The 55,850-nt window shown below is 59.5% G+C and carries 59 protein-coding genes and 1 tRNA gene (2 of these 60 running past the window's edge); 26 read left to right on the top strand and 34 right to left on the bottom strand.

Annotation, left to right across the window (positions count from 1 at the left end):
• The 3 genes from QSK43_RS04010 to QSK43_RS04020 all read right to left on the bottom strand — a co-directional run.
• Positions 1-753: the 5' portion of a DUF2336 domain-containing protein gene (locus QSK43_RS04010; protein ID WP_332302399.1), read on the bottom strand. It extends 402 nt beyond the left edge of the window; only the first 753 of its 1,155 coding nucleotides appear in the window; it begins with the start codon at positions 751-753; the stop codon falls past the left edge of the window.
• A 106-nt stretch (positions 754-859) separates the two neighbouring features.
• A complete protein-coding gene (locus QSK43_RS04015) occupies positions 860-1,477 on the bottom strand; it encodes a flavin reductase family protein (protein ID WP_332302400.1) in 618 nt (205 codons plus the stop codon).
• A complete protein-coding gene (locus QSK43_RS04020) occupies positions 1,477-2,058 on the bottom strand; it encodes a nitroreductase family protein (protein WP_332302401.1) in 582 nt (193 codons plus the stop codon). The genes QSK43_RS04015 and QSK43_RS04020 overlap by 1 nt, the downstream gene beginning before the upstream one ends.
• Before the next feature lie 110 nt (positions 2,059-2,168).
• On the opposite strand from QSK43_RS04020, the gene QSK43_RS04025 reads away from it, so the two are divergent.
• On the top strand, positions 2,169-3,149 hold the full coding sequence (locus QSK43_RS04025; protein ID WP_045022630.1) for a hypothetical protein: 981 nt from the start codon (positions 2,169-2,171) through the stop codon (positions 3,147-3,149).
• A 207-nt stretch (positions 3,150-3,356) separates the two neighbouring features.
• Here the strand turns inward: QSK43_RS04025 and thrS are convergent, their stop codons facing one another.
• The 4 genes from thrS to QSK43_RS04045 form a co-directional block, all read right to left on the bottom strand.
• Positions 3,357-5,360, bottom strand: a complete 2,004-nt coding sequence (gene thrS, locus QSK43_RS04030) for a threonine--tRNA ligase (RefSeq protein WP_332302402.1) — start codon at positions 5,358-5,360, stop codon at positions 3,357-3,359.
• A 131-nt stretch (positions 5,361-5,491) separates the two neighbouring features.
• Positions 5,492-6,013: a DUF1697 domain-containing protein gene (locus QSK43_RS04035; RefSeq protein ID WP_332302403.1), complete on the bottom strand. Its 522-nt coding sequence runs from the start codon at positions 6,011-6,013 to the stop codon at positions 5,492-5,494.
• The gene (yidD, locus tag QSK43_RS04040; RefSeq protein ID WP_332302404.1) at positions 6,010-6,369 is read right to left on the bottom strand and encodes a membrane protein insertion efficiency factor YidD; all 360 of its coding nucleotides are present in this window, start codon (positions 6,367-6,369) and stop codon (positions 6,010-6,012) included. The genes QSK43_RS04035 and yidD overlap by 4 nt, the downstream gene beginning before the upstream one ends.
• Positions 6,370-6,372: 3 nt before the next feature.
• On the bottom strand, positions 6,373-6,819 hold the full coding sequence (locus QSK43_RS04045; protein WP_332302405.1) for an iron-sulfur cluster assembly scaffold protein: 447 nt from the start codon (positions 6,817-6,819) through the stop codon (positions 6,373-6,375).
• A gap of 285 nt (positions 6,820-7,104) precedes the next feature.
• On the opposite strand from QSK43_RS04045, the gene folE reads away from it, so the two are divergent.
• The 3 genes from folE to QSK43_RS04060 all read left to right on the top strand — a co-directional run bounded on the left by folE (position 7,105) and on the right by QSK43_RS04060 (position 9,235).
• Complete coding sequence (folE, locus tag QSK43_RS04050; protein WP_003515674.1) at positions 7,105-7,731, top strand: GTP cyclohydrolase I FolE; 627 nt, start codon at positions 7,105-7,107, stop codon at positions 7,729-7,731.
• Between the two features lie 26 nt (positions 7,732-7,757).
• Positions 7,758-8,210: a phosphoribosyl-AMP cyclohydrolase gene (gene hisI / locus QSK43_RS04055; RefSeq protein ID WP_332302406.1), complete on the top strand. Its 453-nt coding sequence runs from the start codon at positions 7,758-7,760 to the stop codon at positions 8,208-8,210.
• Positions 8,211-8,308: 98 nt separating this feature from the next.
• Positions 8,309-9,235, top strand: coding sequence for a patatin-like phospholipase family protein (locus QSK43_RS04060; RefSeq protein ID WP_045022639.1), 927 nt, complete (start codon positions 8,309-8,311; stop codon positions 9,233-9,235).
• 134 nt (positions 9,236-9,369) lie between these two features.
• On the opposite strand, the gene QSK43_RS04065 is transcribed toward QSK43_RS04060, so the two are convergent.
• Both QSK43_RS04065 and QSK43_RS04070 read right to left on the bottom strand, forming a co-directional pair.
• A complete protein-coding gene (locus QSK43_RS04065; protein ID WP_045022640.1) occupies positions 9,370-9,804 on the bottom strand; it encodes a CBS domain-containing protein in 435 nt (144 codons plus the stop codon).
• Positions 9,805-9,958: 154 nt separating this feature from the next.
• On the bottom strand, positions 9,959-10,732 hold the full coding sequence (locus QSK43_RS04070; protein ID WP_332302407.1) for a rhomboid family intramembrane serine protease: 774 nt from the start codon (positions 10,730-10,732) through the stop codon (positions 9,959-9,961).
• Positions 10,733-11,090: 358 nt separating this feature from the next.
• Here QSK43_RS04070 and QSK43_RS04075 point away from each other — a divergent pair, with 358 nt between their 5' ends.
• From QSK43_RS04075 to QSK43_RS04085, 3 genes are all read left to right on the top strand, one after another.
• On the top strand, positions 11,091-11,639 hold the full coding sequence (locus QSK43_RS04075) for a PAS domain-containing protein (RefSeq protein ID WP_332302408.1): 549 nt from the start codon (positions 11,091-11,093) through the stop codon (positions 11,637-11,639).
• A 194-nt stretch (positions 11,640-11,833) separates the two neighbouring features.
• Positions 11,834-12,451, top strand: coding sequence for a PilZ domain-containing protein (locus QSK43_RS04080; protein ID WP_332302409.1), 618 nt, complete (start codon positions 11,834-11,836; stop codon positions 12,449-12,451).
• A 668-nt stretch (positions 12,452-13,119) separates the two neighbouring features.
• Positions 13,120-13,728 carry a transglutaminase-like cysteine peptidase gene (locus QSK43_RS04085; protein WP_332302410.1) on the top strand — a complete coding sequence of 203 codons (609 nt, stop codon included), beginning with the start codon at positions 13,120-13,122 and terminating at the stop codon, positions 13,726-13,728.
• 97 nt (positions 13,729-13,825) lie between these two features.
• Here the strand turns inward: QSK43_RS04085 and QSK43_RS04090 are convergent, their stop codons facing one another.
• Together QSK43_RS04090 and QSK43_RS04095 are read right to left on the bottom strand one after the other, a co-directional pair.
• Positions 13,826-14,263, bottom strand: coding sequence for a DUF1489 family protein (locus QSK43_RS04090; RefSeq protein ID WP_045022646.1), 438 nt, complete (start codon positions 14,261-14,263; stop codon positions 13,826-13,828).
• Positions 14,264-14,328: 65 nt separating this feature from the next.
• Positions 14,329-15,732, bottom strand: coding sequence for an L-serine ammonia-lyase (locus QSK43_RS04095; RefSeq protein WP_045022648.1), 1,404 nt, complete (start codon positions 15,730-15,732; stop codon positions 14,329-14,331).
• On the opposite strand from QSK43_RS04095, the gene QSK43_RS04100 reads away from it, so the two are divergent.
• The gene (locus QSK43_RS04100) at positions 15,731-16,120 is read left to right on the top strand and encodes a hypothetical protein (protein ID WP_332302411.1); all 390 of its coding nucleotides are present in this window, start codon (positions 15,731-15,733) and stop codon (positions 16,118-16,120) included. The genes QSK43_RS04095 and QSK43_RS04100 overlap by 2 nt on opposite strands.
• Positions 16,121-16,388: 268 nt before the next feature.
• Positions 16,389-16,739 (top strand): hypothetical protein, encoded by a 351-nt coding sequence (locus QSK43_RS04105; protein WP_332302412.1) that lies wholly within the window; start codon positions 16,389-16,391, stop codon positions 16,737-16,739.
• A gap of 1 nt (position 16,740) precedes the next feature.
• On the opposite strand, the gene QSK43_RS04110 is transcribed toward QSK43_RS04105, so the two are convergent.
• Both QSK43_RS04110 and QSK43_RS04115 read right to left on the bottom strand, forming a co-directional pair.
• A complete protein-coding gene (locus QSK43_RS04110; protein WP_442967777.1) occupies positions 16,741-17,508 on the bottom strand; it encodes a phosphodiester glycosidase family protein in 768 nt (255 codons plus the stop codon).
• Positions 17,509-17,628: 120 nt separating this feature from the next.
• Positions 17,629-17,790 carry an entericidin A/B family lipoprotein gene (locus QSK43_RS04115; protein ID WP_045022653.1) on the bottom strand — a complete coding sequence of 54 codons (162 nt, stop codon included), beginning with the start codon at positions 17,788-17,790 and terminating at the stop codon, positions 17,629-17,631.
• A gap of 191 nt (positions 17,791-17,981) precedes the next feature.
• Between QSK43_RS04115 and QSK43_RS04120 the strand changes: the two genes are divergently transcribed.
• Both QSK43_RS04120 and QSK43_RS04125 read left to right on the top strand, forming a co-directional pair.
• Entirely contained in the window at positions 17,982-18,758 is a 777-nt protein-coding gene (locus QSK43_RS04120; protein WP_332302629.1) for a formyl transferase, read from the top strand.
• Positions 18,759-18,889: 131 nt separating this feature from the next.
• Entirely contained in the window at positions 18,890-19,783 is an 894-nt protein-coding gene (locus QSK43_RS04125; RefSeq protein WP_332302413.1) for a methylenetetrahydrofolate reductase, read from the top strand.
• 54 nt (positions 19,784-19,837) lie between these two features.
• Here QSK43_RS04125 and QSK43_RS04130 read toward each other — a convergent pair whose 3' ends face one another.
• Complete coding sequence (locus QSK43_RS04130) at positions 19,838-20,776, bottom strand: LysR family transcriptional regulator (protein ID WP_332302414.1); 939 nt, start codon at positions 20,774-20,776, stop codon at positions 19,838-19,840.
• 241 nt (positions 20,777-21,017) lie between these two features.
• Here QSK43_RS04130 and QSK43_RS04135 point away from each other — a divergent pair, with 241 nt between their 5' ends.
• On the top strand, positions 21,018-21,236 hold the full coding sequence (locus QSK43_RS04135; RefSeq protein ID WP_045022656.1) for a DUF1127 domain-containing protein: 219 nt from the start codon (positions 21,018-21,020) through the stop codon (positions 21,234-21,236).
• 271 nt (positions 21,237-21,507) lie between these two features.
• Complete coding sequence (locus QSK43_RS04140) at positions 21,508-22,545, top strand: GlxA family transcriptional regulator (protein WP_045022657.1); 1,038 nt, start codon at positions 21,508-21,510, stop codon at positions 22,543-22,545.
• A gap of 202 nt (positions 22,546-22,747) precedes the next feature.
• Here QSK43_RS04140 and QSK43_RS04145 read toward each other — a convergent pair whose 3' ends face one another.
• Positions 22,748-24,223 carry an NAD(P)H-hydrate dehydratase gene (locus QSK43_RS04145; protein WP_332302415.1) on the bottom strand — a complete coding sequence of 492 codons (1,476 nt, stop codon included), beginning with the start codon at positions 24,221-24,223 and terminating at the stop codon, positions 22,748-22,750.
• Between the two features lie 359 nt (positions 24,224-24,582).
• Here QSK43_RS04145 and QSK43_RS04150 point away from each other — a divergent pair, with 359 nt between their 5' ends.
• Positions 24,583-24,921: a P-II family nitrogen regulator gene (locus QSK43_RS04150; protein WP_003508042.1), complete on the top strand. Its 339-nt coding sequence runs from the start codon at positions 24,583-24,585 to the stop codon at positions 24,919-24,921.
• A 74-nt stretch (positions 24,922-24,995) separates the two neighbouring features.
• Positions 24,996-26,405 carry a type I glutamate--ammonia ligase gene (glnA, locus tag QSK43_RS04155; RefSeq protein ID WP_332302416.1) on the top strand — a complete coding sequence of 470 codons (1,410 nt, stop codon included), beginning with the start codon at positions 24,996-24,998 and terminating at the stop codon, positions 26,403-26,405.
• Between the two features lie 50 nt (positions 26,406-26,455).
• Here glnA and QSK43_RS04160 read toward each other — a convergent pair whose 3' ends face one another.
• A complete protein-coding gene (locus tag QSK43_RS04160) occupies positions 26,456-26,617 on the bottom strand; it encodes a hypothetical protein (protein WP_332302417.1) in 162 nt (53 codons plus the stop codon).
• On the opposite strand from QSK43_RS04160, the gene QSK43_RS04165 reads away from it, so the two are divergent.
• Entirely contained in the window at positions 26,607-27,527 is a 921-nt protein-coding gene (locus QSK43_RS04165) for a DMT family transporter (protein WP_332302418.1), read from the top strand. The two genes, QSK43_RS04160 and QSK43_RS04165, sit on opposite strands and share 11 nt — an antisense overlap.
• Before the next feature lie 90 nt (positions 27,528-27,617).
• Entirely contained in the window at positions 27,618-27,947 is a 330-nt protein-coding gene (gene hspQ / locus QSK43_RS04170) for a heat shock protein HspQ (RefSeq protein ID WP_045022662.1), read from the top strand.
• A gap of 94 nt (positions 27,948-28,041) precedes the next feature.
• Here the strand turns inward: hspQ and QSK43_RS04175 are convergent, their stop codons facing one another.
• Entirely contained in the window at positions 28,042-28,698 is a 657-nt protein-coding gene (locus QSK43_RS04175) for an invasion associated locus B family protein (RefSeq protein WP_332302419.1), read from the bottom strand.
• 307 nt (positions 28,699-29,005) lie between these two features.
• Between QSK43_RS04175 and QSK43_RS04180 the strand changes: the two genes are divergently transcribed.
• The 3 genes from QSK43_RS04180 to QSK43_RS04190 are packed head-to-tail and all read left to right on the top strand — an operon-like array spanning position 29,006 to position 32,555.
• Positions 29,006-30,853, top strand: a complete 1,848-nt coding sequence (locus QSK43_RS04180; protein WP_332302420.1) for an extracellular solute-binding protein — start codon at positions 29,006-29,008, stop codon at positions 30,851-30,853.
• Positions 30,854-30,892: 39 nt separating this feature from the next.
• Positions 30,893-31,561 carry a DsbA family oxidoreductase gene (locus tag QSK43_RS04185; protein WP_045022667.1) on the top strand — a complete coding sequence of 223 codons (669 nt, stop codon included), beginning with the start codon at positions 30,893-30,895 and terminating at the stop codon, positions 31,559-31,561.
• A 52-nt stretch (positions 31,562-31,613) separates the two neighbouring features.
• Positions 31,614-32,555 (top strand): DMT family transporter, encoded by a 942-nt coding sequence (locus tag QSK43_RS04190; protein ID WP_332302421.1) that lies wholly within the window; start codon positions 31,614-31,616, stop codon positions 32,553-32,555.
• A 127-nt stretch (positions 32,556-32,682) separates the two neighbouring features.
• Here QSK43_RS04190 and QSK43_RS04195 read toward each other — a convergent pair whose 3' ends face one another.
• From QSK43_RS04195 to QSK43_RS04205, 3 genes are all read right to left on the bottom strand, one after another.
• Complete coding sequence (locus tag QSK43_RS04195; RefSeq protein WP_332302422.1) at positions 32,683-33,045, bottom strand: hypothetical protein; 363 nt, start codon at positions 33,043-33,045, stop codon at positions 32,683-32,685.
• 141 nt (positions 33,046-33,186) lie between these two features.
• Positions 33,187-36,684, bottom strand: a complete 3,498-nt coding sequence (gene mfd / locus QSK43_RS04200; RefSeq protein WP_332302423.1) for a transcription-repair coupling factor — start codon at positions 36,682-36,684, stop codon at positions 33,187-33,189.
• A 3-nt stretch (positions 36,685-36,687) separates the two neighbouring features.
• On the bottom strand, positions 36,688-36,999 hold the full coding sequence (locus tag QSK43_RS04205; protein WP_045022673.1) for an FAD assembly factor SdhE: 312 nt from the start codon (positions 36,997-36,999) through the stop codon (positions 36,688-36,690).
• A gap of 187 nt (positions 37,000-37,186) precedes the next feature.
• Here QSK43_RS04205 and recG point away from each other — a divergent pair, with 187 nt between their 5' ends.
• Positions 37,187-39,292 (top strand): ATP-dependent DNA helicase RecG, encoded by a 2,106-nt coding sequence (recG, locus tag QSK43_RS04210; RefSeq protein ID WP_332302424.1) that lies wholly within the window; start codon positions 37,187-37,189, stop codon positions 39,290-39,292.
• A 14-nt stretch (positions 39,293-39,306) separates the two neighbouring features.
• Complete coding sequence (locus QSK43_RS04215) at positions 39,307-39,579, top strand: hypothetical protein (RefSeq protein ID WP_045022677.1); 273 nt, start codon at positions 39,307-39,309, stop codon at positions 39,577-39,579.
• A 24-nt stretch (positions 39,580-39,603) separates the two neighbouring features.
• Here the strand turns inward: QSK43_RS04215 and QSK43_RS04220 are convergent, their stop codons facing one another.
• Positions 39,604-39,894: a type II toxin-antitoxin system RelE/ParE family toxin gene (locus tag QSK43_RS04220; RefSeq protein WP_332302425.1), complete on the bottom strand. Its 291-nt coding sequence runs from the start codon at positions 39,892-39,894 to the stop codon at positions 39,604-39,606.
• Positions 39,891-40,136 (bottom strand): CopG family ribbon-helix-helix protein, encoded by a 246-nt coding sequence (locus tag QSK43_RS04225; RefSeq protein ID WP_332302630.1) that lies wholly within the window; start codon positions 40,134-40,136, stop codon positions 39,891-39,893. Before QSK43_RS04225 ends, QSK43_RS04220 begins: the two co-directional genes overlap by 4 nt.
• Before the next feature lie 127 nt (positions 40,137-40,263).
• Here QSK43_RS04225 and QSK43_RS04230 point away from each other — a divergent pair, with 127 nt between their 5' ends.
• Both QSK43_RS04230 and QSK43_RS04235 read left to right on the top strand, forming a co-directional pair.
• Entirely contained in the window at positions 40,264-40,521 is a 258-nt protein-coding gene (locus QSK43_RS04230) for a type II toxin-antitoxin system Phd/YefM family antitoxin (protein ID WP_045022680.1), read from the top strand.
• Entirely contained in the window at positions 40,518-40,901 is a 384-nt protein-coding gene (locus tag QSK43_RS04235) for a type II toxin-antitoxin system VapC family toxin (RefSeq protein ID WP_045022682.1), read from the top strand. The genes QSK43_RS04230 and QSK43_RS04235 overlap by 4 nt, the downstream gene beginning before the upstream one ends.
• Positions 40,902-40,904: 3 nt before the next feature.
• Here QSK43_RS04235 and QSK43_RS04240 read toward each other — a convergent pair whose 3' ends face one another.
• The 10 genes from QSK43_RS04240 to pcsA form a co-directional block, all read right to left on the bottom strand.
• Positions 40,905-41,573 (bottom strand): DUF502 domain-containing protein, encoded by a 669-nt coding sequence (locus QSK43_RS04240; RefSeq protein ID WP_045022684.1) that lies wholly within the window; start codon positions 41,571-41,573, stop codon positions 40,905-40,907.
• A gap of 13 nt (positions 41,574-41,586) precedes the next feature.
• The gene (locus tag QSK43_RS04245) at positions 41,587-42,090 is read right to left on the bottom strand and encodes a GNAT family N-acetyltransferase (protein ID WP_332302426.1); all 504 of its coding nucleotides are present in this window, start codon (positions 42,088-42,090) and stop codon (positions 41,587-41,589) included.
• Positions 42,087-43,913: a glutamine--fructose-6-phosphate transaminase (isomerizing) gene (gene glmS, locus QSK43_RS04250; RefSeq protein ID WP_332302427.1), complete on the bottom strand. Its 1,827-nt coding sequence runs from the start codon at positions 43,911-43,913 to the stop codon at positions 42,087-42,089. Before glmS ends, QSK43_RS04245 begins: the two co-directional genes overlap by 4 nt.
• 204 nt (positions 43,914-44,117) lie before the next feature.
• Entirely contained in the window at positions 44,118-45,479 is a 1,362-nt protein-coding gene (glmU, locus tag QSK43_RS04255; protein ID WP_332302428.1) for a bifunctional UDP-N-acetylglucosamine diphosphorylase/glucosamine-1-phosphate N-acetyltransferase GlmU, read from the bottom strand.
• Between the two features lie 207 nt (positions 45,480-45,686).
• Complete coding sequence (locus QSK43_RS04260; protein ID WP_332302631.1) at positions 45,687-46,424, bottom strand: FadR/GntR family transcriptional regulator; 738 nt, start codon at positions 46,422-46,424, stop codon at positions 45,687-45,689.
• 401 nt (positions 46,425-46,825) lie between these two features.
• A complete protein-coding gene (locus tag QSK43_RS04265; RefSeq protein ID WP_332302429.1) occupies positions 46,826-47,899 on the bottom strand; it encodes a BMP family ABC transporter substrate-binding protein in 1,074 nt (357 codons plus the stop codon).
• 37 nt (positions 47,900-47,936) lie between these two features.
• On the bottom strand, positions 47,937-48,857 hold the full coding sequence (locus tag QSK43_RS04270) for an ABC transporter permease (protein WP_045022696.1): 921 nt from the start codon (positions 48,855-48,857) through the stop codon (positions 47,937-47,939).
• The gene (locus tag QSK43_RS04275) at positions 48,857-49,948 is read right to left on the bottom strand and encodes an ABC transporter permease (protein WP_332302430.1); all 1,092 of its coding nucleotides are present in this window, start codon (positions 49,946-49,948) and stop codon (positions 48,857-48,859) included. Before QSK43_RS04275 ends, QSK43_RS04270 begins: the two co-directional genes overlap by 1 nt.
• Positions 49,938-51,494, bottom strand: coding sequence for an ABC transporter ATP-binding protein (locus QSK43_RS04280; protein ID WP_332302632.1), 1,557 nt, complete (start codon positions 51,492-51,494; stop codon positions 49,938-49,940). The genes QSK43_RS04275 and QSK43_RS04280 overlap by 11 nt, the downstream gene beginning before the upstream one ends.
• A gap of 211 nt (positions 51,495-51,705) precedes the next feature.
• On the bottom strand, positions 51,706-52,431 hold the full coding sequence (pcsA, locus tag QSK43_RS04285) for a phosphatidylcholine synthase (protein ID WP_045022702.1): 726 nt from the start codon (positions 52,429-52,431) through the stop codon (positions 51,706-51,708).
• Positions 52,432-52,641: 210 nt separating this feature from the next.
• Between pcsA and QSK43_RS04290 the strand changes: the two genes are divergently transcribed.
• Positions 52,642-53,850 (top strand): UbiH/UbiF family hydroxylase, encoded by a 1,209-nt coding sequence (locus tag QSK43_RS04290; RefSeq protein WP_332302431.1) that lies wholly within the window; start codon positions 52,642-52,644, stop codon positions 53,848-53,850.
• Here QSK43_RS04290 and QSK43_RS04295 read toward each other — a convergent pair.
• Together QSK43_RS04295 and QSK43_RS04300 are read right to left on the bottom strand one after the other, a co-directional pair.
• Positions 53,834-54,772 (bottom strand): AEC family transporter, encoded by a 939-nt coding sequence (locus tag QSK43_RS04295; protein WP_332302432.1) that lies wholly within the window; start codon positions 54,770-54,772, stop codon positions 53,834-53,836. The genes QSK43_RS04290 and QSK43_RS04295 overlap by 17 nt on opposite strands.
• 29 nt (positions 54,773-54,801) lie before the next feature.
• Positions 54,802-55,548, bottom strand: a complete 747-nt coding sequence (locus tag QSK43_RS04300; protein WP_332302433.1) for a cytochrome c biogenesis CcdA family protein — start codon at positions 55,546-55,548, stop codon at positions 54,802-54,804.
• A gap of 286 nt (positions 55,549-55,834) precedes the next feature.
• Between QSK43_RS04300 and QSK43_RS04305 the strand changes: the two genes are divergently transcribed.
• Positions 55,835-55,850: transfer RNA gene (locus QSK43_RS04305), tRNA-Lys, on the top strand; it runs 60 nt beyond the window's last position.

Raw genomic sequence — 55,850 nt, forward strand, 5'->3', positions numbered from 1 at the left:
CAGCTTCTGCCGCAGATGCTCCACCAGCACCGGCAATTCAGGCGAAGAAACATTGCCGGCGATGAGGATGGTGGCGGAATCTTCCGCTTCGCGGAAAATGCCGTCGGCGCGGTTGCGCGCGATCAGGGCATGGACCAGCGCCGAACCCGCCAAGGCCTCGCTTATGCGCCCCATCAGCAGATGGCGGGCATCGGCCGGCAGCGCCTCGCGGTAAAGCAGCAGGGCGCGGATATCGGCGTCCGAGCCGTGGCGTTGGGCAATACGCCGCAACGAAAACGGCGTGATGAAGGCATCTTCGTTTTCAAGAAGGATGATCGTTTCCGGCAAATCCCCGACTTCGGCGAGCGCTGCGCAGACGCCGCGCGGCAGACGCGGCCTTGCGGCGATGAGGGCACGGGTGAGGCTTTCGCCGCGCCCGGCAAGATCGACCAGATCAGCCTCGGTGAGAACCGGCGAACGGGCGATCACGGTGCAGGCGATTTCCGGCTGGTCTTCGGCAAGCGAAACGAGAATGGCGCGCGGGGCATCCTGGGCATCCGCCAGCGCCTCGGCAAGCGCCAGCCGCACACGCGGCGAAGGATCGTCAAGAAGATAGGTCATCGCCATATAGGCGGCATCGCGGTTTTCCCGCGCCATGTCGGAATGCAGATAGGCGCGCCCGAGAGCATTGGCAGCCTTCGCCCGCTCGGTCGATCCAGCCTTTTCAGACCAGCGAAGAAATGCCTGTACGATCACCTGAGCCTCGAAACACATTCGCAACAATGGATGACGGCATCATTGCCGCCACCATGTATAAAACTTTAGGCGCAAATGGTTTACGTTTGGTTCACCATAAAATTTAACCGTTGCCGGCGAAGAACTATATTTGCGGCGCAGTAGAAGGACGCTGCAGCTGAAAGACATCGCTGCCGCCGTCGCAGTAATCCATATAGCCCATGCGCGCCACCGGACGCGCGAGCCCCATATCGATGCGGCCATCGCGAATGATCGCATCGTCGATATGGATCGCCATGACCTGCCCCAGCACCATCCAGGAATCCGACGGCTTGCCGTCGATGTCCTTCAGCTGGATGACCTCGGTCATGCGGCACTCCAGAACGGCCAGCGCCTCACCCACGAAAGGCGCATCCACCGCCCGCCCGTCCACTGCCGTCAGACCGGCCAGCCGGAATTCATCGACATCATAGGCAACTGGTGCGGAAGACGCGTTCATTCGGTCGATCAGGTGGCGGCTGACGAGGTTGGCGGTGAAGACGCCGGTCTCCTCGACATTGCGCAGGCTGTCTTTCCGTCCACTGGAGGAAAACATCACCAGCTTCGGTCGGTCCGAAATCGCGTTGAAAAACGAATAGGGCGACAGGTTGAGAGAGCCGTCCCGGCCTTTCGAGCCGATCCAGCCGATCGGCCGGGGCGCGACGATAGCCTTGAAAGGATCATGCGGCAGGCCGTGCTGGTTATTGTCGGTAGTGTAGAACATCAGACGTCCCCAACCCAGGTGACCACGTCGGCAAGCTCCGGCCGCGGCCGCTCCACCGGCGGGAATGTCGTTGAACCGATGTGGATATATCCGGCGACCTTCTCGTCTGCGGCAATTCCCAGTTCCGACAGGAAGGCCGGGTCGAAAGCAAGCCATTCCGTCAGCCAGTTTGCCGCATAACCATTGGCATTGGCGGCGAAGATGACGTTGAGGCACACCGCACCTGCGGACATGACCTGTTCCCATTCCGGGATCTTGAAATGCGGTTTGGCAGTGCTGATGACGGCGATGACGACAGGCGCGCGGGTAAACCGGGTGCGCTCCGCGTCCTGCTGCTGAAGGTCCAGTTCGGGGTTCTTCTCAAGCGCGATCCGGAGCGCCGCCTCGCCGAGACGCACGCGATCTTCGCCGCGATAAACGACGAAACGCCAGGGCGCCAGCTTGCCGTGATCCGGCACGCGCACGGCAAGGCGCAGGATTTCCTCGATTCCTGCTTTCGACGGTCCCGGCTCGCTCAGTTGCAAAGCGGGTGTGGAGCGGCGAACCTTGAGATAGTCGAGAAGCTTGATATCGCTTGTCATGATCAAAAATCTTCCATTCTGCTGTCTTCGCGAAATTATGGGCCTTGAAATAGCCACGGCATTGGTTTTGAAGTGGTCCGGGAAAATCAAGAAGTCAATTGGTATCGAAAATGTCGGCAATCAAATTCGCGGCACGTCTGACCATTGCGTTCGCCGCGATCGCCGTTTTATCACAGGCAGCGTTTTCGCAAGACGCTTTCAAGGATTTCAAGCAGCTCGGCGGCACGCCGAAAATGCCGAAACTCAATGCTTTCACCGCCCCTTCCGCCCCCAATGCCCCGGCAACCACCAGCCGCGATATCGCCATGGAAGCCAAGCTGACAAGCGAAGGCGAAGCGGTGAAGGAAGGCCTTTCCTGGCGCGTCTTCAGCCCCATTCCCGGCGCTGACGGAAAATTGCCGATGCTGGCAAGTTCCGAGGGCGGTTCGGCGCAGTTTCATCTGGTGCCCGGCGAATATTTCGTCAACGTCGCCTTCGGACGCGCGGGCGTTACCAAGAAACTCAATGTTCCAAGTTCCGGCAATGTCCAGAAACAGGTGCTGATTCTCGATGCCGGCGGTTTCGTGCTGAATGCGGTCGCAGGCGCCGACAAGCAGATTTCCGGCAACCAGCTCAAATTTTCCATCTATTCGTCGGACGCCCGGCCGGATGGCGAGCGCGGCCTTGTGATGGCCGACATCAAGCCCAACACCATCGTCCGCCTCAATGCCGGCACCTATCACGTGGTTTCCGAATACGGCAACGTCAATGCGGTCGTGCGCGCCGATATCCAGGTGGAAGCCGGCAAGCTGACCGAGGCGACCCTCCAGCATCAGGCAGCGCAGATCACCCTGAAACTCGTCTCCGAAGAGGGCGGCGAGGCCATTGCCGATACGGCCTGGTCGGTGCTGAACGGCGGCGGCGACGTGGTGAACGAAAGCGTCAGCGCGTTTTCAACCATGGTTCTGGCGGAAGGCGAATATACCGCCATCGCCCGCAACAAGGAAAAGGTCTACCAGCGCAACTTCAAGGTCACTTCCGGTCGGGACTCCGATGTGGAAGTGCTGATGAAGGACCAGGCCCCGGAAGACATGACCGGCGATTTCGAGTAGGCGTCACTACAGCTTATCCGTCATGCCGGACTTGATCCGGCATCCAGCCACGGCGCGTCTGCGCCGTGAGAAGACTCTTTCGCGATCAAGGACTTGATCGCACTGGACCCCGGATCAAGTCCGGGGTGACGGAAGTGAATGCGCTGCCTATGCCAGTGCCGCACCACATCCAAACGAAAACGGCCCCCGAAGGGGCCGTTGTTTTTGTCAGGCAATCCGCTTTTTCGCAGCAAGCTTGCGTTTCACATCCGGCGGGGTCGCCTCTTCCACGAGGCTTGTAATCGCGTCTTCGAGCGACATCGGCGTCTGGTTCTGCGAACCGAGACGGCGGATGTTGACGGTGCGCTCTTCCGCTTCCTTGCGTCCGCAGACGATGATGACCGGAACCTTGGTCACCGAGTGCTCACGGACCTTGTAGTTGATCTTCTCGTTGCGGAAGTCGGTCTCGACCGCCATGCCCGCTTCGCGCAGCGCTTCGGCAACTTCACGGCCGTAATCGTCCGCATCCGACGTGATCGTGGCCACAACGACCTGAAGCGGCGCGAACCACAGCGGCATGTGACCGGCGAAGTTCTCGATCAGGATACCGAGGAAGCGCTCCATCGAGCCGCAGATGGCGCGATGGATCATCACCGGCTGCGTCTTTTCGGAGTTCTGGTCGATATAGAATGCGCCGAAACGTTCCGGCAGGTTGAAGTCCACCTGCGTCGTGCCGCATTGCCATTCACGGCCGATGGCGTCCTTCAGCGTATATTCGAACTTCGGCCCGTAGAAAGCACCCTCACCCGGCATAATACCGGTCTTGATGCGACCGCCGGACTGCTCCTCGATGGTCTTCAGAACCTCCAGCATCACGCTTTCGGCGCGGTCCCACAGATCGTCGGAACCGACGCGCTTGTCCGGACGGGTGGACAGCTTGACGACGATCTCGCTGAAACCGAAATCTTCATAGACCGACAGGATCAGGTCGTTGATACGCAGGCATTCCGCCGCCATCTGCTCTTCCGTGCAGAAAACATGCGCATCGTCCTGCGTGAAGCCGCGAACGCGCATCAGCCCATGCAGCGCACCCGACGCCTCATAGCGATGAACATTGCCGAATTCCGCAAGACGCACGGGCATTTCGCGGTAAGACTTCAGACCATGCTTGAAGATCTGGACGTGACCTGGGCAGTTCATCGGCTTTAAGGCAAAGACGCGCTGATCGGCATCCTCGTCATCGGGATGGGTAAAGGCATGGGCGGATTTAACCGCGAACATGTTTTCCTGATACCAACCCCAGTGACCGGAGGTTTCCCACAGCGACTTGTCCAGCACCTGCGGCGCGTTGACTTCCTGATAGGTGTTGGCGAGACGCCGGCGCATATAGGCCGTCAGCGTCTGGAACATGCGCCAGCCCTTGCCGTGCCAGAACACGACGCCCGGACCCTCTTCCTGAAAATGGAACAGGTCCATTTCCCGGCCGAGACGGCGGTGGTCGCGCTTCTCGGCTTCGGCCAGAACATGCAGATAATTGTCCAGCTCTTCCTGCGTCGCCCAGGCGGTGCCGTAGATGCGCGACAGCATCGCATTGTTGCTGTCGCCACGCCAATAGGCGCCGGCCACCTTCATAAGTTTGAAGGCGGTACCGATCTGCCCCGTCGACGCCATATGCGGGCCGCGGCAAAGATCGAACCAGTCACCCTGGTAATAGATCTTCAGATCCTGACCTTCGGGAATGGCGTCGACCAGCTCGACCTTGTAGTTCTCGCCCTTGGCGGCGAAGACTTCCTTCACCTTCTCGCGCGGCCAGATTTCGCGGGTAAACGGCTTGTTGCGCTGAATGATTTCCTTCATCCGCTTTTCGATCTTCGGCAGATCTTCCGGCGTGAAAGGTTCGTTCTTGGCAAAGTCGTAATAGAAACCGTTCTCGATAACCGGGCCGATCGTCACCTGCGTGCCGGGCCACAGTTCCTGCACGGCCTCGGCCATGACGTGGGCGGCATCGTGGCGGATGAGTTCCAGCGCGCGGCTGTCCTCACGCGTGACGATTTCGATTCTGCCATCGGTGATTGCTTCGGACAAATCGCGCAGAGTGCCGTCCAGCCCAATGGCGACAGCCTTCTTCGCAAGCGATTTGGAGATGGATTCGGCGACCTCGCGGCCGGTCGTGCCGGCGGGATAGCTGCGTACGGAACCATCGGGGAATGTAAGGGAAACGGTCTGTGACATGGTCTACTTCTCCTGATCCAGTCCCGCCAACGAATGCGGGTGGTGTTGGAATAAAATGAACGCCCTCCTCGCAAGACGGGCAGGCAGGCTGATAAAGAATTTTCCCGTTCCAGTCAAAGGCGAACGGCAATTCAACGAAGCATTTCGGCAATTCCGTTGACGGTATTGGCGTTGCGTGCCGTGCCGATGCCAAGCCTCCTCGTGGTCAACACCGAGAGAAGCCGGCTCTCGCTCGGCTTGCCGCAAAAGTCGATCCAAAGGTCGCCGCCGACAACGGCGATCCTCTCCTTTTGGCGATACTTCTCCAAAAACCCGAGAACATCCTCGTTCAGCGGCTCGCGCATCACCCGAATGCAGACATCGGGCGGATTACCCTCCGGAAACGGGTTAGCAGCCGTCAATGCCAGCCAGTCGCCATCCGAACGAACGAGAATATCCACATGTTTGCCGAAACGTTCTTCAAAGGCACGCTCCAGCACATCCTCGATTTCGCGCGCAGGGGCCGCCGGTGCATGAAAGACCAGATTACCGGTTGCGACCAGCGTCCTGCACTCGCCAAAACCCAGATCCTGCGCCATTTCACGCAGATCGGCCATGATGAGCCGCTTGCCGGCGCCAAGCACGATGCTGTGCAGGAGGGCGACATAAGTCATCGGTGCAGCGTCCAATAACGCCAGGGCGTCCACCAGTGTTTGTTGACGGCCAGCGTTTCCGGAACGGGGTCCAGCCCGCTCGTGCCGCCGGGGCCGCAACGCGCGACGCGGAACAGCGTCATCCAGCCGCCCGGCCATAGCCCGTGGCGCGCAATGGCCTCATAACCATATTCGGAACAGGTCGGGATATGGCGGCAGGAGTTTCCGACAAAACCCGACAATGTCAGCTGATAGAGGCGAATGAAGCCGACGCCGAAAAGGCGGCCCGGCGTCTTCGCAAAGGCCCCGCCCCAGTTACGGGATCGTCCGACCTTTTCCGCCGTCTTCTGATGTCCACAATCCTGTTCACCGCACATCGCCTAACCCGCAGCGTTCAGAACCGGCCGCGCTTCGATCTGGTCGAGCGCGTCGACCACGGCTTCGAAGGTCAGCATGGTTGAGGCGTGGCGGGCCTTGAAATCCCGGACGGGTGAAAGCACCCGCATATCCTCGAAACGGCCGCTCGGCCCCTCGCCGCCCTGTTTCAGCATGGCGAGCATGTCTTCGCGCGCCTGCCGGATTTCGCGACTGGACGCGCCGATAACATGATGCGCCATGATCGAGGCCGAGGCCTGGCCGAGCGCACAGGCACGAACCTCGTGTGAAAAAGCCGTGACGATGCCGCCTTCGACCTTCAGATAGACCTTGAGTTTGGAGCCGCACAGCCGCGAGTGTTTTTCCGCGCTGGCATCGGCATCATCAAGCACGCCGGTCAGCGGAATATTTCCGGCGAATTCCAGAATTCGATTGTTGTAGATATCGTCCATCGTCAGGTATCCGGCGCGTTCAAGAATGCCCAAAAACGGGACAGGTCGAATTTTTCAAACACAGCGTTTGTCGCAGTGAAGCTTTCCTGCCCTTCATTCTCATTATATGCTAACGAGCTTTCTGGACATCAAGCTGTTGTCTTATTAACGGCTCCGATACCGAAATATTAGCATCGGACTTGCCAAAATGCTGTAAAACAACCAGATAGCAGCAATGGCGGGCAAAGTCCCCGCGACGAAAAACAAAGTTCAGGTGCGGCCTTGACCCGTATCGGGAGAGACGAAATGGATGCGATCGTGAAGAATTTCCCCGGCGCTGGCGCAAAACCCGATGTGGCCGAGGCTCGCCCAAGTCAGACGGAAGCGGAAGAAGCAGTTCGTGTTCTTCTGCGCTGGGCAGGAGAAAACCCCGCCCGCGAAGGACTTCTGGATACGCCCAAGCGCGTCGCCAAGGCCTATCGCGAGCTGTTCGCCGGTTATGAGCTGAACGTTCAGGACGTGCTCGGCACGACGTTTGAGGAAGTCGGCGGTTATGACGATGTTGTGCTGGTGCGCGACATCCCCTTCTTCTCCCATTGCGAACACCACATGGTGCCGATCGTCGGCAAGGCGCATGTCGCCTATCTTCCGGCCGGGCGCGTACTCGGCCTGTCGAAGATCGCCCGCGTCGTCGAAATCTTCGGCCGCCGCCTGCAGACGCAGGAAAACATGACCGCGCAGATCGCAAGATCCATCGAGGAAACGCTGAAACCGCGTGGCGTGGCCGTCATGATCGACGCAGAACATATGTGCATGTCCATGCGCGGCGTAAACAAGCAGGGGTCCACGACCCTCACCACCAGCTTCACCGGCACGTTCAAGAACGATCCGGCCGAGCAGGTGCGCTTCATGACCATGGTGCGGAACCGCTAAAGGTTCCGCTTTTCCCCGGGGTAGCAATGTCCATTTCGTTTCCGTCCGCGCCTGCGGATAAGGTAGTGCTCGAAAATGCGGGCCTGTTCTCGCCGAAATTCGATGCCCACGGCCTCGTCACCGCCGTGGTCACGGATGCGCGCGACGGCGAATTGCTGATGGTTGCCCATATGAATGCGGAAGCCCTGTCGCTGACGCTGGAAACCGGCATCGCGCACTATTACAGCCGTTCGCGCGACAAAATCTGGAAGAAGGGCGAAACCTCCGGCAACTTGCAGACGGTGAAGGAATTCCGCACCGATTGCGATCAGGACGCCGTGTGGCTGAAGGTTTCCGTCGCCGGTCATGACGCAACCTGCCATACCGGCCGCCGCTCCTGCTTTTACCGCACGGTTGAATTGGCCGACGGCGATGCTGTGACCAAAATCACCGACGATACCCGCCATTTCGATCCGGCGAGCACCTATTCGGGCACATGAACGGCGACCTTTCATCCGCCGCACCAATTTGCTACCAATAATTCAGGATTCGGAGACGAACAGACCGGGTCCGAGGAGCTGGCTGGGAGTGCACGATCATGTTGGGCTGGGGAAGCAATCGTCACAATCCTCTCGCGCCTCGAAATCCCGAGAACATCGTCAACGAAATCGTTGATACGCGCCGGATCGCGCTTGCACTCGGCGGCGGGGCTGCGCGCGGCTGGGCCCATATCGGCGTCTTGAGAGCGCTCGACGAGGCCGGGGTAAAGATCGGCATGATTGCCGGCACCTCGATCGGGGCTCTGGTCGGCGGTTGTTATCTGGCCGGCAAGCTCGATGAGTTGGAGGAATTCGCCCGCTCGCTGACGATGCGCCGCATCGCCGGCCTGCTCGATCTGACGATCGGCGGCGGCGGTCTCTTCGGCGGCATGCGGCTGACCAAGCGCATGCAGGAACATCTGGAAGGCCTGCGCGTCGAAAACCTCGAGCATCCTTTCATCGCCGTCGCCACGGAATTGCGCACCGGCCACGAGGTCTGGATCCATCAGGGCGACCTCGTCACCGCGCTTCGCTCATCCTATGCCCTGCCGGGCATTTTCGAACCGGTGCAATGCAACGGCCGCACCCTGATCGACGGCGCGCTCGTCAATCCCGTGCCGGTTTCGGTCTGCCGGGCCTATGAGCAGGCGCTCGTCGTCGCCGTCAATCTCAATTACGACCTCTTCGGCCGTTCCGCCGTGGTCAAGCACGCCTCCTCGCCGCCCAATGGAGCCGCGCCGTCACTGGACAGCCCACCACGCCCCGGCCTGCCCGGCGTCATGGTGCAGGCCTTCAATATCATTCAGGACCGGATTTCACGCTCGCGTCTGGCGGGCGACCCGCCCGACCTCATGCTGCATCCCCGCATCAACGATATCGGCCTGTCGGAATTCCATCGCGCCAGCGAAGCCATCGACAGGGGATACGAGGAAACACGCTCGCGCATTCCCGAACTGGAGCGTATGCAACAGGCTTTCCGCCGCTGAAGACACCCCAAGCCCTCATCCATGTGCTTGTCACAGGAATGAGGGATGTGAGAAGTTTCGGCATCAGAAATCTTTGCCGATTACAAGACACCGGAGATCAAGGGCCACCGAGATCGCTGCGAGTGCCGCGGGCCTCATCCAGCGATATAGGCCTTGATATGTTCGGCCTCGGCCTCGATCTCGCCGATCCGCGCCTTCACCACGTCGCCGATGGAGACGATGCCGGCAAGGCGGCCATTCTCTTCGACCGGAATATGGCGGAACCGTCCGCCGGTCATGATCTCCATCAACTCGTCGGTGGTGGAATTGTGATGACAGCGGATGACATTCTTGGTCATGGCCACAGAGACGGATAGCTGGAGAGCAGCGGCACCCTGGCCCGCCACGGCCTTCACCAGATCGCGTTCCGTGAAAATGCCGAGAACGACGCCATCGGCATCCGTCACGACGACGGAACCGATCTTGTGTGCGTGCAGCGTTCCCGCCGCCTCGCCGATGCTTACGCCCGGACCCACGGTCACGACATCCCGGCCTTTGCGGTCGAGAAGATCTTTTACGAATGTTGCCATGCTTTCCTCCTCCTGTCAGCAATCCGCAGCGCGAGGAAGTCTCCTCGCGGTTGCAAATCATGCAACATGGTGCGCTGAGGCCTGTTTGATTGCAATCCCGGATGGGACCTGCGCAAGCAAATTTGCGCCACGGCCGACAAGGAACGTGATCGCCCTAGAGCCGGTATTCGGCACTTTCACCGGAAATACTTTCCCGGATCGGACGATCGAACAGGCCGAAAAAGAGGAAGCCGAGCAAGAAGCCGAAGACATGCGCATCCCAGGCGATTTCACCACCGACATCGCCGACAAGCGGCACGCCGACCGCGATCAGGACATTGCCGAAAAGCCACATCAGCGTGAAGATCAGGACGGTCCTGTTCGAAAGCGCCGCCAGGATGCTCTGCCTCGGCATCAGATGGCCGAAGGAAGCGCTGTAGCCGCCCCGTGAAGGGAAAGCGAAGCGGCATGCGGCGCCCATCAGCGCCGAAACCACGCCGGACGCCCCGATCAGAACCGTGGCATCGCCCCAGTTCAGCGCCGCGTGGCCAAAGGCCGAAACGGCGGCGGATATGCACCATAACAGCACGAAGCGAAGCGTTCCGATCCGGCGCAGAACCGGCGCGCCAAAGGCCATCAGCCATAATCCGTTAAAAAGAATATGCTCGATGCCGCCATGCAGGAAAGAATATGTCACCGGCGTCCAGAGCCATTCCAGCCCCTGCTGGGAAAAAGGCACTGCGTAACGCAGCGGAATGAAGCCGAAGGTGAAGATGAACCAGCCGTTGCCATCCTCCGACAGAAGATAGGCGGGAACCACGAAGGCGGCGAGCAGCGCCGCCAATATGCCGACCAGAAGCGGCGGCAGGTTGAAGACGGGATTGTGTGCGTCCTCTCTCGGTTCCGAAGTTTCCGAAACCGGCGGCTGTTCGCCGTCGCCATTGGACATGATTCCATCCCTGTCTTCGTGGAAATTTGCGTCCTCCGAGCAATATAGGAAGCATGGGCGAAAAAAAAGCCGTCCTACACTTGGGAGCGTCCGATGCGAAACCGCAAGCGGTTCCAGCACCTGTACCCGAGGCAGTCCGGCTTGCGCTCCAGCCGTAAAGCCACGGTGGGAGGCATCAATTGTGCTGACCGGAGCCTGTCCCCGATATGGCCGCAGCGATGCCATGCCCGGTGTCGCCACGCAATCTCAACCATTTGTTAACCTTAACAAAATCGCTTGGCATGAAATTCGCTACACCACAAGGAACAGACGTTCGGGTGGACATGATGTCCCAAAAACGAACATGGAGAACGATGCCATGAAGAGCATGGGCGGACTGGACATATATGCCTATTGGGACGAGTTGCGCGGCAAGAAATCCGCGCCTCGCCGCGAGGACATCGATCCCGCGAAACTGAAACATCATCTCGGCGACCTCTTCATCCTCGCGGACAAGGGAGAGAAGGTGCCGTTCTTCCGCCTTGCCGGCACGCGTCTCTGCGACCTGTTCGGCCGGGAATTGCGGGATCGCCCGTTTTCGGAACTGTGGCCGGCGGCAAACGCCACATTCCCCTGCCGTGTCGCACGCGGCATCCTGCAACACCAGTTACCCGTGGTGTTCGATATCGAAGCGGAGGACGACTATGGCGCCACACCGCTCGCATTCGAAATGCTGCTGCTGCCGCTGCGCTCCGATAATGACGCCGCGCCACGGCTGCTTGGTGCGCTGTTGCCGGAAAGGCCGCGCCACGAATTCGCCGCGCCCATCAACTGCCTTTTGATGAAAAGCAGCCGCCTGCTGCGCATGGACCTTGCGCCGAAAGAACGCCCTGCAAATTCGGAACTGCTGCAAAGCCGCGCGCTGTAACCCCATTTGACAGGCCCATCCCGCCCCGCATGGCGAAGGTGCGTGGCGTGCAGCCACCTCGCAATTTCGCACGAAATACGTCAAAGCTGTAACGATTTTACTGATCCGAAAAATTGTAAGGGTTAAACAATACAGTCTGTTAACCCGGGCGGAGTAGAGATTTCCCATCATCATTCGTTACAATTGCGCTGTCCATGTTCTCATCCCGTTCGGTCAACACTGCCCAAATCTTGCGTCCAGTTGAAGAAGCCCACTTCGACGATCCCGTCCGTGTGTCCTTCACCGGCCGCCTGATGTTGCCCGACCATGAGGAATATGATTGCACGGCGACCGAGATGACCGCCGAAAGAGTGCAGTTCAGCTGCTCTGGTATCGCCCGCAACGGCGATCGCGTCATCGCCTATCTCCAGCATATCGGTCGCATCGAAGGCGCGGTGACATCGCTCACCGCATCGGGCTTCGTCATCGCCATCAATGCGCCGGAGCGCAAACGGGAAAAGCTCGCCGCCCAGCTCGCATGGATCGCCAAGCGCCAGTTGCTCGGCCTGCCGGAAGACCGCCGCCACGACCGCCTGACGCCGCGCAACACGAGAGCACATCTCGTGCTGGAAGACGGCGTGCTTCTCGCCTGCCGCCTGATCGACCTGTCTCTGTCAGGTGCGGCCATCGAGATCGAAAACCGGCCTCCGCTCGGAACCAGGGTCCAGCTCGGCAAGAACATGAGCGGCAAGATCGTTCGCCACTTCATGGAAGGCGTCGCGGTCGAATTCGACCGTGTCCAGTCGCCCGACGCCCTGATCGAATTTCTCTAGATCATTTCCAGTAACACTGCGGAGCAATGTATCTGTGCGGCAAATGCTACGTTCGCCAGATAACGTCACGGCTATCGCTTTCCGTCATTCCGACCTTGAGCCGGAAGGACGGGAGAGAGTGCTCCAGTCCAAAAAACGCAGCCCGTGCATTTGCGCCGACAGTTTAAAATACTACTTTCCCGCATTCTCGGTTCCGTTGAAACCGAATGCCGTGCTGTCCGGTCAAGGCGCCTGACGCGCTCCATTTCGCGTTAGTTCTCGCGCAAAACCGCACGGGAAAAACCGGCTCGAGGCACTTTTCCCAAGAAAAAACAGTTTTTTTGAAGTTTTTTTCGCTGCCTTTTCGCCCTGCCCCGACTTGAAACACCAATCCCAAAACGAGAAATCCGCGTCTTCGATACGCTCCTCGGCCTAACCACCCAGGATCACAAAAATATCTCTGTGCCGAAAACCGCTTTTAATACAGCGGCCTAAATGGCTACCAAAAACCTAAGGTCGAGATGCGTAAAATTGTAATAAAACTTGCTTCAAACACGCGTAAAAACTCACTCAAATACTGTTCAAAATAGCGGCTAATTTGCTGAAATATAAGCTCAAATTTCCTCACCTAAATTTCCGCCGGGTCAAAATATACCTGCGAATGTCTCCTCAACACGGGGAGACAAGCAATGAACAAAAACAACCGTTTCGGTTTCTTTCTGATCGCATTCATCGTCAGCGCTTTCGCACATCAGGCCAGCGCATCGCCGTCTGCCGCCATGCGCGTGATCGGTAAGGCCAACCCGCCGATCGGCCACTACGAGTTCTGCCAGACCTATCAGAGCGAATGCCAGCCGACGTCGCTGGATAACGGCCCCATGAAGCTGACCGAAGAGCGCTGGAAGACGATGCTCGACGTCAATTATACCGTCAACACCACGATCACGCCGATGACCGACATGGAAATCTACGGCGTTGAAGAACGCTGGGCCTATCCCACCACGGTCGGCGATTGTGAAGACTTCGTGCTTTTGAAGCGCAAGATGCTGATGAACAAGGGCTTCTCCGCCGCCAACCTGCTGATCACGGTGGTTCTGCAGCCGAATGGCGAAGGCCACGCGGTGCTCACCGTTCGCACCGATCGCGGTGACTTCGTCCTCGACAACATGCGCAACAAGGTCATGAACTGGTCAGAGACCGAATATACCTACCTGAAGCGCCAGGACACTGCCAATCCCGGTCGTTGGGTGAAAATTCAGGATGGCCGCGCCACCAATGCGGTCGGCGGCATCAACTGAAGCCAGTCAACCAAACGAAAATACCCGTCTCCCCCAAATGAAAAAGCCGGCTCCGCAAGGAAGCCGGCTTTTTCATTTTCATCACATGCTCTGACCGTCAGAGCAGACCAAGCTCGGCCAGTTCCCGCTTGAGGTCGGAGGGCATCTCCTCGCCACCGAAATCGCCGCCGCCGAGATCGCGTGGGGCCTCGTTGTCCTTGAGGTAACGCCAGCCCTGAAACGGCCGCTTCGGTGCGGGCGAGGTCTCGATCACCTCGGGGCCGAGAATGAGATCGCAGCGAGAAATACCGTCTTCTCCCTTGAAGGAGCGGATATCGAGAAGTTTCTGCCGCGCCTGCACCTGCCCCTTGATGACCCAATAAAGCGAACCACCGTCCAGCAATTCTTCAACACGTTTTGGAAGCATCCGGGTGGTGTGAACGCTGTGCGGCTCAAGGCCTGCGGCAATCGCGGTCAGCGAACGATGCGCGACCCAGTCCCTCAAATCCTGGAGTGAATCCGCACCGACGCAAAGTTTTATAAGATGTAGAGGCATATGCTTATCAATGCCTTTTTGCAGCGGGCGTCAAGCATGTGGACCATGCCCGACGCCCTGCCCGCTCAGCATTCCACAACGTTGACGGCAAGACCGCCTGTGGAGGTTTCCTTGTATTTCTCGTTCATGTCGTTGCCGGTCTGGCGCATGGTTTCGATACAGGCGTCGAGCGGCACGAAATGCTGGCCGTCGCCCTTCAGCGCCAGCGAGGCCGCCGTCACCGCTTTCACAGCACCTAGCGCATTGCGCTCGATGCAGGGTATCTGCACCAGCCCGGCGATCGGATCGCAGGTCATGCCAAGGTGATGCTCGAGCGCGATTTCGGCGGCATTTTCAATCTGCTCGGGAGAACCGCCCATGACGGCGGCAAGGCCTGCCGCCGCCATCGCGGCAGCGGACCCAACCTCGCCCTGACAGCCGACTTCAGCACCCGAGATGGAGGCATTGTGCTTGATGATGCCGCCGATGGCGGCCGCCGTCAGCAGAAAATCGCGGACGTCATCGACACTCGCATCCTCGTGGAAATGCCGGAAATACCGGACGGTGGCGGGAACGACGCCCGCAGCACCATTGGTCGGCGCGGTGACCACGCGCCCGCCGGCGGCGTTTTCCTCGTTCACGGCCATGGCATAGACGCTGAGCCAGTCATTCGCCATGACAGGATTGAGCCGGTTGCTGCGCCATTCCTCGTTCAGCTTCTCATAGATGGAGCGGGCGCGGCGACGCACCTTCAGGCCGCCCGGCATGATGCCGTCGACCTTCAGCCCCCGCTCGATACAGCCGTTCATCGCCTCCCAGATCTGGTCGAGCCGATCGTTCAGCTCGTCGCGGGAAACCACCGTTTCCTCGTTGGCGCGTTTCATCTGGGCGATGGTGCGGCCGGAACGGCCCGCCATGTCCAGCATTTCCCGCGCCGTGGCGAAAGGATAAGGCACGCGTGAACCGTTATCGATGGTTTTGCCACGCTGCTTGATCGCCTCCAGTTCCGTATCGGTGACGACGAAACCGCCGCCGACGGAATAATAGATACGCTTGAGGAGCAGCCTGCCCTGATTGTCGAAGGCGGAAAAGATCATGCCGTTGGCATGGCCCGGCAGCGGGTTCTTCTTGTCGAAGACCAGATCTTCGGCCGGCCGGAACTCATAGGAAGGATGGCCGGGCGGCGACACGGTGCCGGCCTTTTCCACCTTCTCGATGATGGCGTCCATGGCGTCGGGATCGACGAGGTCCGGCCGCTCGCCCGTCAGGCCGAGAATGACCGCGCGCCCGGTGCCATGGCCGATGCCGGTGAAGGCCAGAGAGCCGTGCAGGCTGACTTTCAGGCGCGAAACAGCCGCACCCGCCGGACGCGGCCATTCATCGCCAAGGATCAGCGCGAGAAAGCGGTTCGCCGCCGTCATCGGTCCCATCGTATGGGAACTGGAAGGACCGATACCGATCTTGAAGACGTCGAAGACCGAAAGAAACATGAGGTTTACCCTGAGTGATAATGGATTTCGCCGCCATCATATCCAAAGCCGGGACGGATCGCCACAAAAGAGCGTCAGCGGTTTGTACAGCTGCGACATATCGGCCGTACAAACGAAAACAGCACGGTTTCCAAAGGAAAACCGCGCCGTTTCAAAACCCGTCATTCAGGAGAAGTGCTTATGGGCTGCCAAAAATGTACGTCAATGCGAGAAATGCGGCAAAGCCTGCAAGCGCGCGCAAGGTGACGGCCCAACAGGATTTCTGAGCGGTTTCTTCCATGATTACTCCAGCTATTCACTCTCCGGGCGATCTTCAAGACCTAGCCCGTTGGGGGAAGCATTTATTAAAATCCGGCGCAGAACGCAAATGCAAAAAGCGGCTAAATGAAGGCGTTTTTGACGGGCTGCCATTCGCCAATTGCATAGGTATGTGAAAAAACAAGGCGTTAGAACCGGGCTTCCGGATTGCCGTTTTTGCCATCCGCCTCAATTTGAACCAAAGTATAACCGATTTATGAAGGCTTCGCACAAACGCCTGTTGAAAACCGCACTGCCAGACACGTTAAGGGGGAATTTCCCCGGCGGGATTGTTCTAGCTTGAAAGCTGGCCGCCCCTGGCTTATCGACTCAACGGAGGCAACGGGGTTCGTCATTTCATGCAGCAGACATCTTCCTTTCCCGATCGCGACACGGTCGCATCCAGACTTGCCTCGCTTGCAAGCGAGGACAAGGCGTGGGTGCTGCTTTTGATGGAAAACGTGCTTCAGGATGAAAACCTGCTCGCCGGTCTCAACCTCTATCTCGACAGGCAGGCCGACGCCCCCTTCCTCAACAGCCTGAAACTGGAGGCGGCGGGCGAATGGCTCGGCGGTAACGCACCCGTACGTTTGCAGATCCGTCTGATGGAAGCGGCAAAAGCCAGCCAGCACCCCGCCTATCTGGCCTTCCGCAAGGGGCTGACGGCATCGGCGGGTCTCGAAAAAGCCTATCCCAGGGCGCCGATCTGATTTAGTCGGGCACCCTGTCGACGACGGCGATGATCGGCCCCATGGGAAACAGCGAATCCCGCCTTTTCATCGCGGGAATATCGACGCTGGAAATCGTGCCGTCTAGATAAAGCGCATTGGGCGCATCCAGCACATCCCTGAACAGCGTGGCGAAATCGTAAAAGCGCACGGTGTTTTCCGAAATCGCGAAATGCACCATGCCGTCGCGCGAGACGCCAACACCGTTGCGACGCTTCAGGCTGTCGCTATCGGGCAGAAATCGCGGATGCAGCTTTCCGTCGATCACCAGCATCGGCCCGGACTGGGTGGCGAAATCCGGTTTCAGGCCGGCCGCCAGATAGGCCTGCGTTTCCAGCACGCCGGCCGTGGCGTCCTTCAGATAAAAGATGCCGTTCGGCAGAAGATGAAAATTGCCCCAGCCGCCGCCTGTGCTGATTGGCGAACGTTCGACGCCGTTTTCAATGAAGAGACCGACGGGCGAATAGTCGGAATGATACATGCCGCCATTCATGGCGAAGACGCTGAACATGTGCTGCCGCCAAAGGGCAGAGGAAAGATCGGAGAAGGAACGATATCCCTGACCGGAGACATGATCGCGGTCGTAGATCCGGATCGTGCTTTTCGCCGGATCGAAACTGCAGACGGTATAACGCCCACCCGCATGTTCCATGGTCGTGCAGAAATCAGCCTGACCGCCCGCCTCAGCCGAAAACGGCAACAGCAATGGCAGCAGCAACCTCATCAGTCTTTTCATAGATCGTCCGCTCATGTCTTCTCGCCCGTATAGATGGTGCGATTCTTACAACATGAACTTTGACGGTGAAATGCGGTCAAAGAAAAGGCGCCAGCCGAAGTTCGGATGGCGCCGGATTTTATGGGGAGATGCCCGTTAGCGACGCGCTGCACGATCGACGCGATGTCCGGCGTCCTGTGTCGCATCGACGGCGTTCGCCGTATCGCGGCCCATGCCACGAATGGTGTTGCCGCAGGAACTCAAGGTTACGACGGTCAGCAAAGCCACAAAAACGGTCGAAAGAATGCGTGTGATCATGTGAAACTACTCCCCTATGACTTGCCGTCCACGGCAAGCGCCGATGTAATATGCGTCACAATAACGTGAATCCCAAAAATCGGTTCCAGCGGCATTTCAAAAAATCCAGTCGGTGAAAATTAACACGGTTTTGAAGTTAGCAGAGGACACTCGGCGCTTGGATCATCATTCGGGAAAATCGTGTGGGCGACATGACTGAGATAAACAATCGGCTACTGGTCATGACGGCAGGCGGCCTGAACCCCAATGTCATGATCAACGCGCTGGCCGCCCGTTTTCCGGATATCCATGTTCTTGTAGAGCAGCCGGAAAGCAAATCCACGATTTTGAAGAGACGGGCGCGGCGGCTCGGCTGGGTCGCGGCTGCGGGCCAGATGGCGACGATGATCGCCTCCCGGCTCGGCAAACGCCTCACGGTTCGCAGAACCAACGAGATCATCGCCGAGCATGGGCTGTCTTCCGATCTTGGTCACGCCGTTCCCGTCACGCATGTTGCCTCTCTGAACGACGAGGAATGCCACGATGCCGTCAACCGGCTGAAACCGGCGGCGATCTTCACCATCTCCTGCCGCCTGCTGACGCCAGCGACGCTTCAAGTCCTGCAATGCCCGGTCATCAATTTCCACGCCGGCATCAATCCGGCCTATCGTGGCCAGATGGGCGGTTATTGGGCGCTGGTGGAAAAGGACCGGGGCAATTTCGGCGCAACCGTGCATCTGGTCGACAAGGGCGTGGATACCGGCGCCACCCTTTATGAAAAGCGGTTGAAACCCTCGCCTTCCGATACCATCGCCACCTACCCGCTGCTTCTGACCGCCGCCTCTGTCGATATTGCGGTCAGCGCCATCGAGGACGCCCTGTCCGGCAGCCTTGCGCCAAAGCCGCCCTCACCCGGAAAATCGGTTCTGCGGTTTCCACCCGCAGTCTGGACCTGGCTGTGGAACGGCCTCACCAAACGGATCTGGTGAGGGAAATCAGCAATTCCATCAGGCGCACACAATAAGCCAAGCTTCGTCGCAGATGCAGGGCTGTCTTGCCGCAACAGGCAAAGACTTGGGCAAAAAACCGGTGCATGATGTGAAAAAGGACCAAATACAAATTGCCCGATATCTCTACCTCTCCCGCCATTGCCGCCTCCATCGAAGCTTCACCCGCACAGGTGCTCGGCCCGGCAAGTCTTGCCGGTCTCTTTCCGCAGGGTGTGCGTGTTTATCTGACCGACACGGGACAGGCCTCGCAGGAGAGGCTTATCGACGCCGCAAAACATCTTCGCGATCTCGGCTACACGCCGGTTCCGCATCTTGCGGCGCGGCGCATATCCTCTCGCGCGGATTTTGAGGAACAGGTGAAGCGGCTGGCGGGCGAAGCCGGGGTATCGGATGTGCTGGTGGTTGGTGGCGGTGTCGACAGGCCCGCCGGTCCCTTCGCCTCCAGCATGGACATGCTGTCGACCGGTATCTTCGATCGCTGCGGGATAAATCACATCGCAATCGCCGGGCACCCCGAAGGCAGCCCCGATTTCAGCGAGGAGACGGCGATGGCGGCCTTGAGGCTGAAACGCGATTTTGCCGAAAGAAGCGATGCGGCGATGCGCATCGTCACCCAGTTCGGCTTCGACCCCGCGCGCTTCATCGCCTGGGCGGAAGGGCTTGCAGCCTCCGGCATCGATTTGCCGGTGCATATCGGCGTTTCCGGCCCGGCGAAGATCACAACGCTGGTGAAATATGCAGCACTCTGCGGCGTCGGCAATTCCATCGCTTATTTGAAGAAGAACGCGCTCTCGCTGACAACGCTGGCGAAAGGCCATTCACCGGAAAGCGTGGTCGGGCCGATCGAACGACACTGGCACGCAAATCCGGCAGGGCCGATCCGGCAAATCCACGTTTTCCCGTTTGGCGGATTGCAGAACTCGGCCGACTGGCTGATCGGTCGCGGAAGCTGGCAATTTGGCGATACGGACTGTTCAGCAACGCTGGGCACGGTAGCGGTCTAAGGCTCACCTTTGCCCGTGGCGCGACGACGCTGGCCGTCGCGCATTCCGGTTATGTCACGCCGCCTTGGCGACTTCAACGAAGGCGTTGCGGATGCTTTCCGCGACCGCAAGGATGGGGCGCGAGGGCCTTTCACCGGTTATCAATCGAATATCGAAATAACCGAGTTCCGGCAGGCCTTCCTTGTCGCTGAGAATGACCATGTCGTTCTGCACATAGGAACGCGGCAAGGGCGCGATGGCGAGATCGGCGGCAATCGCCGCGCGTTGCGCCATTGTATGGCCGCTGAGATAGGCCACGCGGAAATTGCGCCCGCGCTTTTCAAGCGAATTGATCGCTTCGGAGCGCCAGATGCAGCCCTCTTCCCAGATCGATATCGGCAAGGGGTCGCGCAGATAGGCCGTACCGCATTTCGCACCCGCCCAGACGAGACGCTCACGCATCAGCACTTCGCCAGTATCCCTCAGCGGATGTGACGCACAGTTGACCAGCGCCAGATCCAGCCGCCGTTCATCCATGCGCTTGTAGAGATTGGAACTGGAATCGATCGTGACATCGATCATGATGCCGGGAAAAACCTCGGCAAAACGCTTGAGGATGCCGGGCAGCAAGCCGCGCTCACCAATATCCTCCGGCGCGCCGAGCCGGACCACACCGGAAAGTTCGGGCATGACGAAACGTGATACGGCTTCGTTTGAAAGCGCGATCATCCGGCGCGCATAGGTCAGAAGTGTTTCCCCATGCGCCGTCAACGTCACAGAGCGCGCATCGCGCAGGAACAATATCGTCTTTAACTGTTCCTCCAGCTTTTTGATCTGCATGGAAACGGCCGATGGCGTCCTGAACACCACCTCTGCTGCGGTGGAGAAATTTCCCGTTTCCGCAATCGCAACGAAGGTTCTCAATATGTCGTTGTCCAGCAACGGCAAGGGTTGGCGGAAAGTCACGGTCATGGCACGTACCTTCAAATATTTTGATTTATAGATGGATATCATTTCGTTTGATTGATTGTCAACACGAGCGCACCATCGGGGACATCAAAGGACAGGGCGAGCACGGCCCTGTCGGAATGAAGCGCTTATCCCTCAACGGGCGGGCGGAAAAATCCGGCGGGAAGCGTCGGAAATTCATTCGTAAAGCTGATGAATGACATGAAATTCATTCTCATGTTTGATGGAACGTGCAGGCGCATACCGAAGTCGCAAACAGGATCGCAGGTCAGGAAAGGATAAAGCCATGACCATGATACATTATCTCCCGGCAGCGAGCCGTTCTTCGCACCGTCCCTCGTTCGGCGGCTGGCTCCATCGCCTGTCCGCCCAGGTGTCGGCTCTTTACGCGGCACGACAACGCGCAAGGATGCTCCGCGCACTGGAGGCATTGCCGCCCGAAACATTGAAGGATATTGGATGGCCGACGACAGACAGCAGCCGCATACGCGTCATCCGCAAATGATGCCTGACCGGTGGCTCGCAACCGTTTCAAGACTTGCGAGCCATCCCCGCTTATCCCGCAACGCCCCGGCACAGGCGTAAAATGACCTGCCTGTTTTACATGCGACACAACGCCTTTTTAAAGGGCTTGTCGCAAATTTTGCATATTTCAAAAGCTATTTTTTGACAGCCCGGATTCCAAGGCGTATTTTTCGTTAAAGATGTCGGAAACAGGACATCCAGAAGACCGATTCCAAGGGAGGAATTGCGTATTCGCAACGGAGCACGGGCAAATGAGCAGGAACTCCCAGAAGAAACGCTCAATCGTCTTTTATCTCATTCCGCAATTTACCCTGCTGCCATTCGCCGCAGCCGTTGAAACTCTCCGCATCGCCAATCGCATGCTGGGCTATCAGGCTTACGAATGGCGCATCTCCTCGCTCGACGGCCAGAAGGTCATGTCATCGAGCGGCATCTGTCTTGAGGTCGACACCTGTCTCGCCGACGAGCGACGATATGTCAGCGGTGAAAACCGCGCCGAAATGGCTATCATCTGTTCGGGCATCGATGTCGACCAGCATATCAACAAATCCGTCAATGCCTGGCTGCGCGAGGCCTATAATCGCGGCATCGCCATCGGCAGCCTCTGTACCGCCGCGCATATCCTTGCGCAGGCCGGCCTGCTGAACGGCAAGCGCTGCGCGATCCACTGGGAGAACCTGCCGGGTTTTTCCGAAGCCTTCCCGCAGGTCGAAGTCTATGCCGATCTCTTCGAGGTCGATAGCAACATCTACACCTGCGCCGGCGGAACGGCCTCGCTTGACATGATGTTGAGCCTGATTGGGCAGGATTTCGGCGAAAACCTCGTCAACCGCGTCTGCGAGCAGCAATTGACGGACCGGGTCCGCAGCCCCAACGACCGCCAGCGCCTGCCGCTGCGCGCCCGCCTCGGCGTCCAGAACAGCAAGGTCCTGTCGATCATCGAATTGATGGAAGGCAACCTCTCCGAACCGCTGTCGCTGCTCGACATCGCCGACGCCGCCGACCTGTCGCGCCGGCAGGTGGAGCGCCTGTTCCGGCAGGAAATGGGCCGTTCGCCCGCGCGCTACTACCTTGAAATCCGCCTCGACCGCGCCCGCCACCTGCTCGTGCAATCAGCCATGCCGGTGGTCGAGGTCGCCGTCGCCTGCGGTTTCGTCTCCGCTTCGCATTTTTCCAAGTGTTATCGGGAAATCTACAATCGCACCCCGCAACAGGAACGCGCGGAGCGCAAACTGCTGATCAGTGCCTCCAGAATGGCAATGGCGAGCCAGGGCAAAGCCGCGCACTGAAGACGCGGTTTAATGCTTCAGACCCGCTGGCGCGTGCCTCAGGGATGAAAACCTCTCCTCCGTCATGCCGGACTTGATCCGGCATCCAGCCACGGCGCGTCTGCGCCGTGAAAGGACTCTCCTGCGATCAAAGACTTGATCGCACTGGACCCCGGATCAGGTCCGGGGTGACGGAGTGTGGATAAACACACCACCCTAAAATTCACGCAAACGGCCGCACCGCATGGGCGAGATCCTCCGCTGTCATACCGGGGCCTGCCCTGTTGCCCGCCTCGCCATGCAGCCAGACACCGGCGGCAGCCGCCTCGAAGGCGGGCGTTCCCTGCGCCAGCAATGCGCCAATGATGCCCGCCAGCACATCGCCCGACCCCGCCGTCGCAAGGCTCACCGGTGCATTGCTGTTGACCAGCGCGCGCCCATCCGGCGCGGCGATCACCGTGTCCGCGCCCTTGTAGACCAGCACCGCGCCGCTGCGCACTGAGGCAAGCTGCGCCTTCTCGATCTTGCTCAATGCCGTATCGGCAGCGAGATCGGGGAACAGCCGCGCGAACTCTCCCTCATGTGGCGTCAGCACGAATTTTCCCGAGCCGGATGTCATCCGCTCGAACAGGGTTTCCGCACAATCCTTGAAAGCGGTAATCGCATCGGCATCCAGCACGACCGTTCTATCACCAAGCAGGGACACGAATTGCCGCGCCTTTTCGAGATCGCCAAAACCGGGGCCGAGAACGAAAGCGCCGTGGCGCTTGTCGTCCAGCCAGCGCCGCAGATCGTCGGCATCATCCAGGCCAGCACTCATCACCGCCGTCAGCGTCACCGAAAGCACGTCAAGCGCTTGCTTCGGGGCAGCGATTGTGACTATGCCCGCTCCCGCCTTCAGCGCCGATAGCGCCGTCATGCGGCTTGCCCCGGTCGCATGCGGCGGGCCGGAAAAAACGGTGAGGTGTCCACGCCGGAACTTGTGCGTTTCCATCCCGGAACGCGGCAGGGCGTCGCGCCAGACAAGCGGATCGTTTTCCGCCACCGATCCCGCATGAGCGGCAAGGATGCGGGCGGGAATGCCGATATCGAAAACCTCAAGCAGCCCACACAATTCGCGCCCCGGCATCAACAGATGGCCGGGTTTGCGCCCCACGAACGTCACGGTTCGCTCCGCCTTGAATGATGCACCGAGCGGCACGCCCCTCCTGCCGCAGAGACCCGATGGCAGATCGACAGCGAGAACCGGAACCCTCGCGTCAGTCACCGCATCGATCACCCGATGAAACTCCGGTGGAATATCGCGGGACAATCCAGCCCCGAAAACCGCGTCTATCACCAGGTCGCCCGCCAGCGGCGTATAGTCGCCCAGCGGCAAAGGCATCACCCCGCTTCGCTCGAAAGCTGTCCGCGCATCGCCCTTGAGCGCGGCGACATCGCCGAGATGATGAACCGCAACCGCCGCACCGCTTTGCAAAAGAGCGCGCGCCGCCACGTAACCATCGCCGCCATTGTTGCCGCCGCCGCAGAGCACCACGAAACGCAGCGCCTGCGGGTAATGGCGAAGGGCCGAGGCGGCGACAGCCTGCCCCGCCCGCTCCATCAGATCGTAAAGGGAAATGCCGGATTGACCGGCGGCCGCGTCGATGCGGGCCATCGCCACCGGATCGATAAGGAAGAGATGCGACAGGGACTTCATGGCCCGATCATCCCTTCAAAACATCGGAAAGGCAATCGATCCAAAAAATAAGCAGATCGACAAGGCGAAATAATAGTCAAATGCACAAAATACAATCAATCCACTCAGGCGCCGTTTGCACATCTTCAAATATTAAAGACTCCTAAAATAATACAAATCCCTAGAATCGATGACGGATTTTTTGAGTTTCAGCGAGAAATTGGCCGAGAAACCGCGAAAAGCGAATGCATTTTGTGCCGGAAGGCGGGGCAAGCGAAGTTTTTTCTTCAAGCCCGCTTCCGATCTGGCACAATACGTGCATTCTTGTGGCAGAGCGGGAATTACCTGCTTTAACGGGAGAAGCGGAGAGATATTTTCTCATGAAAAAGATCGAAGCGATCATTAAGCCTTTCAAGCTCGATGAAGTGAAGGAAGCCCTTCAGGAAGTCGGACTTCAGGGAATCACGGTCACGGAAGCAAAGGGCTTTGGTCGTCAGAAAGGCCACACGGAACTCTACCGCGGAGCGGAGTACGTCGTGGACTTTTTGCCGAAAGTGAAAGTCGAAGTCGTATTGGCGGACGAGAATGCGGAAGCCGTCATCGAGGCGATCCGCAATGCGGCGCAGACTGGACGTATCGGCGACGGAAAGATTTTCGTTTCCAATATCGAGGAAGTCATCCGCATCCGTACCGGTGAAACAGGCGTGGACGCCATATAATCAGAACCAGGTCCTGAGCCAGGGAGGCTCAGGTTTTTCACCTCGTCACCACCACACTCAAGGAAAACGTTTAAATGACGACCGCAAACGATATCTTGAAGCAGATCAAGGACAACGACATCAAGTTCGTGGACCTGCGCTTTACCGACCCCAAGGGCAAGCTGCAGCACGTCACCATGGATGTTGTCTGCGTTGACGAAGACATGTTCGCCGACGGCGTGATGTTCGACGGCTCCTCGATCGCCGGCTGGAAGGCCATCAACGAGTCCGACATGGTGCTGATGCCCGATCCGGCAACCGCCCATACCGATCCGTTCTTCGCCCAGTCCACCCTCGTCGTCCTTTGCGACATTCTCGACCCGGTTTCCGGTGAAGCCTATAACCGCGACCCGCGCGGCACCGCCAAGAAGGCCGAAGCCTACCTTAAGGCCTCCGGCATCGGCGACACTGTTTTCGTCGGCCCAGAGCCGGAATTCTTCGTCTTCGACGACGTGAAGTACAAGGCCGACCCCTACAATACGGGCTTCAAGCTGGATAGTTCCGAACTGCCGTCCAACGACGACACGGATTATGAAACCGGCAACCTCGGCCACCGTCCGCGCGTCAAGGGCGGCTATTTCCCGGTTCCGCCGATCGACAGCCTGCAGGACATGCGCTCCGAAATGCTGACGGTTCTGTCGGAAATGGGCGTCGTCGTTGAAAAGCACCACCACGAAGTTGCCGCCGCACAGCACGAGCTGGGCGTGAAGTTCGACACGCTGGTTTCCAGCGCCGACAAGATGCAGATCTACAAGTACGTCGTGCATCAGGTCGCCAATGCCTATGGCAAGACGGCAACCTTCATGCCGAAGCCGATCTTCGGCGACAACGGCTCGGGCATGCACGTCCACCAGTCGATCTGGAAGGGCGGCAAGCCGACCTTCGCTGGCGACGAATATGCGGGCCTTTCCGAGACCTGCCTCTATTACATCGGCGGCATCATCAAGCACGCCAAGGCCATCAACGCCTTCACCAACCCCACCACCAACTCCTACAAGCGTCTGGTGCCGGGTTATGAGGCGCCGGTTCTGCTCGCCTACTCCGCGCGCAACCGCTCCGCATCGTGCCGCATCCCCTTCGGCTCCAACCCGAAGGCGAAGCGCGTCGAAGTCCGCTTCCCGGACCCGACCCAGAACCCCTATCTCGGTTTTGCGGCGATGCTGATGGCCGGCCTCGACGGCATCAAGAACAAGATCCACCCCGGCAAGCCGATGGACAAGGACCTTTACGACCTTCCGCCCAAGGAGCTGAAGAAGATCCCGACCGTCTGCGGCTCGCTGCGCGAAGCGCTGGAAAGCCTCGACAAGGATCGCAAGTTCCTGACCGCCGGCGGCGTGTTCGACGACGACCAGATCGACTCGTTCATCGAGCTGAAGATGCACGAAGTCATGCGTTTCGAAATGACCCCGCATCCGGTCGAATTCGACATGTACTACTCGGCCTGACCGGCACTCGGAGCGCTACAGAGCATTTCCAGTAAAAGTGCGTAGCGGTTTTACGTCCGGAAATGCGCAAGGCAAAAAGATAGAGCGTTTTCGCGATTCGGAGAAAAGCGGAAACTCTCTATCAGGCGCTCCCTGTCCATTCCGGCGGTTTTCCCCTGGAAAGCCGCCGTTTTCTTTTGAGCCCAGCCACAGTCGCGGATGATGTCGATCAAGCCAGCCTCTCAGCAAACACGCCTCACGGACTGGCTCATCTTTCTGGCGGTGCCGTTCTTTTTCTCCAGCAACGTCATTTTCGGCCGCGGCGTCATCGGCGAGGTCTCCCCCTTTATCGCCGCCTTCATCCGCTGGATCGGCTCGAGCCTCGTCATCGCCCCCTTCATGATTGCCGACTGGCGAAACTGCCTGGCTTTCGTCCGCCAGAAAACGCTGCTCTGGCTCGTTCTCGGCATTCTCGGCATGGGCATCTGCGGCGGCGTGGTCTATTGGGGCCTCACCATAACGACGGCCGCCAATGGCACGCTGATCTACACGACCTCGTCGCTGTTCATCATCCTGTTCCAGCGCGTCTTTGAGGGCCGCCCGATTAAAAAGCTCGAAATGGCGGGCATGGTCATGGCTTTTGCGGGCGTGGCGGCGATCGTCCTGAAAGGCGACATGTCCGCTCTCTGGCAGATGAAATTCAACGTCGGCGATTTCGCCATTCTGGTGGCCGCGATCGCCTTTGCGATCTATTCGCTGCTGCTGCGCGATCCGGCCGCACGGCAGATGGCATCCTTCAGTCTCTTCGGCCTGATCGCCTTCTCCGGTGCGCTTGTCCTTCTGCCGCCTGCGGCACTGGAACTGGCGCATGGCGGATTGCTGCCCGCCACCCCCATGGCCTGGGCGAAGATCGGCGGCATCATCCTCTTCGCCTCGCTGCTCGCCTTTTATTGCTTCACCCATACGGTCCGCGTTTTCGGCCCTGCGACGGCGGGCATCACGCTTTACATGATGCCGCCAGTCTCGATCCTCATGGCCACGCTCTTCCTCGGCGAGACTTTCGAGACCTATCATGCCATCGGTATCGTGCTGGTTACGGGTGGCGTCATCATCGCCACCGCGCCCATCGGCCGCAAGACCTAGAGCGCCAGAGGGCAGAAAGGGCCAGATACCCCCTAGCCCTTGATATTTTCCGTTCTGCACCCAACTATTAGTGGGAAAGGAAGTCATGCCATGAAACAAAGAGACGCAAAATTCACGCTTGGCGAGATCGTCCGCCACAAGGTGTTTCCGTTCCGCGGTGTGGTCATCGACGTGGACCCGGAATACGCCAATACCGAGGAGTGGTGGAACGCCATTCCCGCTGAAATCAGGCCGGATCGCGATCAGCCCTTCTATCATCTTCTGGCTGAAAACGAGGAGACGGAATACGTCGCCTATGTTTCCGAGCAGAACCTGGTTCACGATGAGAGTGAGACGCCGCTCCGGAACCCGAATATCAGCCGCATCTTCGACAAGGCACCGAACGGTGAATGGCGCCCGAAGATGTCGACGGCCCATTAACGCGGTCCCGACAACGAGCCTTACCAATCCCAAGACATAAAAAAACCGGTCTGTTGCCAGACCGGTTTTTTCGTTTTCGATGCTGGTGCAGCGATCAGGGCTTCGGCGCGCTCTTGGCGGCGTCCTGAGCGGCTTCCAGCTTCTTGCGAGCCTCTTCAGCCTTCTTCTGCATGCCTTCCTGCAGGGTGCGCTGGCTTTCGGCGAGCTGCGACTGGCTGATCGCCGCGCCGTCATAAGCACCCGTGAAACCGGAGAGCGCGATCTTGATGGGGTTCGGCGCACGGCGGAAGTTGATGGAGGTGAAGACCACCTCGCTACCCTTCTTCAGCGAAGCGATCATGGCGTCCGTCAGCGGAACTTCGGCCGTGCACTTGTCGGGCAGGCAAACGGCGTAATCGAGCTTCTGGCCCTTGCCGCCGTCGATCTGCATCATCACACCCGGAGGAACGAGACGCGCGGTCGGAACGGAAACCTGCAACAGCTTGCGGTTGACCTTGCCTTCAACGCTGATGAGGCCGACAGCGGTGATCATCTGGCCATTCTGGGCGAGAACCACATTCTGTACGACGCAGACATCGTTGTCTTCCTGCTTGGAGCAGGTCTTGAACCAGCCGAGCGGCGGAGCGCCAGCGCCTCCTGCGGCGGGAGCAGCATCCTGCGCCTGCGAGATGGCCGGAGCGGAAACCGCGCCCAGGGAAAGAACGAGAGCGGACAGAGCCGTCCGGGTGAATGTGTTTGCCTTTTGCATCATAAGAGTTCCGTCTCCTGAATGTCTGCCAGAACAGAACTGAGGGTCCTGCTCGCCGATGGCGGTATCCTTCTGCCCGTTCAACTGTCGTTTAAATGAGGCAAATGCGTGACCCGTCTCTTCCGGCCACCCTGTTACATGCCGATCGCGGCGATATCCAGCACTTCTTTAACTTTTTCTTGAGGAGGGCCAAGATTTCCCGCCCTCGCATGGGTCCGGCCATGGGCTTGTGCTACATATTTGCCAGAATCACGACGGAAATACCGTTCATGACGATAAATCGGACGGACAGTTGAGACAGGATAGTGACATGCGTAACCTTGCGGCCCTCATCCCCGCATTGTTTCTTTGGGGATCGGCCCTGTTTTCGCCGGAAGCCGCCGTGGCGCAGCCGCTTCACGCCATTTCCATGCACGGCACGCCGGCGCTTCCCGCCGACTTCCGGCATTTCCCCTATGTCAATCCGGACGTGAAGAAGGGCGGCCGCATTTCCTACGGCGTCGTCGGCACCTTCGACAGCCTCAACCCCTTTGTTCTCAAGGGGATGCGCACCACAGCGCGCGGCGTCTGGGACCCGGAATTCGGCAATCTTCTCTACGAACCGCTGATGCAACGCTCCAGCGACGAGCCTTTCAGCCTTTACGGCCTGCTCGCCGAAACTGTGGAGTGGGATGAGGAACGCACCTTCACCCAGTTCAACATCAATCCCAGGGCCAGATGGTCGGATGGCGAACCGGTGACGCCTGACGATGTGATCTTCACCTTCAATCTCCTGAAGGAAAAAGGCCGCCCTCCCTTCAACAGCCGTCTCGACGGCGTGGCGAAGCTGGAAAAAGTCGGCGAACACGGCGTCCGTTTCACCTTCAACGACAGGGCGAACCGCGAAACGCCGCTCATTCTCGCCTCCTCCACCCCGATTTTGCCGAAACACGCAATCGATCCGGAAAAATTCGAGCAGGCGGGTCTCGGCGCGGTCGTCGGCTCGGGTCCATACCGTATCAAGACATTGCGGCCGGGCGAGCGAATCATCTGGGAGCGGAACCCGGACTATTGGGGCAAGGATATCCCGAGCAAGGTCGGCTTCGAGAACTACGACGAGATCAGCGTCACCTATTTCCTTCAGGTCACCACCATGTTCGAGGCCTTCAAGAAGGGCGATATCGACATCTACCCCGAAGGCGACGCCATCAACGGCACGTCCGACACGTCCCATTGGGGACAGGCCTACAATTTCCCGGCCGTTCATCGCGGCGATATCGTCAAGGACGTGTTCCAGCCGCGCCTGCCATCGGGCATGTTCGGGCTGGTGTTCAACACCCGCCGCGCGGTCTTCGCCGACGAGAAGGTGCGCGAGGGCCTGTCCTACGCGCTCGATTTCGAGTGGATGAACAAGAACATTCTCGGCGGCGCCTTCAAGCGCACGCAGAGCTACTGGCAGAACTCCGTGCTTGGCGCCTATGGCAATGCCGCAGACGAGCGCGAGCTGGCGCTGCTTGGCGATGCAGCGAAGAACATGCCGCCGGAGCTATTGGCGGGAACCTATGCCCTGCCGACGACCGACGGGACCGGCGCGGACCGCAAGGTTCTGAAGCTTGCCGTCGATAAGCTGAAAGAGGCCGGATACACCATCAAGAATGGCAGGATGTCCGACGCCAACGGCCGCCAGCTCGCATTCGAGATCATGACGCAGAACCCGGCCCAGGAGCGCATAGCGCTTGCCTACCAGCGTTCGCTGAACCTGATCGGCGTCGCCATGGGCATCCGCTCGGTCGATGACGGCCAATATCAGGCACGCTCCAACGGCTTCGATTACGACATGATCATCCGCTCCCTGCCCTCCTCGCTTTCGCCGGGCGCCGAGCAGCTCAATCGCTGGAGTTCACTGTCGCGGGATGCGCAGGGCAGCTTCAACTATGCGGGCGCGGCCAGCCCCGACATAGACCGCATGATCGAGGCCCTGTTGCAGGCCCGCTCCACGGAGGATTTTCAGGCGGCAGTGCGCGGTTATGATCGCCTGCTGGTTGCCGGCCACTATGTCATTCCGCTTTACTACATCGGCGCGCAATGGGTAGCGCGCTGGAAATACATCGACCGCCCGGATATGACCCCGATATCAGGCAATCAGAAACAGACCTGGTGGGATGCACGGGCGCAATAACCCGCTCCTGCCCGGTCCAAGACAACGGAAGACAAAGCCATGGAACGCATCGTTATCGACGTCGTATCGGATATGGTCTGCCCCTGGTGTTATCTGGGCAAGGCAAGGCTCGATCTTGCCATTGCCGAGGTGCAGGACGAAATCAGCGTAGACGTGAACTGGCGGCCTTACCGCCTCAACCCGGATTACCCGCCGGAAGGCGTCGACCAGAAAGCCGCTCTCGAGGAAAAGCTCGGCAAGGAGCGTCTCGAACAGGCCCATGCCTCGCTGGTTGAACTCGGCGCCCAGGTCGGCATCCACTATGATTTCGACGCGATCAAGATCGGCCCGAACACGCTCGATGCGCACCGCCTGTCGCTCTGGGCGCACTCCGAAGGAAGAGACGTTCAGGAGAAGATCGTCACCGCTCTGTTCAAGGCGAATTTCGAGGAAGGCCGCAACATCGGCGATCACGCCGTGCTGACCGACATTGCCGAAAAGTCCGGCATGGACGCCAAGGTGGTCGCTCGGCTTCTGGCATCGGATGCGGACAAGGACACTGTTATCGCCGAGATCGACGCGGCGCAGCAGATGGGCGTTTCCGGCGTGCCGTTTTTCATCGTCGACCAGAAATACGCCATCAGCGGTGCGCAAACGCCTGACGTGTTGATTGCTGCATTGCGGGATATTGCAAAAATGAAGGCGGACGAGCATAAGTCGATGAACTGACGGTCGAACCACCGGCAGCTTACCCTAACCGATAGACTGTTGGTGTTTTCCCGTGTCCGACCAGACCCTGAAAGGCATTCTGCTTGCCTTTGCCGCCTTCGCTGCCTACGCATGGAGCGACGCGAGCGTTAAACTCATAGAAGGCCAGATTTCGCCGATCGAATCGGCCTTCTTCGGCGCCATGTTTGGCCTCGTCGCCCTGCCCTTCATCCGCAAGCGCAACGACCGCTGGGTGGACATCGTCAAGACGACGAACCGCCCCCTGTGGTTGCTGCGTTTCTTCGCGGCTGGTACCGGGGCCATCGGCAGCGTCACCGCTTTCACCCACCTCTCCATGGCCGAAGCTTTCGCACTGATCTTCCTGCTACCCTCCTTCGTCACCATCATGTCAGTGGTGTTTTTGAAGGAACAGGTCGGCATCAAGCGTTGGTCGGCGGTCATTGTCGGCTTTCTCGGCGTCCTCGTCATTCTGCGGCCGGGCTTCCGCGAATTGGGCATCGGCCATCTAGGCGCAATTGTCGGCGGTTCGAGCGGCGCGCTGTCGATCGTGATCTTTCGCGCCATGGGGCCTTCCGAAAAGAACGTCTCGCTTTATGGAGCGGGCGTGCTCGGCTGTCTGACGATCAGCGGCCTTGCCATGATACCCACCTTCGCCCTGCCGAACGGCGAACAATGGCTGCTTCTGGCGGGTTACGGCCTGCTCGGGGCGATCGCCAACGTGCTGGTCATGTATGCCGCGAAATACGCGCCCGCCGCAGTGATCGGCCCGACGCAATATAGCCAGATGCTCTGGGCCATCCTGTTCGGTTACCTGATCTTCGGTGACCATATCGACAGATGGATGCTGGTCGGCATCGCCCTCATCGTCGGCTCCGGCCTTCTGACACTGATCCGTGAAAAGCAGAGAAAGGTACCGCTGCCGGCCTCGATCGCTGCGACGGACCAGAATGTGGCAGTGGCGATCACGCCGGAAGATGCGCCGAAAAACCCATGAGGGGCCGCATCAATTCCCGGGAGCGCGTCCGATAGCTAGACGCGCTCTATATCCCTGGTACACATTTTCCGGAGGTAATGCCGCTACGCGGTTTTGCTGGAAATGTGGTGGCGCATCGGTTGAGAGATCAATAGCACACGCGTGTGCGGTACATGTCACCCCAGCCATCCTGACGCCAGGCCGTGTGGCAGCGCGGATATACGGGTTCATAAACAACGCGCGGACCGTATACCGGCTGGGCGTAGACGGGTGGACCGTAAGCATATGCGGGCGGCGGGCCATAGGCGTAGGCGGGCGGACCGTAAGCGTAACCCGAATTTCTTGCTCCGGCGATGAGAGCGCCGCCAACGATGGTGCCGGCAATGCCGGCCGCAAGGCCGCGTCCGAAATTATTGCGTGCTTCCGCCTGGCTTGTCGTGGCAATTGTGGTACCCGCAATTGTCAAAGCAACCAGACCAGCGGTAACGAACCTGTTGATGTTGGTCCACATAGTCTTGCTCCTTGGTCGCCCGACTGCGGCCTACATCATGACCGCACCAGGCATGAAGCAGAGACTACGCCGGCAATTTTTACCGGCATATGTCCGTTTCCTTAAATCCCCGTAATGTCGGCCCGCTTGTGAAGCAGCCACTCAGGAGCGGGCCAGTTCCGCAAGCTGCGTCATGATCATCGCCGCACCCGTCAGCCGTTTTTCCGGCGTGGGCAGGTCGCGGGTCAGGAACAGGCTGTGGTCGGGGCGGATTTTGGCCATCGAGCCCTGCTTGCCGATATAGGCGACGAGAGCCGCCGGGTTCGGGAATTCCTTGTGGCGGAATTGCAGGACCACACCCTTCGGTCCGGCATCCACCTTCTCGACATTGGCGGTACGGCAGAGCGACTTGATGTAAACGATCTTGAGAAGGTGCTGGACTTCCTTCGGCAGCGGCCCGAAACGGTCGATCATTTCCGCGCCGAAACCATCGATCTCGCTTATATCGGCAAGCTCGCCGAGACGGCGGTAGAGACCCATGCGCAGATGCAGGTCCGGCACGTAATCTTCCGGGATCATCACCGAGGTGCCGACCGAGATTTGCGGCGACCAGCCGGTGTCCCTCACCTCCTCGTCGCCCTTCACCTCGGCCACCGCCTCCTCCAGCATCTGCTGGTAAAGCTCGAAACCGACTTCCTTGATGTGACCGGATTGCTCCTCGCCGAGCAGATTGCCCGCGCCGCGAATATCGAGGTCGTGGCTGGCAAGCTGGAACCCGGCCCCAAGCGTATCGAGCGATTGCAACACCTTCAGCCGCCGCTCGGCCATCGTCGTCAACACCTTGTTGACCGGCAGGGTAAACAGCGCAAAGGCGCGTACCTTGGAGCGGCCGACGCGGCCGCGCAGCTGGTAAAGCTGGGCAAGACCGAACATATCGGCGCGGTGCACGATCAGCGTATTGGCGGTCGGCACATCGAGACCGGATTCGACGATGGTGGTCGAAAGCAACACATCGTATTTGCCGTCATAAAAGGCGTTCATGATGTCTTCGAGTTCGCCCGCCGCCATCTGGCCGTGCGCCACCGCCACCTTCAGCTCAGGCACATCCGATTGCAGGAATGCGTGAATATCGGCGAGATCGGCAAGGCGCGGGCAGACGTAGAAACTCTGGCCGCCACGATAATGCTCGCGCATCAGCGTTTCGCGGATCACCAGCGGATCGAACGGCGAGATGAAGGTGCGCACCGCCATGCGGTCCACCGGCGGCGTGGTGATCAGCGAAAGCTCGCGCACGCCGGTCATGGCCAGTTGCAATGTGCGCGGAATGGGCGTCGCCGAAAGCGTCAGCACATGCACGTCGCTTTTCAGCTCCTTCAGGCGCTCCTTGTGCTTCACGCCGAAATGCTGCTCTTCGTCGATGATCAGCAGGCCGAGATTGGCGAAGTTGATGCCCGCGCCAAGCAGCGCGTGGGTGCCGACGACGATATCCGTCTTTCCGTCAGCCACTTCCTTTTTGGTAAGCGCAAGCTCCTTGGAACCGACAAGGCGCGAGGCCTGTTGCACCCGGATCGGCAGCCCGCGAAACCGTTCGGAAAAAGTTCGGAAATGCTGCCGGGAAAGCAGTGTGGTCGGCACCACGACCGCCACCTGAACGCCATTCATGGCCGCAAGGAAAGCGGCGCGCAACGCCACTTCCGTCTTGCCGAAACCGACATCGCCGCAGATGAGGCGATCCATCGGCCGCCCGGCACCGAGATCGTCACGAACCGCGTCGATGGCGTTCTGCTGGTCTTCGGTCTCATCATAAGGAAAACGGGCGGAAAACTCATCGTAAAGCCCATCGGGTGCGGCCAGAACCGGCGCATGGCGCACCAGACGCGCGGCCGCGATGCGGATAAGCTCGTCGGCCATGTCGAGCAGGCGCTTCTTGAGCTTGGCCTTGCGCATCTGCCATGCGCCGCCACCCAACCTGTCGAGCGTGGCTTCCGCCGCGTCGGAGCCATAACGCGAGAGGAGATCGATGTTCTCAACCGGCAGGAACAGCTTTGCATCGTCAGCGTAGTGCAGCTCCAGACAGGCGCGCGGTGCACCCGCCGCTTCGATGGTCTGGAGACCGACGAACCGGCCGATACCGTGCTCGGCGTGAACGACGAGCGATCCCACGTCCAGCCCCGCGACTTCCGAGATGAAGTCCGCGCCGCGCTTGCGGCGCTTGGAGCGGCGCACCATGCGGTCGCCGAGAATATCCTGCTCGCCGATGATCGCCAGCGTTCCGGTCTCAAACCCGGCCTCGAGGCTCAAAACTGCCGCCGCAGCCTCGCCCTTGCCGAGCGTCTCCACCTCTTTCAGAGATGCCACCGACTTGATCTTTTCAAGCCCGTGTTCGTTCAAGACCTGCAACAGCCGGTCGAGCGAGCCTTCCGACCAGCCAGTGATCAGCACCTTCCAGCCCTTGGCGCGGCGTTCGGCAATGTGCTTTACCGCCAGATCGAAAACGTTGATCCGCTCTTCGCTATTGCTTTCGGTCAGCGGGCGGGCCCAGCGCGGGCCGACATGGGCGTCCAGCGTCGCGACCGGATGGCCCTCGCTATCGTGCTCGTTGAAGGGCGTCAGCCGCACGGCATTGACGCTCGCAAGCGCCGTGTCGAAACTCTTGCCGTCGAGATAGAGTTGCCCCGGCGATACCGGCTTATAGGGCGCGCCCTGCGTCGAGCCTTTGGTCTCACCGGAAGCCCGCCGCGCCTCGTAATAGTCATGGACCAGCTTGGAGCGTTCCTTCGCCGCCTCGCGCGCCGTATGGTCGGTGACGATGCGGAAGCCCTGAAGGTAGTCGAAGGCGGTTTCCAGCTTCTCGTAAAACAGCGGCAGCCAATGCTCCATGCCGGCATAACGGCGGCCTTCGGAGACGGCCTGATAAAGAGAATCGTCGCGCGTCGCAGCGCCGAACAGCGACAGGTAATTCTTCCGGAAACGGCCGATCGTATCCGGCGTCAGCGTCACTTCGCTCATCGGGTTGAGATCAAGCGAGCGCGCCTGGGAGATGGTGCGCTGGCTGGCCGGATCAAAGGTGCGGATACTTTCCAGCGTATCGCCGAAGAAATCGAGCCGCACCGGCTCTTCCGTGCCTGGCACAAAAACATCGAGAATACCGCCGCGCACGGCGAATTCGCCGACTTCGCGCACCGTCGCCACCCGGTCGAAACCGTTGCGCTCCAGCCGCGCGGCAATCTCTTCCATGCGGATCTGATTGCCGGGGCGAGCAGAAAAACCAAGATTTTCAATGATGTCGCGCGGCGCCATCTTCTGCAGCATGGCGTTGACGGTAACGAGCACGATGGCCGGATGCGGTTTCTTCGCGTGGTTGTTGAGCCCGGCAAGCGCCGCAAGCCGCCGCGCCGAGGTGTCGGCGCTCGGTGACACGCGGTCGTAGGGCAGGCAATCCCAGGCCGGCAGCGACATGACCGGAATATCCGGCGCGACGAAACCGAGGATCTGTTCCAGATCGGCGACCCGCTGGCCATCCGACATCACATAGGCAACCGATGTCCCTGCCCGCGCCATGTCGGCCAAAAGCAGGGCTTCCATGCCGGAGGGTACATTTCCGATGGTCAGCGGCGTATCGGCCGACGTCACCAGCTTTGCATCGAATCCGGCTATCATGTTTCAGGCCTTCAAGGTTTCGGATGTGACGAGATCGAAATCCGGGCGGTAGGAGGTGATCTTTTCAAACAGCGGGGTCTGGAATTTTTCCGGTACGGCCAGAGCGCCCGTCACCATTTGAACCAGGTCCTGATCCTCTTCCGCCATGATGATTTCCAGCTCATCGAGCTGTTCGTCGGAGAGCGTGGCGATATGGTCTTCCGCGAATTGCCCGAGCACGAGATCCATCTCGCGAATGCCCCGGTGCCAGCAGCGGTAAAGTATCCGCCTGCGTCTAGGATCGAGGTCGGCGCTCGTGCGCACCAGTCCAGTCATCGCATTCACCTTTCGGTTGGCTATTCAACAAGATGTTGATTGCGACCTCCTATAGAACAGGAGGCGAACGCTTGGAACCGGTTTTTATCGAAATAATGCCACGGCAGCTAAAAACTGCCGGTGATAAACCGCCTTTGTCGGCACGCAAGTCTTGCATAACGCGTCCCCTTCCCCGATTTTGCTGACCATGCGCCCCGCCATTCTCGATCCGCTATTTGCTTCCGTTTCCACCCTTGCCGGTGTGGGGCCGAAGCTTGCCGATCTTCTGGCAAAACTGCTGAGCCGGGAAAACGCCGAAGACACCCGCGTGATCGACCTTCTGTTCCACGCGCCGTCCAACGTCATCGACCGGCGCAACCGCCCCGGCATCGCGCTTGCGGCCCCCGGCGCCATTGTCACCATTCAGGGACGGATCGACCGCCATCAGCCGCCGCCATCAGGCAACCGCTCCGCACCCTACCGGGTTTTCCTGCATGACGAGACCGGCGAGTTGGCGCTGACCTTCTTCCGCGCCAAGGGCGATTGGCTTTCCAAGGCGCTGCCCGTCGATGAAGAGGTTCTCGTCAGCGGCAAGGTGGACTGGTTCAACGGCCGCGCCTCCATGGTGCATCCGGATTTCATGGTGAAGCTTTCCGAGGCCGAAAACCTGCCGTTGGTGGAAGCCGTCTATCCCATGACCGCCGGGCTGTCTCCCAAGGTGTTGAGACGGGCGATCGAAGGCGGGCTTTCCAAACTGCCCGCCTTCCCCGAATGGATCGACGAGACCCTGATGGCCCGGCAGAGCTTCGGCGATGTGGCATCGAGCTTCCGCGAGCTGCACGACCCGCGCGACAGCGCCGATATCGAGCCACAAGCCCCGGCGCGCAGACGGCTCGCCTATGACGAATTTCTCGCCGGGCAGCTTTCACTCGCGCTGGTGCGGCAGCGGCTGCGCAAGGTGGCGGGCCAGCCGATCCGCGCCAAGGGCGACGTCGCCGCGAAAATCCTGTCGCTATTGCCCTTCTCGCTGACATCAAGCCAGAGCGCTGCGGTAAAGGACATCCTGACCGATATGGCAGGCGAAGACCGTATGCTTCGCCTGCTGCAGGGCGATGTCGGCGCAGGCAAGACGCTGGTGGCGCTGATGGCGATGGCAACAGCCGTCGAGGCCGGTGGACAGGCGGTGCTGATGGCGCCGACCGAAATCCTTGCCCGGCAACATTTCGCCACCATCTCCAAACTCGCCAATGCCGCAGGCATCACCGTCGAGGTGCTGACCGGCCGCACCAAGGGCAAGGAACGCCGTGAGATCGAGGAGCGCGTGGCCTCCGGTGAAGCACAAATCGTCATCGGCACCCATGCACTGTTTCAGGACAGTGTCAGTTACAAGAACCTCGTGCTTGCCGTGGTGGACGAACAGCACCGTTTCGGCGTGCATCAGCGCCTGCGCCTCACCGCCAAGGGCATCACGCCGCATATGCTGGTCATGACCGCCACCCCCATTCCGCGCACTCTGGTTCTGGCCGCCTTCGGCGACATGGACGTGTCGAAACTCACCGAAAAACCCGCTGGCCGCAAACCCATCCAGACCGTAACGATCCCCACCGAACGTATCGGCGACATTGTCGAGCGGCTGCGCGCAGCACTTAAGGAAGGCAAGAAGGCCTACTGGATCTGCCCGCTGGTGGAAGAAACAGAAGAGTCCGACCTGATGTCGGCGGAGGAGCGGCATGCGGTGCTCTCGCAGATGCTCGGAGCCAATATCGGCCTCATCCACGGGCGTATGAGCGGCCCGGAGAAGGACGCCGCCATGCTGGCCTTCAAGAGCGGCGAAACCCGGCTGCTGGTGGCAACGACGGTGGTGGAAGTGGGCGTCGACGTACCGGACGCCTCAATCATGGTCATCGAGCACGCCGAACGTTTCGGCCTTGCCCAGCTTCACCAGCTGCGCGGCCGCGTCGGGCGCGGCGAAGAGGCCTCCACCTGCATCCTGCTCTATAAGGGTCCGCTCAGCGAAAACGGCCGTGCCCGGCTTTCCATCCTGCGCGACAGCGAGGACGGTTTCCTGATCGCCGAGGAAGACCTGAAGCTGCGCGGCGAAGGCGAGTTGCTCGGCACCCGCCAGTCCGGCACACCGGGCTTCCGCATCGCCAGCCTCGAAGCCCATGCCGACCTCTTGGAAATCGCCCGCAAGGACGCGGCTTACGTCATCGAGCGTGATCCGGAACTAACAGGCCCACGCGGCGACAGCCTGCGCACCCTGCTCTACCTGCACCGCCGCGACGAAGCGATCCGCTTCCTGCACGCCGGCTGAAAGTTGTGACCGCCATGAACATGATCGACCCACGCCGCCCGCCGCCTGCCTTCAGAAAGGGCTACGCGCTCTGCTCGCCGCAAAATATCCTGCAACCGGATACATTCGCCAAAAGCCAGAAGAAAGCTATCGGCAAGGCCTTCAAAAAGCCGGGCCGCAAAAAGGCATGGGAAGAGGCGCTGGAGGAAGGCTGGAGCGTGCGGCTGGTCTATATGCGGCTTTTCGTTCCCGTGTTCCACGCTACGAGCACAGGGACAGAGGTGGATGATCTGGATGACGAGGATTGATCGGGAAGTCTGAGCGACCGTTGACTAGAGTGTCGAAGGCCATCGCTGCGAGGTGTGGATGACCGTCAGAATTTCGATATCCCCGCCAACACGATAGGCGACGATATAGGAAATGTCGGAAAGTACGGCTTCCCGCGTTCCCCTGATGCGCCCAACCCGCCCCATAGCTGGCTGCTCCACCAACATATCGACCGCTGAAACAATGCGGAAAATCACGCGCGCCGCAGCGACTGAATTGTCCGTTTCGATGTGCGCGCCAATTTCATCGAGCCGCCGCAGCGCCCGCAAGGTCCAGAGAATTCTCCGGTCGCTCATGACGGGCGGGCGGGCTTGACGTATTTACCGATAATGTTTGCGAGATCTTCAGGCGTCCCAAACTCCCCGCGATCCGCTTCCGCCACACCGGCCTCGATCTCGGCAAGCTGCCACTCTTCCCGGGCAACGTAGTCCTCAATCGCCCGCGCAGCCATATAGGACCGCGAGCGGTCAAGCTTTTCCGCCAGCTGATCAAGTTTGTCAGTGACCTCGTCCGGCAAGCGCACCGTGAATGCAGTCATGATCCCGACCTTTCCTGGTTCATTGCGATTATTGGTGAACCACATTGGTTCGTCAAGGCTCACTCCGGCATTGATATGGTCCATGAAATGGACTATTTTTACGTGGAGAAAAATCCGGGAAATCCCCATGCAGATATCCGTGACTGACGCTAAAGGCCAGCTTACAGAACTGGTACGCCGCGCCGAGGCTGGTGATGAAATCATTCTCACACGGCACGGCCATGCAGCCGTGCGGCTGGTTCCGGTCACTGCCGTGGTGGATAAAACCTCCCGTAGGGCCGTGCTTGCAAAAGTGCGCGCGGCAGTCGCAAACAAAGCCGATGATGGCCCGGATGCCGCGCATAGTCAGGATTTCCTCTATGACGAGCACGGCCTTCCCAAATGATCGCAATCGATACGTCGGCTCTGATGGCGATCCTGCTCGATGAACCCGAAGCAGATGCCTGTGCCTCGGCTCTCGAAACGGATGAGCCTCTGCTGATTTCAGCCGGCACGCTTGCGGAAGCCTTGATTGTAGCACAACGGCGCGACCGCAGCCGCGAACTAGAAATGCTGATCGAAGGGCTGAGCGTTGACGTCAGACACGTCACCCCCAAATCGGCGCACGGCGTTTCCGAAGCCTATCGCATCTGGGGAAAGGGCATTCATCCGGCCGGGCTGAATTTCGGGGACTGTTTTGCCTACGATCTGGCGAAAACAGAAGGCTGCCCCTTGCTTTATGTCGGCAACGACTTTTCCCGAACCGATATCGTCAGCGTTCTCTAACTCTCAAACCGGCGCGATCATCTTCGGCGGGGTGAAATCCGGGGCCACCAGACCGCCGGAAATCAGCAGTTTTGCCGCGTCCTCCGGCGTCATATCCAGCATCACGATCTTGTCTTTCGGCACGAACAGCAAGAAACCCGCTGTCGGCACTGGCGTCGGCGGCAGGAAGACGGCGACCATCTGCTGGCCCATTTCGTTGAAGCGATGGGCAATCTCGCCCTTCACATCGGAGGATACGAACACCATCGCCCACATTCCGGGTGAAGGAAACTCGATCAGGCCGACCTTCTTGAAAGAGTTCGAATGCTCTTTCAGAACGGATTCGAACATCTGCTTGATGCTCTTGTAGATCGGCCGCACCAGCGGCATGCGATTGAGAACGGATTCGCCGACGCCGACGATCCATTTGCCGATGAGGTTATTGCCGAGAAAACCGATGAGCGTAATGCCGACGACGGCGATCAGGAGGCCGAAGCCGGGGATGGCCACATCGAAATATTGCTCGGGATCGTAACGGGCGGGAATATAGGGCTTAACCCAGCTATCCGCCCATTGCAGGAAACTCCACACCAGCCACATGGTAATGGTGACGGGCGCGAGGATGAGGACGCCCGTGAGGAAGCTGTTGCGCAGACGGGCTGCGAATGAAATTTTGACTGGAATATCGGTCATTTACCGTACGGAATTAAGCGTTGTCGCTATCGAAACCCGGATGAAAACCGACAATGCCGGATGGAGTTCCGCCATGCAAGCGGAGAACTGTGAAATATTCGTCAGGAATCCCTTCGCCGCTCAGGCCCTCAACGTGGCGAAAACCGAAGCGACCGTAATATTCGGGGTCGCCCGCAACAACTGCGCCGGCAGCGCTCAGACGCTCCAGCGCTGCAAGCCCTTCCCGCACCAGCCCGGAGCCGACACCCTGCCTTTGCCGATCCGGCGTGACGGAGAGTGGAGCAAGGCAGAACCAGCCGGTCTCGCCGCTGGTCAGCGTCACCGGCGAGAACCCGACATGGCCGATGATGCCTTCGCTGTCCTCGGCAACCAGTGAAATCGTGAGCGCGCCGGCTTTGCTCAGCCGCTCGACGATCAGATGTTCGGTCTGACTGCTGTAATCGACGTTACGGAAGGCATCTTCCGTAACGCGAGCGATCGCCTCTTCGTCGCCCGGCTGTTCCGGCCGGATTATCATTCCACCGTCACCGATTTCGCCAGATTGCGCGGCTGATCCACATCCGTGCCCATGAAGACGGCAGTGTGGTAAGCGAGCAACTGGATCGGCAGCGAAAAGACCATCGGCGCGATCAGCTCGTCGACATTGGGCAGCGTGATCGTCGCCATCGTTTCCAGCTTGGAGGCAGCAGCACCCTTCTCGTCGGTGATGAAGATGATCTTGCCGCCACGCGCGGCGACTTCCTGCATGTTCGAAATGGTTTTTTCGAAGAAGCGGTCATGCGGCGCAATGACGATAACAGGCATGTTCTCGTCGATCAGCGCAATCGGCCCATGCTTCAACTCGCCGGCGGCGTAACCTTCGGCATGGATATAGGAGATTTCCTTGAGCTTCAGCGCGCCTTCCAGCGCCAGCGGGAAGCTGGTGCCACGGCCGAGATAAAGCACATCCTTGAAACGCGACAGATCGCGGGAAAGCGCCTCGATCTGCGGCTGGATGCTGTTGAGAACCTTGCTCATGATGCGCGGCATCTCGATGAGATGGCGAACCAGTTCGGTTTCCTGCTGCGGTGTGATCGTGCCACGCGCCTTGCCGGCGGCGACTGCCAGCGAAGCCAGCACGGCAAGCTGGCAGGTGAAGGCCTTGGTGGAGGCGACGCCGATTTCCGGGCCGGCAAGGATCGGAAAGATGGCGTCCGATTCGCGCGCCATGGTCGATTCACGCGTATTGACCACCGCGCCGATCTTCAGTCCCTCTTGCTGGCAATAACGCAGGGCCGCCAGCGTATCGGCGGTTTCGCCCGATTGCGAAATGAACAGCGCGGCCTGCGTGGGGACGAGCGGGATATCGCGGTAACGGAATTCCGACGCCACATCGATTTCCACCGGCAAACGCGCATAACGCTCGAACCAGTATTTGCCGATCAGGCCGGACAGATAGGCCGTGCCGCAGGCGGAAATGGCAAGGCCGGAAAGCTTGGCGAAATCGATCGCCTTGTCAGCATCCTTCACGGTTTTGGAGGCGAAATCCACATAGTGGCTGAGCGCATGGGAAATGACTTCCGGCTGCTCGTAGATTTCCTTTTCCATGAAGTGGCGGTGGTTGCCCTTGTCGACCACGAAAGCCGTCGCCTGCGAAATCTGGCGCTCGCGCTTCACCGGCTTGCCGGAGAAATCGATGATTTCCGCGCCTTGACGGGTCACGATGGCGCAATCGCCATCCACCAGATAGGTGATCTCGTTGGTGAAGGGCGACAGCGCAATCGCATCGGAGCCCAGGAACATTTCGCCCTTGCCGTAACCGACGGCAAGCGGCGGGCCGGAACGCGCCGAAAGCAGCGTGCCAGGCTCATCCTGAAACATCACCACCAGCGCATAGGCGCCCGTCACGCGGTTCAGCATCTTCAGCATCGCCTCGCGATGGCCAAGACCTTCACGGGTGTATTTTGCCAGAAGCTGCGCCACCACTTCGGTGTCGGTCTGGGTGGTGAAGGTGGCACCCTCGGCGCTCAGCTCATCGCGCAATTCGGAGAAGTTTTCGATGATGCCGTTATGCACAACGGCAACGCCTTCAACGAAATGCGGGTGAGCATTGGTTTCGTTCGGTACGCCATGGGTCGCCCAGCGGGTATGCGCGATGCCGACGACGCCCGGCAGCGGCTCTTGCGAAAGCAGCTTCTCCAGGTTGAACAGCTTTCCTTCCGCGCGGCGGCGGTCCATCGCACCATTGTCGATGGTGGCGACACCAGCCGAATCGTAACCGCGATATTCGAGACGCTTCAGCGCATCGACAAGCCGTTCAGCAACGGGCTGGGTTCCGACAATTCCGACAATTCCGCACATATATTTCTCCAGACGGCGATCTCTTCGCCGAAACTTCCAGAGTATTTCCGCCTTTCCCTGAAATGCGAAAATACTCCACCTTTTTGTTCTGACGCATTTCCGGACGTAAAACCGCTACGCACTTTTACTGGAAATGCTTTAACCGTTTCTCTGAAATCGGCAATTATGCCGCCGGTCACTTTCAGTATCGCTCGGTAACGTCTTTCAAGACGATCTTTTCTTCGATTCCTTCAGCGCCTTCGCCCGCTCGCGCACGAGGGTTGCCCTGCCCGGTTTCACTTCCTGCCGAGCGCGCCCGAAAGCCAGCGCGTCGGCCGGCACGTCATCGGTAATCACGCTGCCCGAGGCGATATAGGCCCCGTCTCCGATGGTGACGGGAGCGACCAGCGACGAATTCGAGCCGATGAAGCTATTGGCTCCGATCCGCGTTTCGGCCTTGTTGTAGCCGTCGTAATTGCAGGTGATGGTGCCAGCGCCGATATTGCTGCCCGCGCCGATGAACGCATCGCCGATATAGGTCAGATGGTTGACCTTGGCGCCCTCGCCGATTTCCGCCTTCTTGACTTCGCAGAAATTGCCGACCTTGGCATTGGCGTGAAGATTGGCGCCCGGACGCAACCGCGCATAGGGACCCACAGCTGCCCCTTGCGCGACATAAGCCCCTTCCAGATGCGAAAACGCATGGATGACAGCACCCGGCTCGATCGTCACACCGGGACCGATGACGACATTCGGCTCGATCAGCACGTCCTGACCGATCTTCGTGTCGAAGGAAAGAAACACGGTTTCTGGCGCGATCATCGAAACACCGTCCACCATCAATTCGTGGCGTCGGCGCTCCTGCCAGAGCTTCTCTATAAAGGCCAGTTCTGCGCGGTTGTTGCAGCCGAGCAGCTCCGTTTCCGGTGCATCGATGGCAACGGCACGGCGGCCGAGAGACCGAGCGATCTCGACGATATCGGTCAGATAATATTCGCCCTTCACATTGCCGTTGCCGATCCGGTCGAGCAGATCCAGCGCATTGCGGCCGTTGATGGCCATCAATCCGCTGTTGCACCAGGTTACCTTGCGTTCCTCGTCGGTGGCGTCCTTTTCCTCGCGGATCGCCACCAGCTCGCCATTCTCGACCAGCAGCCGGCCATAACCCGTGGGCCGGTCGGTATGGAAGCCGATGACGGCGACGTCGGCACCGGCGGCAATCGCCTCGCGCGCCCGGTCGAGCGTTGCGGAGGTGATGAGCGGCACATCGCCATAAGCGACGATGACATCATCAAACCCGCGCTCGATGGCCGGGCGTGCGGCAAGAACCGCATGGCCGGTGCCCTTGCGTTCCTTCTGCAAAAAAGCTTCCACCTGCATGCCATGAAGACTGGCGGCGGCAGTGACATTATCGGCATCGCGCCCGACCACCAGCGCCACCGCGCCGACGCCCGCTCCAGCCACCGCCTCCACTACATGCGCGATCATCGGACGCCCGGCGACCGGATGCAGCACCTTGGATTTCGAAGACTTCATGCGCGTGCTGTCGCCCGCTGCGAGAATAACGGCTAGAGAGCTGCGCTCCATAAGACCTCCAACACCTGTCACCGGCCGCAAGACGGGCGGGACAGCGGCATATATTTGACTTTACGCCGGCAGGCTTGAGCGGACGGCGCGTCGGTGATTGCATTCCGGCATTGCTATAACGGCGCCTCACTTAAGAAACCATGCAAATCTGCACCAAATTTCCGCGCCGATTTTCATGAAACGTGATCAGCGGCGGGCAGGCATGATCTATCGGCGGGAGCTACGGGCCGTGAATTCGAGTATCTGCTGGCGACCGTTTTCAATCAGCCTTTCCATTTCGCGACGGGCCGCAGCCTCGTCGCGCAGGCGAAGCGCCTCGACGAGCCGCAAGTGAGAGGCGGAGACGTCGGAAATTTCGTTGGGATCGGCCTCCGGGTTGCTCATCCGGAAAATACCCGCCAGAGCCGCCTTTATCAGCGAACCGACCGTGCGCATGAACGGGTTGCCGGACATTTCGGTAATGAGGACATGGAAATTCATGTCCGCAAGCGCCCGCTTTTCCTTGGAATAGGCCGTATTGCCCATCTCGTTGGCGTAAGCGGCAAGTTTTGAAATATCGGCGTCTTTTGCCCTGATGGCGGCAAGGCCCGCGCCATAGGGTTCGAAAGCCTGGCGGATATCGTAAAGATGCAGCAGGAATTCCTCGCTGACACCAGCCTCGAAGTGCCAGAGCAGCACCTCGCTATCGAACATGTTCCAGCTTTCGCGCTCCGTCACGCGGGTGCCGATGCGCGCCTTGGGGGAAATCATGCCCTTGGCGGTGAGCGTCTTCATCGCCTCGCGAAGCACCGTTCGGGAAACTTTCAGCCGCTCCATCAGCTCGGCGTCGCCCGGCAGGATGTCACCCGTCTTGAAAAAGCCGGACACGATATCGAGACCGAGCTTGTGAACGACCTGTGCATGATTTGTCCGCAACTTTCGAAAACCGATCGCCGCATCGAGCATTCCGCGCTGCAAATTCCATGTCCTTCCGTTCGGTTGACGATGTAAAAATCGCGCCTGACTTGTGTAATCCAAGAAAGCAGCCCGATTTTCAACGCAGAATACAGTGAAAAACATCAACGAGCGTGAAAAGCAAAGCCAAACTTCGTTCGAATAATAAAACACATCAAAAAAACAAAGACCGCGCATGAATGTCATGCGCGGCCTCAGTGGTGACAACAGATATCGAACACCGCTTCCGTCATGCCGGACTTGATCCGGCATCCAGCCACGACGCGTCTGCGCCGTGAGAAACGAGTCTATCGCGATCAGTGACTTGATCGCACTGGACCCCGGATCAAGTCCGGGGTGACGGAGTGCAGACGCGACGTCGATTGCAAACCAAAAAGCACCGTCAAGTCCGATTACTGCGGCAGCTTGTCGTCCACGCCGGCAACGTAGAAGTTGAGACCGAGCAGAACCTTGTCTTCGGCCTTTTCACCGGCCTTCAACCATTCCGAACCGTCCTGCTTCTTCACCGGACCGGTGAAGGGATGCAGCTCGCCCGACTTGATCTTGGCTTCGGTGTCCTCAGCCATCTTCTTCACGTCATCAGGCATGTTGGTGTAGGGCGCCATGGTCAGGATGCCGTCCTTCAGGCCGTCCCAGACGGATTCGGACTTCCAGGTACCGTCAAGCAAAGCCTGCGTGCGCTTGATGTAATAAGCGCCCCAGGTGTCCTTGATGGCGGTGAGCTGCGTCTGCGGACCGGCCGCGATCATGTCGGAAGCCTGGCCGAACGCCTTGATGCCGCGTTCCGCCGCAACCTGCATCGGTGCGGTGGTGTCGGTGTGCTGCGTCAGGATATCGACGCCCTGGTCGATCAAAGCCTTGGCGGCATCGGCTTCCTTGCCGGGGTCGAACCAGGTGTTGGCCCAGACGACCTTGACTTTGAACTCCGGATTGACGGACTGCGCGCCAAGAACGAAGGCGTCGATGCCCATCACCACTTCCGGGATCGGGAAGGAAGCGATGTAACCGGCAACACCCTTCTTCGACATTTTCGCGGCGATCTGGCCCTGAATGTAACGGCCTTCATAGAAACGCGAATTGTAGGTCGCAACGTTTTCGGCATTCTTGAAGCCGGTGGCGTGCTCGAACTTCACCTTGGGGAACTTCTGGGCAACCTTCACGGTGGCGTCCATGAAGCCGAAGGAGGTGGTGTAGACCAGCTCGCAGCCCGAGCGGGCCATGCGCTCGATGGCGCGCTCCGCATCCGGACCTTCCGGAACGCTTTCGAGGAACGGCGTTTCGATCTTGTCGCCGAAATGCGCCTGAAGTTCCTGACGGCCGATTTCATGCGCCTGCGTCCAGCCGCCATCGGTGCGGGAACCGACATAGATGAAGCAGACCTTTTTGGCGTCGGCAGCCTCGACTGAGGAAACGACGCCTCCGAGAGCCGCGATGGAAGCGGCAAGTGCGATGACCAGTTTTTTCATTTTTACCCCTGTTTGGTTTGGAAATTTGAGAGTTTTTTCATCGATCCGGTACGAAGGATTTACCCAATGATGCCGGCGTGTTGATCAAGGTCGTGCGGCGATTATGCGAGATGATGACCAGCACGACAATAGTAGCGAGATAGGGCAGCGCCGAAAGCAGTTGCGACGGCACCCCGATACCGAATGCCTGCGCATGCAATTGCCCGATGGACACGGCGCCAAACAGATAACCGCCCGCCAGAACCCGCCATGGACGCCAGGAGGCGAAGACGACGAGCGCGAGCGCAATCCAACCCCGCCCGGCCGACATGTTTTCCACCCATTGCGGGGTGTAGACAAGCGACAGCTGCGCACCAGCAAGACCGGCGCAGGCGCCGCCGAACATGACAGCCAGATAACGCGTGCGGATGACGTTGATGCCAAGAGCATGGGCGGAAGCGTGACTGTCGCCGATGGCGCGGATCTTGAGGCCGGCACGGCTCTTGAACAAAAACCAGCCTGTGCCGAAGACCAGCGCGACGGACATATAGAAGATCAGATCCTGCCTAAACAGCAACGGGCCGATGAAGGGAATATCCGACAGCAGCGGAAAGACGATGGGCTGCAGCTTGACGCCCGGCAGGCCGACGAAACTCTCGCCCAGCATACCGGAAACACCGAGACCAAGAATGGTGAGCGCAAGACCCGTCGCCACCTGGTTGGTCACGAGTGTCAGTGTCAGGAAACCGAACAGCAGCGAGAAAACCGCACCGGAAGCAATGCCTGCCAGAATGCCGAGATAGGGCGAACCGGTCATATGCGCCGCCGCAAAGGCGCAGACCGCGCCCATGATCATCATGCCCTCGACGCCGAGATTGAGGACGCCTGAGCGCTCCGCCACAAGCTCGCCGGAGGCGGCAAGAACGAGCGGCGTCGCAGCGGTTATGACGGTGAGGAGAATGGCCTGAAGCATATCCATCATGCCGCTCCTTCTTTATGATGCGCCTTACCGGCGAAGACGACCCTGATGCGATAGAAGATCAGCGTGTCGCAGGACAGCACGAAGAACAGCATCAGCCCCTGAAACACGCGTGTCACCTTGTCCGACACGCCGATGGAAAGCTGCGCCGCCTCACCGCCGAGATAGGTCAGCGCCAGCACCAGCCCCGAAAGGATGATGCCGAGCGGATTGAGACGGCCAAGAAAGGCGACGATGATGGCCGTGAAGCCGTAGCCCGGCGAAATGCTGGGCTGGAGATGGCCGATGGAGCCGGAGGCCTCCGATATGCCCGCAAGCCCCGCCAGCGCGCCGGAGAGCAGCAGCGAAAACCAGACCATGCGGCTCGATGAGAAACCGGCGAAGCGCCCGGCCCGCGCCGATTGCCCGAGAACCGTAACCTCGAAGCCTTTCAGCATGTAGCGCATCATGAACCACAGCGCGATGGCGGCGACGATGGCGAAAACGAAACCCCAATGCGCCCGGCCCGATGCCAGCATTTCCGGCAGGACGGCGCTGTCGTTGAAGGCTTTCGTCTGCGGAAAATTGTAGCCGCCCGGATCGCGCCAGATGCCGCGCGTCAGCCAGTCGAGAAAAAGCTGCGCGACATAGACCAGCATCAGGCTGACGAGGATTTCGTTGGTGTTGAATCTCGTCTTCAAAAGTGCGGGAATACCCGCGTAAAGCGCGCCGCCAATGGCGCCCATCACCATCATCAGCGGCAGGATCAGCGGCGAATGCCAATCCGGATAAAGCACCGGCAGGATGGAACCCGTGATCGCACCGATGGTGAACTGCCCCTCCGCGCCGATGTTCCAGTTGTTGGAGCGATAACAGATAGACAGGCCAACGCCGATCAGGATCAGCGGTGCGGCCTTGATCGCCAGTTCATGCAGCGACCAGACCTCCAGAAGCGGCTCGATGAAAAAGGCATAAAGCGCATCGATCGGGTTTTTGCCGAGCATGGCGAACATGACGGCGCCGACGAGCAGCGTCAGCACCAGCGCCAGAAGCGGCGAAAGAAGGGTGAATAGCCTCGAAACCCCTGCCCGTTTTTCAAGCTCAATGCGCATGCTGGGCGGCTCCTGACTGTGTGTGGATGCCGCCCATCAGCAGGCCGATCTTTTCAAGTGTCATCTCTTCCACCGGATGGGCCTGCGAAAGCTTTCCGTCGGAAATGACCGCGATATTGGTGGCGACCTCAAAGATTTCATCGAGGTCCTGACTGATGACGATGACGGCCGAGCCTGCCTTTGCAAGATCGACCAGCGCCTGGCGGATGCGGCTAGCAGCCCCCGCATCCACGCCCCAGGTCGGCTGGTTGACAACAAGCACTGCCGGCTGGCGATCAAGTTCGCGCCCGACGATGAATTTTTGCAGGTTGCCGCCAGACAGCGATCCGGCCAGAGGATCCGCACCGCTTTTGCGCACATCCATGGTTTCCGATACGCGCCGCGCCGCCGCCTTGATGGCAGAGCCCCTGATGATGCGCAGAAAACCGCCAGTCAGAAACGCCTTGGCGTCAGAGCGCGCCCGCGCCAGCAGCAGGTTATCGGAAAGGCTCATGCCGGGAACGGCGGCGTGGCCGTGGCGCTCCTCCGGCACGAAACCGGCACCCATCAACCTGCGGCCATTGATGCCAAGGCGACCGACCGGCTTGCCACGCAGATGGATGGCATCGTTGTTATAGATCGGATATTCGCCGGAGAGCGCGTCGAACAGCTCGCCTTGGCCGTTTCCGGCCACACCGGCAATTGCCAGCACCTCGCCGGCGCGCACATTCATGGAAATCGACTTCAACGCCACGGCAAAGGGCGTGCGTGGCACAACGGAAAGCCCCATGACTTCGATCTGCGGTTGGCCAAGCGCTTCACCCGTCGGTCGCGAAACGCTTGCGACATCGCTGCCCACCATCATGCGCGCCAGAGACGCAGGGGTTTCCTTGCGCGGATCGCAGGCGCCTGTCACCTTGCCATGGCGCAGAACGGTGGCGCGATCACAGATGCGCTGCACCTCTTCCAGTCGGTGGCTGATATAAAGCACCGAACGGCCTTCGGCTTTCAGCTTTGCCAGCGTCTCGAACAGCTTGTCCGCCTCCTGCGGCGTCAGCACCGATGTCGGTTCGTCGAGAATGATGAGGCGCGGGTTTTGCAACAGGGCGCGCACGATCTCGATCCGCTGACGCTCGCCGACCGAAAGATCGGCCACATGCGCTTGAGGATCGAGCGGCAGGCCATAGGCGCGCGAAAGCTGTTCCGCTTCCTTGGCTATTTCCTTCAGTGAAATTTTCGGATCGAGGGACAGGGCAATGTTTTCAGCAACCGTCAGCGCCTCGAACAGGGAGAAATGCTGGAAAACCATGCCGATGCCGAGCTTGCGGGCCTCACTTGGCGAACCGATGAAAACCGGTTGGCCCTGCCAGACGATATCGCCCTCGGACGGCGAGAGGACACCGAACAGCATCTTGACGAGCGTGGATTTACCCGCGCCGTTTTCACCCAGAAGCGCGTGGATTTCGCCCGGCGCTATATCGAGGTCGATGCCGTTGCATGCGGCGAAATTGCCGAACAGCTTGGTCAGCTTGCGAACGGACAGGAGAGGCACGGCCTCCGGCGCCAAAGTTCCAGTCACGAATTCCCTCTCTCACCGGCCACCCATGCTTTCTGCGAAGCACTTCAGTGACCGTAGTCATTGTTCCCAATCACCGGGCAACGCGTATGCAATGCCGTATGATCATGATTTATTGATAACTGTTTTGCTGCTGCGCACAACTGAAAAAGAAGCCGCTTAAATGCAATTTGCACAAACAATAAACGGCTTTACCTTTTTCTTATTTCGCGCCGAGCGAAGGGAAAAACTGCAATATTCCGCCAATGCAGTAAAGATAGATGCCACTCGCCACGAATGCGATCACGGCCCAGGTCGGGGTCGCGAAATGCATCAGCAGCGCATAACCGCCAAGCGCACACCACACGAACACAACAGCCAGATTGAGCGGCCGCAATCGTTTCACCCGCACCGGATGCAGGAAATTGATCGGCAGAAACGTCAGGAACACCGAAAACGTCACGACGGTCATGGCCGTGGTGGCGCTGGCATCCATGACGAACAGGGTGAAAACCACCATGTTCCAGACCACCGGAAAGCCGGAGAAGAAATATTCATCCGTCTTCATGCCCATATCGGCGTAATAGATAGCGCTCGACACCACGATCATACCGGCCGCAACAAAGGATAGCGGCTCGCCGATCATGCCGCTCTGGTAAAGGGCGAAGGCGGGCAACAGCACATAGGTCACGTAGTCGATGATGTTGTCGAGCGTGTCGCCGGACCAGTTGGGCAGAACTTCCTTCACCCGAACCTTGCGGGCAATGGGTCCATCGATACCATCGACCAGAAGGGCAAGCCCCAGCCACCAGAACATGTCGACAAACCGGTGTTCGGAAGCGGCGACAACGCCGAGAAAAGCCAGAAACGACCCGGACGCAGTCAAAATATGAACGGAAAAGGCGCGGATTTCCGCGTAGGGAACACGCTTGTAGTTGAAAATTTTCATGGTCAGCGTCTGCGCCCCGCTTTTTCATCCGCCCTGTTCACTCCGGTATGCGGCCATTCACCACGCTTTGCAACCGGCTGATCTGGCTTATCCTAAGACTAATATAACGGCACAACCAAGCAATGTTTACGCCGGGATGTTCCAGTGCCCAAGTGGATTTACCCGCGCAAACCCACTATGATGCATTCGAAATAACAACGGATCAGGACCATGAGACACTTCGATATCGCCATCACCGGTGCGGGACTTGCGGGCCAGATCGCGGCCATCGCGCTTGCGCGGGCGGGCCGTCACGTGGCGCTTGTCGCGCCCTCCAGCGAAAAGAAGGACCGGCGCACCACGGCGTTGATGGACCAGTCCATCCGCTTCATGGACCGCCTTGGTCTGTGGTCGCGCATAGCACCTGCCGCAGCCCGTCTTTCCACCATGCAGATCATCGACGGTACCGACCGCCTGCTGCGTGCGCCGACCGTACAGTTCCGTTCCTCCGAAATCGGGCTCGACGCCTTCGGCTGGAACATTCCCAATGAGGCGCTGCTAGGTGTGCTTGGCGAAGCGGTCGAACAGGAACACAATATTACCCGCCTCGACACCACAGCCGAGACAATCGACATCGGCAATGACCGTGTATCGGTAACGCTTGGCGACGGAGAAACCCTGTCGGCCGATTTCCTGATCGGCGCGGATGGCAGGAAATCGATGGTGCGGGATGCTGCCGGCATCGACGTCAAATCCTGGTCCTATCCGCAGACGGCCATCGTCTTGAACTTCAGCCATAGCCGGCCGCACGGCAATGTCTCGACCGAATTCCATACGCCTACGGGTCCCTTCACGCAGGTTCCCCTGCCCGGCGACCGCTCCAGCCTCGTCTGGGTCGTGACACAGGTGCAAGCGGAAGAGCTGACGGCGCTGCCGCTTGAGGCTCTGGGCCTCAGGATAGAGGAGCGCATGCAATCCATGCTCGGTGCCGTTACCGTGGAGAACAGCGTGCAGGCATGGCCACTTTCTTCCATGACGGCGCACCGCTTCGGCAAGGGTCGCGTGGCCCTGATCGGCGAGGCGGCGCATGGTTTCCCGCCCATCGGCGCGCAGGGACTGAACCTCAGCCTGCGCGACATTATTGCGCTAACGGAACTGCTGGGCGCCGTCTCCGACCGCCCGATTGCAGCGGACGCCGGAAGCAGCTTCGACCGCAAGCGGCGGGCGGATGTCTATACCCGCACCCTCAGCGTCGATCTCCTGAACCGGTCGCTGCTTTCGGACCTGCTGCCGGTACAGATGGCGCGCGCGGCGGGCCTGCATGTCCTCTCCGGCATCGGCACGCTTAGAAGCATGGTCATGCGCGAAGGCATCGAGCCGGGACGCGGGTTGAAGGCCCTGCCCTCGCTTTTGTTCGCCAGCTTCAAAAAGGCTGGATGAAATAAACCACGCCCGTCAGCGTGAAGACCGAAAGCACCGTCGAGATCAGGATCGTCGCCGACGCCCTCTCCTGCCAGACGTGATATTGCTGGCCGATGACGAAAACATTCGTCGCGGTCGGCAAGGCGGCAAGCAGCATAGCGGAATAGATCCACACCGGCTCGAACCGCCCCAGCGACGACAGGACCAGATAGGCGGCAAGCGGATGCAGGATCAGCTTTGCCGGGATAATATAGCTAATTTCCACCGGCACCCGCTTCATTGGCCGCAGCGCCAGCGTGACACCCATGGCAAACAGCGCGCAGGGTGCCGCCGATTGCGCCAGATAATCCACCAGCCGCTGTACCGCCTCCGGCGGCTGCCATGACAGCGAAGCGGCCAGAAAACCGGCAATTACCGACACGATAAACGGATGGGTGATAACCTTACGCGCCACGTCCAGCGCAAGCCTTGGCGGGGAACGCTTGTCGCCGCCCGCAACCGCCATCATCGCCGGTGCGACGATGAAATGGGCGGCGTTTTCGAGACACACGATAAGTGCTACGGGCACCGCCGCTTTTTCTCCGAGCGCCAGCAGTGCAAGCCCCGGCCCCATATAACCAATATTGCCGTAGCTTGCCGCGAAACTCTGGATCGTGGTTTCGGCAAGGTTGTTTTTGCACACGAACCGGCCGATCAAAAACACCAGCAGGAAAATGCCGTAGGTGCAGGCAAGACTGGCGGCGACGAAATCCATGCGCGCCAGTTCTTCCACCGGCGTTTTCGACACCAACTTGAAAAACAGCGCCGGAAGCGCCGCATAGATGATGAAGGTATTCAGCCAGCCCATCGCCTCGACCGGCTGTTTCGTTATGCGCGCCGCGCCGTAGCCGATGAAGATAAGGCCGAAAAACGGCAGAAGCATTCCAACAATATCGGCCACGATCTTTCCCCCCTACGTCTGCGGGAGGCTTAGCCGATTTTCATCAGGATCGGAAAGGTCTCCTGGAACCAGATCGCCACATTGGTGATAAAACCCGACATGAAGGCGAGACCGGTGAGCACCAGCAGCACACCCATAAGCTTTTCCACAAGGCCGAGATGGCGGCGGAAGCGGGCGAGGAAACGCATGAACGAACCGGAAAACGCCGCAGCGATCCAGAACGGCACCGCAAGACCGAGCGAATAGACCGCAAGCAGCATCGCCCCATCGCCAACCGTCTCGCGCGAAGCGGCGACACCGAGGATTGCGCCGAGAACCGGGCCGATACAGGGCGTCCAGCCAAAGGCGAACGCAAGGCCCATGACGTAGGCGCCGGAAAGCGTGGCCGGTTTACCCCCGCTCTGAAACCGCGCCTCGCGCGAAAACAGGCCGATGCGGAAAACACCGAGAAAATTGAGCCCCATCAGAATGATGATGAACCCGCCGATCTTGGCGAGAATATCGAGGTTCTGGCGCAAAAGCGTGCCGATTGTCGAAGCGCCCGCGCCCAGCGCCACAAAGACCGTCGCGAAACCGAGCGTGAAGAAGAAAGCCGAAAACAGCACGGCCTTGCGGATCTCCGGTCGCGGCGCGGTCTCCTCCGTCCTGAACTGCTCGACCGAAACACCTGCCATGTAGCAGAGATAGGGCGGCACCAGCGGCAGGACGCAGGGCGACAGAAACGAAAGAGCGCCGGCCAGAAGCGCGCTGAACAGGGAAATATCGGCAATCGACAAGAAAGAACTCCGGATCCCGCAAAGCCCACCGCGATTCTTGAGAGATTCGCCGGCGCCTCACGCTTTCATTTTCGCGCATGTCATTGCCGCAAAACGATTTCACCCGTTTGCCCGACATGTCTGAAGCAGCTTTTATCCCCAGCCACCCCCTCTCTCCAATCACCTTTTCGGGGGTGCGACAAAAAAAACCGGATTGATTGTAGAAAGCGCTTTTTTTGGGTTGACCGAACGGGTCGCTCTACCTATGTTCCGCGCACTTCCGAAGGGCAACCAAGCCCCGACATGGGAGAGCGTAGCTCAGC

It is taken from the genome of Rhizobium sp. GR12 (assembly GCF_036596185.1).
GTDB lineage: Bacteria > Pseudomonadota > Alphaproteobacteria > Rhizobiales > Rhizobiaceae > Agrobacterium > Agrobacterium nepotum.

Coding starts and splice junctions, on each gene's coding strand:
- pcsA (WP_045022702.1), bottom strand. CDS start 52,431: ATGAAAATTTTCAACTACAAGCGTGTTCCCTACGCGGAAATCCGCGCC.
- thrS (WP_332302402.1), bottom strand. CDS start 5,360: ATGTCACAGACCGTTTCCCTTACATTCCCCGATGGTTCCGTACGCAGC.
- glmS (WP_332302427.1), bottom strand. CDS start 43,913: ATGTGCGGAATTGTCGGAATTGTCGGAACCCAGCCCGTTGCTGAACGG.
- QSK43_RS04245 (WP_332302426.1), bottom strand. CDS start 42,090: ATGATAATCCGGCCGGAACAGCCGGGCGACGAAGAGGCGATCGCTCGC.
- QSK43_RS04145 (WP_332302415.1), bottom strand. CDS start 24,223: ATGAAGTCCCTGTCGCATCTCTTCCTTATCGATCCGGTGGCGATGGCC.
- QSK43_RS04045 (WP_332302405.1), bottom strand. CDS start 6,819: ATGGACGATATCTACAACAATCGAATTCTGGAATTCGCCGGAAATATT.
- QSK43_RS04070 (WP_332302407.1), bottom strand. CDS start 10,732: ATGTCCAATGGCGACGGCGAACAGCCGCCGGTTTCGGAAACTTCGGAA.
- mfd (WP_332302423.1), bottom strand. CDS start 36,684: ATGATAGCCGGATTCGATGCAAAGCTGGTGACGTCGGCCGATACGCCG.
- QSK43_RS04135 (WP_045022656.1), top strand. CDS start 21,018: ATGACCATGATACATTATCTCCCGGCAGCGAGCCGTTCTTCGCACCGT.
- folE (WP_003515674.1), top strand. CDS start 7,105: ATGGATGCGATCGTGAAGAATTTCCCCGGCGCTGGCGCAAAACCCGAT.
- QSK43_RS04290 (WP_332302431.1), top strand. CDS start 52,642: ATGAGACACTTCGATATCGCCATCACCGGTGCGGGACTTGCGGGCCAG.
- QSK43_RS04075 (WP_332302408.1), top strand. CDS start 11,091: ATGAAGAGCATGGGCGGACTGGACATATATGCCTATTGGGACGAGTTG.
- QSK43_RS04230 (WP_045022680.1), top strand. CDS start 40,264: ATGCAGATATCCGTGACTGACGCTAAAGGCCAGCTTACAGAACTGGTA.
- glmU (WP_332302428.1), bottom strand. CDS start 45,479: ATGGAGCGCAGCTCTCTAGCCGTTATTCTCGCAGCGGGCGACAGCACG.
- QSK43_RS04150 (WP_003508042.1), top strand. CDS start 24,583: ATGAAAAAGATCGAAGCGATCATTAAGCCTTTCAAGCTCGATGAAGTG.
- yidD (WP_332302404.1), bottom strand. CDS start 6,369: ATGTGCGGTGAACAGGATTGTGGACATCAGAAGACGGCGGAAAAGGTC.
- recG (WP_332302424.1), top strand. CDS start 37,187: ATGCGCCCCGCCATTCTCGATCCGCTATTTGCTTCCGTTTCCACCCTT.
- QSK43_RS04060 (WP_045022639.1), top strand. CDS start 8,309: ATGTTGGGCTGGGGAAGCAATCGTCACAATCCTCTCGCGCCTCGAAAT.
- hisI (WP_332302406.1), top strand. CDS start 7,758: ATGTCCATTTCGTTTCCGTCCGCGCCTGCGGATAAGGTAGTGCTCGAA.
- QSK43_RS04220 (WP_332302425.1), bottom strand. CDS start 39,894: ATGAGCGACCGGAGAATTCTCTGGACCTTGCGGGCGCTGCGGCGGCTC.
- QSK43_RS04205 (WP_045022673.1), bottom strand. CDS start 36,999: ATGACTGGACTGGTGCGCACGAGCGCCGACCTCGATCCTAGACGCAGG.
- QSK43_RS04175 (WP_332302419.1), bottom strand. CDS start 28,698: ATGATGCAAAAGGCAAACACATTCACCCGGACGGCTCTGTCCGCTCTC.
- QSK43_RS04130 (WP_332302414.1), bottom strand. CDS start 20,776: ATGATATCCATCTATAAATCAAAATATTTGAAGGTACGTGCCATGACC.
- QSK43_RS04120 (WP_332302629.1), top strand. CDS start 17,982: ATGACTGAGATAAACAATCGGCTACTGGTCATGACGGCAGGCGGCCTG.
- QSK43_RS04110 (WP_442967777.1), bottom strand. CDS start 17,508: ATGAGCGGACGATCTATGAAAAGACTGATGAGGTTGCTGCTGCCATTG.
- QSK43_RS04020 (WP_332302401.1), bottom strand. CDS start 2,058: ATGACAAGCGATATCAAGCTTCTCGACTATCTCAAGGTTCGCCGCTCC.
- glnA (WP_332302416.1), top strand. CDS start 24,996: ATGACGACCGCAAACGATATCTTGAAGCAGATCAAGGACAACGACATC.
- QSK43_RS04275 (WP_332302430.1), bottom strand. CDS start 49,948: ATGCGCATTGAGCTTGAAAAACGGGCAGGGGTTTCGAGGCTATTCACC.
- QSK43_RS04235 (WP_045022682.1), top strand. CDS start 40,518: ATGATCGCAATCGATACGTCGGCTCTGATGGCGATCCTGCTCGATGAA.
- QSK43_RS04115 (WP_045022653.1), bottom strand. CDS start 17,790: ATGATCACACGCATTCTTTCGACCGTTTTTGTGGCTTTGCTGACCGTC.
- QSK43_RS04065 (WP_045022640.1), bottom strand. CDS start 9,804: ATGGCAACATTCGTAAAAGATCTTCTCGACCGCAAAGGCCGGGATGTC.
- QSK43_RS04090 (WP_045022646.1), bottom strand. CDS start 14,263: ATGCCTCTACATCTTATAAAACTTTGCGTCGGTGCGGATTCACTCCAG.
- QSK43_RS04260 (WP_332302631.1), bottom strand. CDS start 46,424: ATGCTCGATGCGGCGATCGGTTTTCGAAAGTTGCGGACAAATCATGCA.
- QSK43_RS04185 (WP_045022667.1), top strand. CDS start 30,893: ATGGAACGCATCGTTATCGACGTCGTATCGGATATGGTCTGCCCCTGG.
- QSK43_RS04140 (WP_045022657.1), top strand. CDS start 21,508: ATGAGCAGGAACTCCCAGAAGAAACGCTCAATCGTCTTTTATCTCATT.
- QSK43_RS04180 (WP_332302420.1), top strand. CDS start 29,006: ATGCGTAACCTTGCGGCCCTCATCCCCGCATTGTTTCTTTGGGGATCG.
- hspQ (WP_045022662.1), top strand. CDS start 27,618: ATGAAACAAAGAGACGCAAAATTCACGCTTGGCGAGATCGTCCGCCAC.
- QSK43_RS04225 (WP_332302630.1), bottom strand. CDS start 40,136: ATGACTGCATTCACGGTGCGCTTGCCGGACGAGGTCACTGACAAACTT.
- QSK43_RS04035 (WP_332302403.1), bottom strand. CDS start 6,013: ATGACTTATGTCGCCCTCCTGCACAGCATCGTGCTTGGCGCCGGCAAG.
- QSK43_RS04195 (WP_332302422.1), bottom strand. CDS start 33,045: ATGTGGACCAACATCAACAGGTTCGTTACCGCTGGTCTGGTTGCTTTG.
- QSK43_RS04270 (WP_045022696.1), bottom strand. CDS start 48,857: ATGGATATGCTTCAGGCCATTCTCCTCACCGTCATAACCGCTGCGACG.
- QSK43_RS04085 (WP_332302410.1), top strand. CDS start 13,120: ATGAACAAAAACAACCGTTTCGGTTTCTTTCTGATCGCATTCATCGTC.
- QSK43_RS04215 (WP_045022677.1), top strand. CDS start 39,307: ATGAACATGATCGACCCACGCCGCCCGCCGCCTGCCTTCAGAAAGGGC.
- QSK43_RS04015 (WP_332302400.1), bottom strand. CDS start 1,477: ATGTTCTACACTACCGACAATAACCAGCACGGCCTGCCGCATGATCCT.
- QSK43_RS04025 (WP_045022630.1), top strand. CDS start 2,169: ATGTCGGCAATCAAATTCGCGGCACGTCTGACCATTGCGTTCGCCGCG.
- QSK43_RS04080 (WP_332302409.1), top strand. CDS start 11,834: ATGTTCTCATCCCGTTCGGTCAACACTGCCCAAATCTTGCGTCCAGTT.
- QSK43_RS04100 (WP_332302411.1), top strand. CDS start 15,731: ATGAGGTTTACCCTGAGTGATAATGGATTTCGCCGCCATCATATCCAA.
- QSK43_RS04240 (WP_045022684.1), bottom strand. CDS start 41,573: ATGACCGATATTCCAGTCAAAATTTCATTCGCAGCCCGTCTGCGCAAC.
- QSK43_RS04265 (WP_332302429.1), bottom strand. CDS start 47,899: ATGAAAAAACTGGTCATCGCACTTGCCGCTTCCATCGCGGCTCTCGGA.
- QSK43_RS04165 (WP_332302418.1), top strand. CDS start 26,607: ATGTCGATCAAGCCAGCCTCTCAGCAAACACGCCTCACGGACTGGCTC.
- QSK43_RS04105 (WP_332302412.1), top strand. CDS start 16,389: ATGCAGCAGACATCTTCCTTTCCCGATCGCGACACGGTCGCATCCAGA.
- QSK43_RS04095 (WP_045022648.1), bottom strand. CDS start 15,732: ATGTTTCTTTCGGTCTTCGACGTCTTCAAGATCGGTATCGGTCCTTCC.